Genomic DNA, 54,722 nt, shown 5'->3' with positions numbered 1-54,722 from the left:
GCTATGGTTTGATGAATGAGTATCCGGCCCAGCGTTTTTTGCGCGATTCGTACTTCCCCATGATTGGCGGCGGCACCGGAGACATCATGCGGCTCATCGTTTCAAGACAGCTGGGCTTTTAGGCCCCAAGTTTAAAAAGCTGCAAGATAAGCAGCGCATCTATTAAAACAGCAGTAAACCCTTTAACGACTTATATAAACTGCAGGAGACATGCAATGAAAAAGACTTTTATCGCGTTCGCATTGGCCGCTATGGTGCCCGCATCGGCAGTCATGGCCAACGAAATCACCGTGGGCCTTATTGTGGGTGAAACCGGCCCGGGCGCCTCGCTGGGTATTCCGTACAAAAGCACGTTCAATATGGTTCCCGACACCTTGGGTGGCCTGAAAGCCCGCTACATCATGCTCGACGACGCCACCGACACCACGCTGGCCACCAAGCAAGCGCGCAAACTCATTCAAGAAGACAAGGTCGACCTGATTTTCGGTTCGGGCAACGTGCCCACGGCTGTTGCGGTATCCGAGGTCACCAACGAAGCCAAAGTGCCTCAAATTGCTTTAACGCCCACACCGCTCAAGCCCGACACCAGCCCCTGGACGTTCTCCATCCCGCAGCCCATGAACATCATGTCGGTGCCCGTGGTGCGCCACATGCAGGCCAACGGCGTTAAAAAAGTCGGTTTCATCGGCTTTACCGACTCGTGGGGCGATTTGGTCATTAACGGATTCAAGAACGTGCCGGGCAACGACATCGAAATCGTTGCTGAAGAACGCTACGTTCGTAACGACACCAGCGTCGCTGGTCAAATTTTGAAGATTCTTGCCGCCAAGCCCGATGCCGTGCTTATTGGCGGTTCGGGTACGCCAGCTGCGTTGCCCCATACCGCCCTGCGCGAGCGCGGCTATAAGGGCCCTATTTATCACAACCCAGCGGTCATCAATAAAGACTTCCTGCGTGTGGGTGGCAAAGCCGTCGAGGGTGGCTATGCCACTACCGGTCCGGTCATCATCGCCGAGCAGCTCGACGACAGCAACCCAATTAAAAAGGTTGCGCTCGATTTCCGTCAGCGCTATGAAGACAAATACGGCAAGGGCAGCGTTAGTGCGTTTGCGGCCTATTCGTGGGATGCCTACCTGATCGGCGATCAAGCCGTTCGCGAAGCGGCCAAAAAAGCCAAGCCAGGTACACAAGAGTTCCGTGCCGCAATCCGCGATGCACTTGAATCTGGCAACGAGGTGGTCGGCGTTCATGGTATTTACAAAATGACGCCTAAAGACCACACCGGTGTCGACGAGCGTGCAGCCGCGCTGGTGCAGGTAAATAACGGTGGCTGGAAACTGATCAACATCAAGTAAACAGTGGGGCGCGCCGCCGCACTTTTGGGTGCGGTGCGCAACATCACCGCTTTATGTCATTAAAAAAGCCCAAGATCCGGTATTTCCGTCTCTTGGGCTTTTTTGTGTTGTGGCTGGGTTGGTTGTAAAGCGCTGCTTACCCGCGCGCCAGGCTAAACCTCTATAGTACGTAGCGCGCCAGGTCTTCTTTACTGGCGGCTTCTTGCAGTTTTTCGTTCACGAAGGCGGCGTCTATGGTTACCGTCTTCCCGCTGTTGGCGGGCGCCTCGAACGACAGGTCTTCCAGCAGCTTTTCCATGACGGTGTACAGCCGGCGCGCACCAATGTTTTCAGTGCGTTCGTTTACATCAAACGCCAGCTCGGCCAGCCGTTGTACGCCTTCGTCGGTAAACTCAAGGGCAACTTCTTCAGTGGCCAGCAGTGCGGTGTACTGTTTGGTCAGCGACGCGTCGGTATCGCACAGAATTCGCACAAAGTCTTGTGCGGTTAGCGAGTCAAGCTCAACCCGGATGGGAAAACGGCCTTGCAGTTCGGGGATGAGGTCGGACGGACGCGACAGGTGGAACGCCCCGGATGCAATGAACAGAATGTGGTCGGTACGCACAACCCCGTACTTGGTGTTAACCGATGTCCCCTCGACCAGGGGCAGCAGGTCGCGCTGGACGCCCTGACGCGATACGTCGCCCGCCGATTGCTCTTGCCGCGTTGTGATCTTGTCGATTTCATCCAGAAAGACGATGCCGTTCTGTTCGGCATTGGTTACCGCCGTGGCACGCAGCTCTTCTTCGTTGATGCGCTTGGCGGCCTCTTCTTCGGTAATCAGCTTGAAGGCCTCTTTTACGGCCATTTTGCGCGTTTTCTTTTTCTCGCGGCCCAGGCCGGCAAACATGCCTTTCAGCTGCTCGGTCATTTCTTCCATACCGGGCGGTGCCATGATTTCCATTTGGGGCATGGCTTGCTGCACTTCAATTTCAATTTCCAGATCGTCGATCTGGCCTTCGCGCAGCCGCTTGCGAAAGGTTTGCCGCGCCGAGTTTTCTTCGCGAACCGGTTCGCCTTGCGCATTGCGCGGCGGCGAAATCAGTACATCAAGAATGCGGTCTTCGGCGGCGTCTTCGGCCTGTGTGCGTACCCGACGCATTTCCTGTTCGCGGGTCTGTTTGATCGAGACTTCGATCAAGTCGCGAATAATGGTGTCAACGTCACGGCCGACATAACCCACCTCTGTGAATTTGGTGGCCTCGACCTTGATGAAGGGCGCATTGGCTAGTTTGGCCAGGCGGCGGGCAATTTCGGTTTTGCCAACGCCGGTAGGCCCGATCATCAAAATGTTCTTAGGGACGATTTCGGTGCGCAAGGGCTGAGGCACTTGCTGGCGTCGCCAGCGGTTGCGCAGCGCAACGGCGACGGATCTTTTGGCCTTGTTCTGGCCAACAATGTGTTTGTCGAGCTCAGAGACGATTTCGCCGGGGGTCATGTTGAGGGCGGACATAATGTTTCTCTTAAAGCGTCTCGATGACGTGGTTCTGGTTTGTGTAAATACACAAATCGCCCGCGATCTCGAGTGATTTCTTGACGATGTCTGCAGGGGGCAGATCGGTATTTTTAAGCAGGGCCAGTGCGGCAGATTGCGCATAAGCACCGCCCGAACCGATGGCGGCCAGGCCGTGTTCGGGTTCGAGCACGTCGCCATTGCCGCTTAAGACCAAAGAATGATCTGCATCGGCCACAATTAACATGGCCTCGAGGCGACGCAATACCCGGTCGGTGCGCCAGTCGCGGGTGAGTTCGACGGCAGCGCGCATCAGGTTACCTTGGTGCTTTTCAAGTTTGCCCTCGAAGCGCTCTTGCAGCGTGAAAGCATCGGCGGTGGCGCCCGCAAAGCCTGCCAGTACGCGGTCGTGATACAGACGCCTGATTTTGCGCGCCGTGCCCTTGAAAACGATGTTGCCCAGGGTAACCTGGCCGTCGCCGCCAATAGCAACCTGGTTGCCTCGACGAACGCAAATAATGGTTGTAGCGTGAAATTGTTCCATGGATTTTCCCCTTGATTTGATTAAGTGGGGGCGGGGGGCCAGAGTTCAAGCCGTTGCAGGTTACGAGGCGTTTCTGTGTTGGCCTGTTCCCCGACGCGCTACCGCGGCTGCTCTGGCAGGCAAAAAAAAGCCATCGCGTCTGCGATGGCTGATGATGCGAAAGCGCGTTGGCCCGGCCCTTACGTTGCTTGCGCGAGGCGTAAAAGCAGGGCGGCCTGCGCAGAGCAGAGGTCAGTCGCCGTAGAGCTTCTGGCGCATTTCCCGACGTTCTTGGGCTTCGAGCGACAGCGTAGCGGTGGGGCGGGCCAGCAGGCGGGGGATACCAATGGGCTCGCCGGTTTCTTCGCACCAACCGTAGGTACCGCTCTCGATCAGGGTCAGCGATTGCTGAACCTTCTTGAGCAGCTTGCGTTCGCGATCGCGCGTGCGCAGTTCGAGTGCGTGCTCTTCTTCGATGGTGGCGCGGTCGGCAGGGTCGGGCACAAACTGCGTTTCACGCAGATGCTCGGTGGTGATGTCGGCGTTGGTAAGAATTTCTTGCTCGAGCTGCTTTAGCCGGTGCTTGAAGAAGGCCAGTTGAGCCTCGTTCATGTAGTCAGACTCGGGCATGGCCAAGAGCTCTTTTTCGGTGAGCAACTTGGTTTGAGCTTCTTCTTTGGTGGTGGCTGACTTCGTGGCCATGGTGTACCCCTAAAAATGAAACGTCGAAACTGACGGTCAGGCAAGACAGTTATCGAGGCCCTGACGGAAGATGTCCTCAGGGAGCTTGCGCCCGATGAATACCATTTTGGTATTGGGCTTTTCGTTGGCGAGCCAGGCTTTGCCAGGTTCGGCACCCATCATCATGTGCACGCCCTGGAACAGCATGCGGCGATTGATGCCTTTAATAAACAGAATGCCTTTGTAACGCAGAAGGTCGGGCCCGTAGACCTGCACAATACCGCCCAGAAATTCTTCCAGGCGTTCGGGGTCGAAGGCTTTATTCGAGCGATAGACGAAGGCGCCGATGTCGTCGTTGTGATGCGCGTGATGGTGGCCATGACCATGACCGTGGCCATGATCGTGGTCGTGATGGCAGTGTTCGTCGCATGCGTGGTCGTGACCATGGTCGTGATCGTGTGCTGCGTCGGGATGCTCGGCGGCAAGAAAGTCGGGGTCGATATCCAGAATGGTGTTCAGGTTGAACCCGCTGATATCGAGGACTTCGCGGATGTCGGCTTCGCCGAAGTGCACGGGCTTGATGGGCGCGCGTGGGTTGATGCGGACAATGCGCGCGCGCAGCGTCTGGTATTCGTCTTCGGTGACCAGGTCTTTTTTCGAGACCAGGATGCGGTCCGCGAACCCGACCTGTTTTTGCGCTTCTTCTTGCTGGTCGAGCGTTTCCATGCCGTGCTTGGCGTCAACAACCGTAATAACGGCGTCAAGACGGTAGTAGTCGGCAATGTCGTCGTCCATGAAGAACGTTTGGCACACGGGGCCGGGGTTGGCCATGCCGGTGGTTTCGAGCACGATGCGGTCAAACTTGATGTCGCCGGCTTCGCGCTTGGTGCGCAGTTCGTTCAGGGTGCGTTGCAGGTCGCCGCGTACGGTGCAGCAAACGCAGCCATTGCTGAGCTCGATGATTTGTTCGTCGCTTTCCTGGACCAGCAGCTCGTTATCGATGCTTTCGGGCCCGAATTCGTTTTCGATGACGGCAATGCGCTGACCGTGGTTTTCGGACAGCACGCGCTTGAGCAAAGTGGTTTTGCCGGCACCCAGAAACCCGGTAAGAATGGTGACAGGCACCATTTTGTCGATTTTTACTGCGGTATTCATTTGTAAAGCTCACAAGTCGCGGCCTGAATATTGCAAAGCGCTTGCGAAGCGACTACGACTTTATTCTGTACCGCGCGGAAAAATAATCAACGTGCGATTACATCACAGCACGAGCGGAAGAGCAAACTTTTGTGTTAGTCGTTGTATTTAAAAGAAAAAACGGGGCTTCGGGTAACTACTGATGGGCGTGTTTGTGGGCCGCTTTTTCGGCGGACGGGTGCGCATGCGTTTTTTGGTGGCACGGGTTGCACAGGGCCCTTAACTCAGTTTCGTGGTGGTCGAGTACGAACCCCGCGCCGGCTACTTTTTTGGCCAGCTGGCGGTGCAGTACCGGGTCGCTGAATTCGGCGACGGCGCCGCATTCGGTGCAAATGACCAGAATGTCGTGCGGGTCGCCGGCAGCGTCCATGCACGCAGCCCAGGCGTTAACGGCATCAAGCCGGTGGATCAGGCCTTCGGCAATAAGGAAATCGAGGGCGCGGTAAACCGTGGGGGGGGCTGCGCCGGGTTGTACTTCGCGAATTTCTTCAAGCAGCTCGTAAGCCTTTACGCTGCGCTGGCGGCGTAACAGAATTTCGAGCACTTTGCGACGAATGGGCGTCAGGCGCCTTCCCCGCTGGTTGCACAGGGTTTCGGCGGTGTCGAGTTGCGCCGCGATTTGTGCGGCAGGTGTGGTGGCTTTGCGTGGCATAGTATGGGTTGGCCGCGGTATGTTATAACATAACCCTTCTGGCCAAGTGGTTCTTCCTGTCTCTTATTATGTCTGTTTTCTCGCGCGCTGTGCGCAAACAAGGCGCTTATCGCGGCTCGGCAATTTTGTTGTCGGGTCTCGACCGCCTGTGGCGCGTTGCCCTGGTTGTGCTTGCGCTGTGGGCACTGACCGGTTGGGCCATGCAGTGGTGGTAGGGTCGTGACCTCCCCCGTTATTGAACTGGACCACGTTTCGCTGGGTTGGCGAGACCGTATTGCTGTGCGCGATGTCACGGGCACCTTCGAGCGAGGATCATTGACGGCGCTGGTGGGCCCGAACGGGGCCGGTAAATCCACCCTGGTGAAGGGCCTTATGGGGGTATTAAGCCCGGTGCGCGGTACGATCCGGCTGGCCGCCAATGTTGACGGCAAGGTGGCCTGCTTGCCGCAAGTGGGCGATCTCGACAAGACGTTTCCCATCACCGTTTACGACCTGGTCGCCATGGGCGCATGGCGCAGGGTGGGGTGGTGGCGCCGTGTATCGACGGCCGAGCACGACCGCGTTCAACACGCCCTCGAAACCGTGGGCCTGGCCGATTTTGGTCGTCGCATTATCGGGACGCTGTCTGGCGGGCAGTTGCAGCGGGCGCTGTTTGCCCGGCTGATGCTGCACGACGCCCAGGTGCTGATTCTCGACGAGCCGTTTGCCGCCGTCGATACCCACACGACCGAAGACCTGCTGGCGCTGCTGCACCAATGGAACACCGAGGGGCGTACGGTAATTGCCGTATTGCACGATCTCGATATGGTGCGATCATTGTTCCCGAAGGCGTTGTTGCTGGCCGGGCAAGTGGTGGGTTGGGGCGACACAAATCAAGTGCTCACGCCCGAGAACCTGCATTTTGCGCGCCATTTGTGTGCGGGAGACTACCTGTGAACGGCGTGTTCGAGGTGTTGGTCTCGCCCTTTATCGAGTTTGCCTTCATGCGAAGGGCGCTGGCGGGCTCGTTTTCGCTGGCGTTTGCCGCTGGCCCGTTAGGTGTGTTTCTTATTTTGCGACGTGTCAGTCTCATGGCCGACGCGATGGCGCACGCGATTCTGCCCGGTGTGGCGGTAGGCTTCATGGTTGCGGGCCTGTCATTGTGGGCCATGGCATTGGGGGGCGTGGTGACCGGCCTGTTGGTGGCGGGGTTGGCCGGATTGGTGTCCCGGTTAACGCCCCAGCGCGAAGATGCCAGTTTTGCTGCCTTTCATCTGGTGTCGCTGGGCCTTGGGGTGTTGCTGGTCTCGTTACGGGGCTCGAACATGGACTTGATCCATGTCTTGTTTGGTAGCGTGCTTGGGCTGGATGACAATGCCTTGCTCCTGGTTACCGTAACGGCCAGTGTCACGCTGATCGTGCTGGCCCTGATCTTTCGGGCGTTGGTTGCCGAATGCCTGGATCCCGGGTTTTTGCGTGCTGAGCGTGGCCATGGTTCGATCAGTTATCTGGTGTTTTTGTTTTTGCTTGTGCTGACGCTGGTGTCGGGGTTTCAGGTGTTGGGCACGCTCATGGTGGTGGGCATCATGATGCTGCCGGCAGCTGCAGCCCGCTTCTGGGTCAGGTCGGTTGGCGCGCAAATGATTTTTTCCGGGTGCGTGGGGGCGGCATCCGCGTATGTGGGTTTGCTGGTTTCGTACTACGTCAATGTGCCCGCATCTGCGGCCATTATTCTTTCGGCGGGCTTGTTTTACTTTGTCTCGCTGTGCGCCGGGCCGCAAGGTGGGTTGTTGCAGGCTGCCCGCCAGGCACGGGCGCGTCGTCGGCATATGGCGTCAATTCCCAATTAGGTTAAGTGAAGAGGGTGGTTATGTTTTTAAACGCTGGTGGGGTGCCCGGACAAGCCGGGTTTGCACGTTTACGACGGCTTTGCGCGGTAGGCCTGGGCTTACTGGCTGCGGCGTTGGCAGCCCCGTTGTCGGCGACTGCCGAACCCTTGAAGGTCGTTGCCAGCTTCTCCATCCTGGGTGACATGGTTAAGGTGATCGGTGGCGAAAACGTTCAGGTCACGACCCTGATCGGCCCCAATGCCGACGCGCATTCGCATGAGCCATCGGCATCCGACAGTCGCGTGCTGGCCGAGGCCAATGTTGTGGTGATGAACGGTCTGGGGTTCGAGGCCTGGATGCCCCGGCTCTTGCGTGCGTCCGGGTTCAACGGGCATGAAATTGTGGCCTCGACCGGCGTCACCCCGCGTCAACTGGACCACGACCACGACCATGGGCATTCGCACGGGCACGACGACAAGGCCGACGGCGCAGCGTCCGTCGATCCACATGCCTGGCAAGACCTCCAGAACGGCGTAAAGTACGCTCGCAATATCGCCAACGGCCTGTCGCGGGTCGATCCGGTTAATCGGGCGGGTTATCAGGCTCGCGCCGATATTTATGTGACCGAAATGGAAAAGCTCCATAACGAAATCCGGCAGTCGCTGGCGGCCATACCCGTAGAGCGGCGCAAGGTCGTTACGCCGCACGACGCCTTCGGCTACTTCGGGCAGGCATATGACATTACTTTTGTTTCCGTTGCCGGTCTGGCATCGGACGCTGAACCTTCCGCGCGCGACATTGCACGTTTGATTCGCGAAATCAAGAAAACCAAAAGTGCGGCACTGTTTACCGAAAAAGCGCTGTCGTCGCGGGTGATCAACCAGATTGCGCGCGAAACAGGGGCCAAAGTGGGTGGAACGCTTTACGCAGATACCCTAGACGTAACTGATCGCCCCGCCGGAACGTATCTGGGAATGTTCAAGTGGAACGCGGGTCAGTTGATTTTTTCGCTGAAGCCGTAACCTCGGCTGCCGACGTACCGCTTGTGTTGTTGTGCCGGCGGCTTGCCCGCGGGTGTGCCTGGTCGTAAACCTTGGCTAAATGCTGAAAATCCAGACGCGTATAAATTTGCGTCGTGGCAATATTGGCATGACCCAGCAGCTCTTGCACGGCGCGCAAATCTTGCGCCGATTGCAACAAATGGCTGGCAAAGCTGTGTCTTAAGCTGTGCGGGTGCACATTAACGGGCAACCCCGCCAGCTGGGCCAGCTTGTTCAGCTGAAGCTGTACCACACGCCCTGAAATTCTTTTTCCGCGCTCGCCCAAAAACAATGCCGCCCGATCACCAGGGGTCAGGCCGGTTTGGGGCTTGAGCATGTCTGCACGCAAGGCCAGCCAGCGTTCAAGGGCGGCAATGGCTTGCCGGCCCAAGGGCGCGTGCCGCGTTTTGCCGCCTTTCCCGGTTACCACGACCTCGGCGTCGGCAAGCTGCAGCCAGCTGCCCGACGTGTACTGCGTTGTGTGCACATAGTGCGTGTCCAGGCTGGTCAGTTCTGACAGCCGTAAGCCGGCCGAATACAGCACTTCAAACATGGCCTGATCGCGGCACTCGATGGGTGTGTGGGGCGCCGGCAGGTTGGGCCTGTCGAGCAATACTTGTGTTTGCTCGACAGAAAGCGCTTTGGGCAGTGACCTGGGGATTTTTGGTGCGCGGATGTCGGTGGCCGGGTTGTGGGCCAGGCCGATTTGCGGTGCCCACCATTGGTAGAACCCTCGCCAGGCCGCCAGGGCCCGGGCCAGGCTGCGGGGCTTGTGACCCTCGCTGTGCAAACGGGCAACCGCTTGCCGCAGTTGCCCGTTTGAAAGCTGGTTTAAGGGCGTGTCGGGATAAAGGTTTTGCAGCAGAAAGAGGTCTTGCCGGTAACCGCTGATGGTGTGCGCCGAGTAACGCCGTTCAGACGCCAGGTACTGCAGCCAGCGGTTAACCGGTTCGGCCGTGCTCATCAGTGCGGGTCAAGCAGGCGGGTCAGTGCCGAGGCTGACAGCTCACCAATAATTTCCAGGAAGGCCGTTCCCATGTCGGGTTCGAAACGATCGGCTTCGGCGGACCCGATCACCAGCAACCCCAGCAGTTTGCCCGATGCGGGGTCGCGCAATGGGACGACCGCCATCGATTGTGCATTGTCGCCCAGCCAGGCCGACACCGCATGGCCTTCGGTTGGCCCGCAGTAAGGGTTGGGAAGTGCCTGCGCCCACTGCCGGATGTCGTCTGATACGTCTTGCGTGAAGCGCTCAGGCACCTTGGTGCCGCCCTCCCAGAGTCGCAGGGTGGTGTCAGGCAGTTCGAACAAGCTGGCCAGGCTGTCAATGATGTGTGCCGGTATTTTCTCGGCATCGGGTTCGGCCAGCATGCGGGCGCACCAGGCCGTCAGGGTGCGACTGATTTTTTCATTCCCTGATGCGTTATTGATCAGCCCGGACAGTTTCCATTCGAGGTCTTTGGCTTTGGCGCGAAGCGTAAGAATCTGGCGCTCGCCCAGCGAGATGGCACGGGTTTCGTGAGGGTGGGGTACCCGCAGGTCGGCGAAAACGTCTGCATGCTCATGAAAAAAGCCGGGGTTCTCGCGCAGAAACAGGGCGACCTCGTCGGCGCTCAGGTGGGTTGTCGTCATGGCGTGGCAGCATCCTTTTGTAAATAATTTTGCGTAAGCTTATCAATGTCGATCTGGCCGGTAAACACAGTGGTGGCGGGGCCCGTCATTTGCAGGCTGTCGCCGTCCCAGGCAATGGTTAGCAGCCCGCCCCGGGTGTGTACAGCCACGGGGCTGTCGAGCAGCCCGCGACGAATGCCGGCAACCGCGGCGGCGCAGGCGCCTGTGCCGCAGGCCAGTGTTTCGCCGGCCCCGCGCTCATAGACGCGAAGCTTGATGGTGTGACGGTCGACGACTTGCATGAACCCGGCATTGATGCGTTGGGTGAACCGTGGATGCGATTCGATGATGGGGCCCACCGTGGCGACTGGCGCGGTATCGACATTGTCGACCACCTGAACCGCATGCGGGTTGGAAATGGCGACCAGTGAAATATCGACGCTGTCGCCATCGGGCAGGGGCAGTGTCCATAGCGTGTCGTGATGCAGCGGGGCATTGACCAGCCCGCGCGTCATGAAGTGGACATCAGCAGGCTGAAAGCGGGTTTGCCCCATATCGACAGTCACTTCCCCGGTTTCAGATTCATTCAGGGTAATGAGCCCGGTGCATATTTCTGCGCGCAACGGGTTTCGGCGCGACAGTCCTTGCTCGTGGACAAAGCGCACAAAGCAGCGGGCGCCATTGCCGCAGTGCTCGACTTCACTGCCGTCTGCATTAAAGACCCGGTATCTGAAATCGGCCTCGGGGTGGCTTGGGTTTTCGACCAGCAACAACTGGTCTGCGCCCACGCCAAAGTGGCGGTCGGCCAGGGCGCGAGCGCGCTCTGGGGTCATTTCGATAGGTTGTCGGACGCCGTCAAGAACGACAAAGTCGTTGCCGGCGCCATGCATTTTGGTGAAATTCCAGATCATGACAAATACGCCTAATAGGGTTTGGGTTCGCCGGGCGGGCGTGTTTTAAAACGGCGGTGAACCCAATAATACTGGGCCGGATCTTTGCGAATCCAGCCCTCGAGCAAGGCATTGATACGTGCCGTGTCGGCTTCGGGGCCGTCGTTGCCGGGGAAGTCAGGGATGGGCGGCATCAGCTCGACATGGTAGATGCCGGTGTGCTCGTCAAGACGGCTGACGATAGGCAGCACCTTCGCGTTCCAGGAGCGTGCGATTTGAGCCGTACTGAGCAGCGTGGCCGCCTGCAACCCAAAAAAAGGTACAAATGCGGCCCCTTCAATACCAAAATCCATGTCGGGCAGGTAATACACGGGGATGCCTTTGCGTAACAGGCGGATCAGCCCGCGCACACCGTCGTGCCGGCTGATCAGAAATGATTCGTTAAAGCGCGACCGGCCTTCGCGCATCAGATCGTCGATGTCGGCGTCGCTGGATGGCGTATAAAACGTTGCCGTTTGGGGCGAGTCCATGGTGACACGGGTGCCTGCAGCATCAAGGCCGACAAAGTGCGGGGCCAGAATAATGACTTTCTCGCCGGCCTTGACGTGTTGCTCAAGGTGTTCGTAGCCTGACAGCTGGACGGTTTGACGTACGCGATCGGGGCTGCCAAACCAGATCAGGCCCCGGTCGATGATGGACAGGGCCAGCAAACGGAAATGCCGCTGCAAAACGGTTTCGCGTTCGGTGTCAGTCCATTCGGGAAAGCACAGGCGCAAATTAGTGCGCACAATGTGGGCGCGCGACTTCATAAGCCTAGGCGCAAGCCAGCCCAGCACGCGCGCCCAGCGCAGGCGCGTTGCCGTTGGGCATCGCCCAAAATAGGTGAACAGGGCACGCAGCGCGCGCGCTTTATTGATTTTCATAGGCTACAGGTGAGCTAAAGCCCGGTTTCAGGTGGCGGCGGGGCGCCTTCAGGGACCTTATACCGCTTGTAGCTCCAGAGGTATTGCGTCGGAAATTTACGGATGAGGGTTTCCATGGCCGCATTGATCAACCGTGCCTGGCCTGCAGCATCGGTGGGTAAGGGCTCGGGCAGGCGGCTGTAGTGCAGGCGCCAGCCTTTGCCTTTGGGGAGACGTTCGCCTGCCATCAAGATAACGGCAACGCCGGTTTGCGCGGCCAGTTTTCCCGCCAGCGTCATGGTGTATGCCGGCCGACCAAAAAACGGGGCCCATACGCCATCGCCTTGGGTCGGGACCTGGTCGGGCAGCATGCCCACCGCCTCGCCGCGCTTGAGCGCCCGGACGAATTCGCGTACGCCTTGCATGTTGGCAGGTACGGCTTTGACGCCCGACGTGTTGCGGGCGGCATCCATGACCGGCGCCAGCACGGGTTTGCGTGGCGGCCTGAACATGACGGTAATGGGCCCATGCTGGGTAAGGTAGCGGGCGGTGATCTCGAAGCAGCCCAGATGAGGCGTGAGATAAAGAATCCCGCGCCCCTCGGCAAGGGCCGCTTTAACCACCTCATCTTCGTCGGTCACGACTTTTGACAGGCACTCGGTGTTACGCAGCCATACCTTGGGCAGCTCCATGATCATAGCGCCGGCTTGCGCTGCCGCAGCCCGGGCAAAGGCCGGGCTGTTGTAGCCCGCCTGGCGGGCATTGGCCTGCAGGCGGTCGCGATATTTGCCCGGCAGGGCATACACCAGGCGCCCCGCAACCCGACCGATAGCGTGCAACACAGGTAGCGGAACCGAGGCCAGCAAACGTAACAGGAAAAGCAGCATGAGTGGTAAGTGGCGGCAGTCTCAGACCGGCAAATGAAACAAAAGACTATTTTCGCTTAAAATGAAAAGTATCGCTGAGTTAACCGACAACTTGCGGGGCGATACCAAGGCGGCGGCGCAAGCTTTTGCCCTGAAAAATAATCCGCTAAAGCGTCGCGCCCTGATCGCAGCTTCACAGCCTGGCATCCGAGGTGCAACGCAACCCGTTCAACCTCTGTGCCGCCAAACGGCCAACCTAGAAGGATGTCCACTGTGTCAAGCAACGATTACCTCTTTACCTCAGAATCCGTTTCCGAAGGCCACCCCGACAAGGTCGCCGACCAAATCTCCGACGCGATTCTCGACGCCATTTTCGAACAAGACCCTTACGCCCGTGTTGCCGCAGAAACCCTGTGCAATACCGGCCTGGTCGTACTGGCCGGCGAAATCACCACAACCGCCAACGTCGACTACATCCAGGTCGCGCGCGACACCATCAAACGCATCGGCTACGACAACACCGACTACGGTATTGACTACAAAGGTTGTGCGGTATTGGTCGCCTACGACAAACAGTCGCCCGATATTGCCCAAGGTGTAGACCGCAACCCCGAGGCCAATATGGACCAGGGCGCCGGTGACCAGGGCCTGATGTTTGGCTACGCGTGCGACGAAACCCCCGACCTGATGCCTGCACCTATCTGGTACGCGCACCGTCTGGTGCAACGCCAAAGCGAATTGCGCAAAGACGGCCGTTTGCCCTGGTTGCGCCCCGACGCCAAGTCGCAAGTCACCTTCCGCTACGTTAACGGCAAGCCTGTCGAGGTCGACACCGTCGTACTGTCCACCCAGCACCACCCTGAAATCTCCCAGGCCGATATTCGCGAAGCCGTCATCGAGCAGATCATCAAGCCTTGCTTCCCCGACGGTCTGTTAACTGACAAAACCCGGTTCATGATCAACCCCACCGGTATTTTCGTCATCGGCGGACCGCAGGGCGATTGCGGCCTGACCGGTCGCAAAATTATCGTCGATACCTATGGTGGCGCTTGCCCCCACGGTGGCGGCGCGTTCTCGGGTAAAGACCCCTCAAAGGTCGACCGCTCGGCTGCTTATGCTGCGCGTTATGTGGCCAAAAACATTGTTGCAGCGGGTCTGGCGCGTCAGTGCCAGGTACAAATCAGCTACGCCATCGGCGTGGCCGAGCCCATCAACATTACGGTCAACACCAACGGTACCGGTGTTGTCGGCGACGACAAAATCGCTCTGTTGGTCCGTGAACACTTCGACCTGCGCCCGCGCGGCATCATCAACATGCTGAACCTGTTGCGCCCTATCTATGGCAAGACAGCAGCTTATGGTCACTTTGGCCGTGCCGAGCCCGAGTTCACCTGGGAAGCCACAGACAAGGCCGATTTGCTTAGAAAGGGCCTGTAATGTCCTCGTCCAGCCGCGACCACGACGACAATCACAGCTTGTCTCCTACCGACTCGCCGTGTGTCGCCGTATGCTCTACCTTGTACGACGACATTTGTCGCGGCTGCGGACGAACAGCCATGGAAGTGGCCAACTGGGTTTTTTTGTCTGAAGACGAGAAGCGCGTCGTCTGGGCGCGCATCAAAAGCCAGGGTTATCCGCGCCGTCAGGGCTAGATAACGCTGGCAATTACGCTACAATGACACCACCCTGAGGGGCGCTGCGACGGGATACTCCCCGCTAGGCTCAGGGTCGTTTCTTTTGTTCAACGGCGCTCATCATCACCTGCTGGCCGGGTGGGGTGGGCAAAATCGTTGCTCCGCACCGGTCTCGGCAGGTTTAAGGAATTTTTCCATGAACACTGTTGCTGACACCAATTTCAAAGATTACATCGTTGCCGATATCGGGCTGGCCGGCTGGGGTCGTCGTGAACTCGCCATTGCCGAAACCGAAATGCCCGGCTTGATGGCCACGCGCGAAGAATACGCTGCCGCGCAACCGCTTAAAGGCGCCCGTATCGCTGGCAGCCTGCACATGACCATCCAAACTGGTGTGCTTATCGAAACCCTGGTCGCCTTGGGTGCCGAAGTGCGCTGGGCATCGTGCAATATTTTCTCTACGCAAGACCACGCCGCCGCAGCCATTGCCGCTGCAGGCATTCCTGTCTTCGCCGTCAAGGGCGAAACCCTCGAAGAATACTGGCAGTACACCCACAAGCTGTTCGAGTGGCCCAATGGCCAGCAAGCCAACATGATTCTCGACGATGGTGGTGACGCCACGCTCATGCTGCATTTGGGTACCAAGGCCGAAAAAGATATTTCCGTTCTGGCTAACCCCGGCAGTGAAGAAGAGCGTGTGCTGTTTGCTGCCATCAAGGCGCGTCTGGCTACTGACCCCACCTGGTATTCCGTGCGTCTGGCGCAAATCAAAGGGGTTACCGAAGAAACCACGACGGGCGTGAACCGCTTGTATCAAATGGCCAAAAAAGGCGAACTGGCGTTCCCTGCCATCAACGTCAATGATTCGGTGACCAAGTCCAAGTTCGACAACCTTTATGGTTGCCGCGAATCGCTGGTCGACGGCATCAAGCGCGCGACCGACGTCATGGTCGCCGGCAAAATCGCTGTTGTCGTGGGCTTTGGCGACGTCGGCAAGGGCTGCGCTCAGGCGCTGGCCGCGCTGCGTGCCCAGGTTTGGGTTACCGAAATCGACCCTATCTGCGCCTTGCAGGCCTCGATGGAAGGCTACAAAGTGGTCACCATGGAAGAAGCTGCCGACAAGGCTGACATTTTCGTGACGGCTACCGGTAACTACCACGTCATTACGCGCGCCCACATGGAACGCATGAAAGACCAGGCTATTGTTTGCAATATCGGTCACTTCGACAACGAGATCGACGTCGCAGCCATCGAAGACCTTGAGTGGGAAGAAATCAAGCCTCAGGTCGATCACGTCATTTTCCCCGACGGCAAACGCATTATTCTGCTGGCGCAGGGCCGTCTGGTAAACCTGGGTTGTGCGACAGGTCATCCGTCGTTCGTAATGTCGGCTTCGTTCACCAACCAAACCATTGCTCAAATCGAGCTATTCACCCGTGGCGATGCCTACAAAAACGGCGAAGTTTACGTCTTGCCCAAGCACCTCGACGAGAAAGTTGCTCGCCTGCACCTTAAAAAGCTGGGTGTAAACCTCACGACATTGTCCGAGCATCAAGCCGCGTACATTAACGTGTCGGTCGACGGCCCTTATAAGCCCGATCACTACCGCTATTAAACCTTGAACTTCAACGGAGGCTGACCATGGAAATTTTGCTGATATGGATTCTCAACGCAGTCGCACTGCTGGTCGTGGCGTATGTTCTGCCTGGTATCACGGTGGCATCGTTTGGATCGGCCCTTGTGGCCGCGCTGGTTCTGGGCTTGCTCAATACCCTGGTCAAGCCTCTGTTGGTTCTGCTGACGCTGCCCATCACTATCGTGACCCTGGGGCTGTTTTTGCTGGTACTTAATGCGCTGGTGTTCTGGTTTGCCGGCTCCATTCTCAAAGGCTTTCAGGTCAATGGCTTTTGGTGGGCCTTGTTGGGTGCATTTGTATACAGCATTGTCTCGGGGCTCTTGTCCAGGTTGATTTCACAATGAATGCTTCCAAGGCGCTAAGCCTAGAGTTCTTTCCTCCGCGCGATGCCGCTGCTCAAGAAAAGCTGTCTGTGGCGGCGCGCAGGTTGTCGGCGTTAAACCCGGCGTATGTCAGCGTAACGTTTGGTGCGGGCGGTTCAACGCGCGAAGGCACTGCCGAGGCCGTTCGCCTGATGCAGGGATTGGGGTTCGATACCGCACCGCATTTGTCGTGTGTGGGCTCAACCCGAAGTGTACTGGCCGATATTCTTGATGCCTACCGCAACACTGGAGTACGGCGTGTGGTTGCCTTGCGTGGCGACCCACCTTCGGGCATGGGCATCGATAGCGGCGATTTGCATTATGCCGTCGACCTCGTCCGTTTTATTCGCGAGTACTCTGGCGACTGGTTCCATATCGAGGTAGCGGCTTATCCCGAAGTGCATCCGCAGGCCAAAAGTGCGCAGTCCGACCTTGATCATTTTGTCAGCAAGGTTAATGCGGGTGCCAATGCAGCCATTACGCAGTACTTCTTTAATGCCGACGCTTATTTCGACTTTGTCGATAGGGCGCAGGCCAAAGGGGTTAATGTTCCTATTGTGCCGGGCATCATGCCCATCACCAATCAGGTTCAGTTGTTGCGGTTCTCCGATATGTGCGGGGCCGAGGTTCCGCGCTGGATCCGCCAACGCCTGGCCGACTACCAGGGTGACCTGGCCTCGATCAAGGCCTTCGGTAAAGATGTCATTACGCACATGTGCCAACGTTTGCTCGACGGCGGTGTGCCAGGCCTGCACTTTTACACATTAAATACGGCAGAAGCCACACTGGCCATTGCACATGACCTGAAGCTAGGCTGATGCGTCTTTGGCGGCATGGTTGTCAGCATGCTTAACGCCGGTACGGTTGTACCGGCGTTTTTTATTAGACGGTTTTTATTATTCGGGCAGTTTCAGCGCCCAGCCTTTGTCCGTCAAAATGCCGTCCAGCCGGTAGTCGTGAGGATGAGACTCGTAGACAACATCGCCCATGCGGTCGATATCGCCGCAAGCCCAAGCAATGCCTAGTGCCACAAAAGCATGGCCCTGTGCTTTCAGGTTGGTCAGGGTGCGGTCGTAGTAGCCTTTACCGTAGCCTACCCGGTCGCCCTTGCGGGTAAAGCCCAATGTAGGCACCAAAATGACGTCGGGCGCCGGCGCCTGTTCGCCCGCGGGTTCGGCAATGCCAAATGCGCCAGGCTTCATGTCGGTATCCGGTGTCCATAACCGAAACGTCAGCGGTTGTTCGGGGCCGGTTACGACGGGTAACGATACCGTGATGTCTTCTTCTTCAACCCACTGGTATAACAATGGCGTCAGGTCGGGCTCTTGAGCAATAGGCCAAAATGCAGCAATATTTTTAGGTGCGGGCTTGCCTGCCTTTTTTAGTGCGTCGCGCGTGGTGGCCAGCCAGGTAAACAGGCGTCCGCGCATCAGTAACGCACCGCGTCGCGCCTCGTTCGGGTCCTGCGCTAAACGTAACGCTTTCAGGCGGTCTCGCAGGGCCGGCGTCTTATTCTCTATACTGTTGCTCATGGCGGTTACTTCGTAAGGTTGTTCAAGATGGTGTTCAAGCAGTCCCAACGGTATCAGAAATTGTTTCGTCGTGCCGGTGTTGCCCTTGGCGGGCTGATAGCCGTTGCAAGCGTGACGTCTTTCCCGGCACAAGCCCAGTCTTCCGCGCCAGTCGAAGTCATTCGCATCACCGCGCAAACCGACGCCCCGCTGCAAGCGGTCATCGATGCGCGCGACGCCATGCAAAGCAAGCAATGGGGGCGCCTCGAGGCCCTGGCGCCGGTGGCAAGCCAAGACCCCTTGCTGGGGTCTTATGCCGAATACTGGTTGTTGCGCCGGCAATTGCAAGATCCAACATCGCCCGTGCCCACCGAGCGTCTTGAGCGCTTCATGGCCACCAATAAAGATGCTTATCTGGCCGATCGTATTCGGGCTGATTGGGTCGTCGCTGCAACGCGCACCGGAGACTATCGCCAGGCCCTGGCACTGGGCCCGGTGGTCGCCAGCAGTACGCTGGTCGATTGCGCAGTATTGCTGTCCCGCCATATGTCCGGTCAGCCGGTTAACGCCCAGGTGGCTGTCGATACCTTCCGACCGGTCAGTACATGCTGGATGATGCTCGATCAGCTTGTCGACAGCAACGTCGTTATCTGGAAGCACTTGCAGCCCATGCTGCGCGATACGCTCGAAACCAACAAAACGGGCGATGCGCAACGGCTGGCTGCACTGATGTTCAATGCGGTGCAAATGAAGTCGTATGCCGCGCTCATGAAAAACCCCAAGCAGTGGCTGTCAACGCAGTCAGCGCCGCGCACGCGCGAAGATTTCGAGCTGGTTACGTTGGCCTTGTCTCGCCTGGCCCGTGGCGATCGCGATGCCGAAACGGCGTATGTCCAGCAGCGTTGGGCCAACGTTATTTCAAAGGCCGACCTGCAATGGGTGTGGGGGCAATTTGGGTTGGTGTCGGCGCTTAATGTCGAGCCCGAAGCCGTCAATTGGTACCGCCAGTCGGGCAATATTCCTAAAAGCGATTACAACCATGCCTGGGAGGTGCGTTCCGAGCTTCGGCAGGTACCTGTCGACTGGAAGCAGGTAGGCAACGCTATTCGCAAAATGACGGCGCGCCAGCAGGCCGAGCCGGTATGGGTGTATTGGTATGCCCGTTCGTTGGCGGCTGTAGGAAATGAGCAGGCAGCAACCAAGTTATATCAGTCCATCCTGGGCGACTACGGGTTTTATGGGCAGTTGGCCCACGAAGAGCTCGGCATGCCTATTGCCATGCCGCCCAAGCCGGCCCCGGTAACCCCCGACGAGTTCGCTCAGGCACAGGCAAACCCCGGGCTGCAGCGAGCCATCAAGCTTTTCGATCTGGGGTGGCGGGCCGAGGCTGTGCCCGAATGGAACTTCACCCTTCGCGGCATGACTGACCGTCAGTTGCTGGCGGCAGCCGAATTGGCGCGCGAAGAGCAAATTTTTGACCGGGTCGTCAATACGTCGCTGCAAACCACCGAAGTAGCCGACTTTTCGCAACGCTTTGTCGCGCCATTCGAGGGGCGCGTCAGTCAGAAAGCCCGCGAAATCAACCTCGATCCGGCCTGGGTTTATGGCCTTATCCGTCAAGAGTCGCGGTTTATTACCGATGCCCGGTCTCGGGTGGGGGCGTCCGGCCTGATGCAACTGATGCCGGCGACGGCGCGCTGGGTGGCCAAGAAAATCGGCATGACCGATTTCAAACCATCGTCGGTCAACGATTTCGAAGTCAATACGGTGTTGGGTACACAGTATTTGCGCATGGTGCTCGAAGACCTGGGCGGTTCGCAAGTACTTGCAACGGCGGGCTACAACGCGGGTCCTGGGCGTTCCATTCAGTGGCGCGCCAAGTTGCGTGGGCCGGTCGAAGGGGCGATATTTGCCGAGACTATCCCGTTCACCGAGACGCGGCTCTATGTCAAGCATGTGCTATCCAATGCGGTGTATTACGACATGCTTTTCAGCGGTAAGCCGCAATCGCTCAAGGCGCGCCTGGGTGTCATCAGCCCTCAGCCGCGCCGGGGTACAGGCCTGCCTTAATGACCGGGCTTTTACCGTTGCCGGTCGCCGAGCCCGATCCGGTTACCGACGGGTTGCAGGTGTACATTGTTGGGGGTGCGGTACGTGACGCCTTGCTGGGGTTGCCGGCCGGAGACCGCGACTGGGTAGTCGTGGGTGCAACCCCCGAAGCCATGTCGGCACGAGGGTTTGTGCCCGTCGGTGGCGATTTTCCTGTCTTTCTGCATCCGGTCACCAAAGAAGAGTACGCGCTTGCACGCACTGAAAGAAAGTCGGGGCGGGGTTATCAGGGGTTTACGTTTTATACCGGGGCCGATGTCTCGCTGGCCGACGATCTGCGTCGGCGCGACCTCACCGTTAATGCCATTGCGCAAACGCCCCAAGGCCAACTGGTCGATCCGCTCAACGGCCTGGCCGACATCCAGGCCCGTGTGCTGCGCCATGTCGGTGATGCCTTTGTCGAAGACCCCGTCCGCCTGTTGCGGTTGGCGCGTTTTGCAGCGCGTTTTACCGACTTTTCAATAGCCTCCGAAACCCAGGTCCTGGCGCAGCGTCTGGTGGCCGACGGAGAGGTCGACGCCCTGGTTCCCGAGCGGGTATGGCGCGAGGTGACCAAGGGGCTGATGAGCGCGCACCCTGCGCGTATGTTCGAAGTCTTGCGTGATACCGGCGCCTTGCCGCGCGTTATGCCGGGTTTTGTCTTTGACGGCAATCTGGCGGGCAGGCTGGTGTGCGCGGCGTCAAATGGGTTGCCTTTACCGGCCCGGTTTGCGCTGGCCGTGCTGCAAAGTCCTTCGCCTGAGTCATTGGCCAGGCATATGCGTGCACCTGTCGAGGTGGCTGATTTTTGCCGCTTGTTGCCATGCGTCGTTGCGTGGCAGTGTGGTACTGGCCAGAATGACGCTGGCTTGCCGTCAAGGGCTGACAGGGCGTCGCCAGAAAGTGTGTTGACCCTGATCGAGCAGGCCGATGGTTTGCGCAAACCCGATCGTTTCCAAGCGTTGTTGCAGGCAGCGGCCTGTACTTGTCAAGAAGCGCAGTCTGCGATGTCAATAACGCAGTGGCAGGCGTGTCTGGCCAAGGTGCACGACGTTGACGCCGGTGCGGTCGCGCGGTCTTGTGCCGGCCGGCCTGCAGAAATCAAAACGGCGGTGCGGGCGGCGCGTTTGGCGGCCCTTGAAGCGTTGCTGGTTTAGCCACAGAGGCCGATGTCAAGGCGATGCGGTATTCTCGGCCGGCAAGTCAGAGCCGGTCGCGACGGTCGCCTTGCATAAAGCCAAGCAGGGGGCCGTCGATGTCTTTACCAATCGCCAGCACCTTGAACAGTTCGCCCATCTCGGCTTCCGACAGCAACTTTTGTACAGGCCCCATTTGGCGTGCGTGCGCCACCGGGTCGGCCGGGTCGATGTCGGCAATTAGCGCGGGCAACCCGGCATTGATCAGGAAGCGGGCCTGCGAGGTATAACCCAGGACGTCAAGCCCGCCTTCCAGCGCTGCGTCGGCCATGGCGGTAAAGTCGACGTGGGCGGTGATGTCTTGCAGGCCCGGGTATAAAAACGGGTTGGCATGTGCCTGATGCCGGTAATGGCACATCAGCGTGCCCTCCGCCCGTTGCGGGTGGTAGTACTCGTGCCGAGGGAAACCGTAGTCAATGAGCAGCGCGGCCCCTTTATGCAGCCAGTCGCCCATCCCGGCTACCCAAGCCTCTGCCTGCACGTTGACTTCAGAGCGGTAACCCGGCAACGCCGGCATGCGGCTGCCTACCAGCTTCTGCAAGCGGGGTGATGCCGCCCGCGAGGCCCAGCAGAAGCCGTTGGTATACGTGACGCCCATTTCCTGCAGCTTCCCGTCATCGTCCCACTGAAACAGGGTGACCGGCATGGCGTCCATGACTTCGTTGGCAATAACGCAACCCTCGAACGCCTCGGGGAGCTGGCTTAGCCAGACTACGTTGGCGCCCGTGTTGGCAAGGCGAGCTTGCTGTCGCGCTTTCAGGTCGGCCGAGACCTCGATGATGGTGTAGGTGGGCTGTATGCCCAACTGTTGCAATGCGGGGATGATCGATGCCGCCAGCGCACCTGACCCAGCGCCGAATTCAAGCACATGCGTTGTGTTTGTTTGCTGCAATACCTGGGCGACTTGTCGCGCCAGCGTCTGGCCGAATAACGGCGTAAGCTCGGGCGCAGTGGTGAAGTCGCCTACCGGTTGGCTGCTGCCAAATTTTTCAGCGCCTGCAGCGTAATAGCCCAGCCCGGGGGCATAGAGCGCCAACTGCATCCATTGGTCAAAAGGTAAAAATGCGTTAGACGCCGACTTGATTTGCGCTTCGAGGTGCCGGTGCAGGGCCGCGCTGTGCTCTGCGGCAATGGGGTCTGGTTCGGGAAGCGCTGACGACATCGAGGATTGGGGCGTTGGTGTTTGTGCTTTTGATTGTGTTGGCACGGGAGGTAAGGGCGCGGGGGTTGTGTTGTTGGGTACGGCAGCGCCCGTGGGCGGCCCTTGCCGCTTTAACACGTGCAACGAGTACAGCATAGAGACCAGAAAACCCGCGAGCAAGCCGATGGCCGCTGCGACAACGAAGTTGTCGAGAATGAACCAAAGAATGATTGCCAGCAGCAGCGACAGGAAAACGGGTTTGGTGGCCAGTTGCTTCATAGGGCCCGATTTTACGCGTAAACCGTACGCGTAAAATCGGCAGGTCGATCAGGCCGATTCGGCGGCACTTTGCATCGCTTCACGACCCAGCTTTTGCGCCAGAGCCATTTCGGCCACGTGGCGGCCCTGGAAGCGGGCGCCGTCAAGCTCAACCGTGCTGGGCTGGCGGCTGCCGTCGCCGTTGGCAATTGTAGACGCCCCATAGGGTGTGCCGCCATTGACCTGGTCATTGAGGGTTTGGCCTTGGAATGAGTAGGGCAGGCCAACTACTGCCATGCCGTGATGCAAAAGCACGGTATGGAAGGATAGCAGTGTGGCCTCTTGGCCGCCATGTTGAGTGGCGGTCGATGTGAACACGCTGCCAACTTTTCCGATCAGCTTGCCTTGTGCCCACAGGCCGCCGGTCTGATCCAGGAAGTTTTTCATCTGCGAGGACATCATGCCGAAACGGGTCGGCGTGCCGAAAATAATGGCGTCATAGTCCGCCAGTTCGGCCGGCGAGGCGACGGGCGCGACCTGGTCCACCTTAAAGTGGTTGTTGCGTGCTACGTCTTCGGGCACCAGCTCGGGTACGCGTTTGACGTCGACCTGAGTGCCGGCAACCGTCCGAGCGCCTTCGGCGACGGCGTTTGCCAGGGTTTCAATATGGCCATAGGCCGAGTAGTACAGCACCAATACTTTAGACATGTGAAATTTCCTTATAAAGAAACTGGGGTTGATGTTGTTGCGGTAGCAAGGTCAGGCCATGCGGTTTGGTGTTCAAGGAAGGTCAAAGACCAGGACTTCGGCATCGTCCCCGTTAGCCAGAGTTAGCGTCGATTCGCCCAAAATCCGGGCGCCGTCGCCAGCTTTCAAGGCATGGCCGTTTAGCGTGACCTTACCTTTGGCGACATGCACGTAACCGTGCCGCGCAGGGTCGATAGGCTTCGTTATGGCGTCGTTGTCGTCAAGCAAGGCCGCATAAATGCGTGCGTCCTGACGTATTTTCAAAGCGTCGTCTTCACCCGCTGGCGAGACCAACAAGCGAAGCTGCCCACGCTTTTCATCTTCTGTAAAAAAGCGTTCCTGGTAGCCTGGCGCAGTTTCTGTTTCATTTGGCGTGATCCAGATTTGCAGAAAATGAGTGGGCGCCTCTTGCGAGCCATTGAATTCGCTATGCCGAATACCCGTGCCAGCGCTCATCAGTTGAACGTCGCCAGGACGTAAAACCGAACCCGATCCCAAAGAGTCTTTGTGAGCCAAAGCGCCTTCAAGCACGTACGAAAAAATTTCCATGTTGCGATGGCCGTGCGCGCCAAAGCCCTGAGCAGGCGCGACGGTGTCGTCGTTGATGACACGCAGTGCGCTCCAGCCCATTTGATCGGGGTCGTAGTAGTTGGCGAACGAGAATGTGTGGTGGCTGTTGAGCCAGCCGTGGTTGGCGTGGCCGCGGTCTTCAGCTTTGCGAATTTCGATCATTTCGGCCTCCGGGCTTGTGTCGTTGAGTGACGTTATGGCCATTTTATGGTCAAATGAGTAGATAAAAAATCGCTAAATTACGATAAAAATAATCGAATTTTTAGATATAAAGGCGGGTGGATGAAAACAACGCTAGAGCAATGGCGGGCCTTTCAGGCGGTGGTCGAATATGGCGGCTATGCGCAGGCGGCCGAACGGCTTCATCGCAGTCAGTCATCGGTCAGTTATCTGGTGGGGAAGCTGCAAGAACAGCTGGGTGTTGTGCTGCTTGAAGTTCAGGGGCGTAAGGCCGAACTCACCGAGGCAGGCAGGGTATTGCTCGAATACGCGCAAAGCTTGCTGTCAGAAGCCAACGGCATCGAAACTCTTGCGCAGCGCATCGGTGAAGGGTGGGAGACCACGCTCAAGCTGGTGGTGGATGCGGCATTTCCCACGCAAGCATTGGTCGAAACCATGCACCAGTTCAATGGCCGTGCGCCGGCAACCCGCGTTCAGCTCACCGAAGTCGTTTTGTCGGGTGCCGAAGACGCCGTAATGGAACAACAGGCCGATATTGCGATTTCGGCGCATGTGCCTGTCGGTCGGCTGGGACAGAAGCTATGCGACATCGAGTTTGTAGCGGTGGCCCGCTTTGACCACCCCTTGCATCAGTTGGGGCGGATGCTGACCGAGCACGACCTGAAAAGTCATTTGCATGTGGTGGTGCGCGATTCGGGCATGAAGCAGCCGCGAAACGAAGGCTGGCTGGGGTCTTCGCATCGGTGGACAGTAAGCGGCTTTCCGGCGTCGCGGGCCATGGTAGTGGGTGGCCTGGCCTTTGCCTGGTTGCCCACCCACATTGTGCAGCCCGATATCGACGCCGGGGTGCTGGTGCCGTTGGCTCTGGGGCCCTACCAGCGCCGCTTTGGGGCCTTGTTTCTTATCTACGGGCACCCCGATCGTATCGGCCCCGCCACTGCCTTGCTGGCGCAGCTTTTGCAAGAAACCGTCACGGCACGCTGTCCGGTGCTGCAATAACAAGACGCCCTGCAATTCTGGCTAAAACCAGGGTTGCAGGGCGTCTTGTTGCAGACGGCGCGGGGGTGTTCCCCGCACTATTCTGTTTTATGCAAAGCGCGAAGGACGGCTGGTTGCGCCTGTCTTGGCACCCGCAGGCTTTTTGAAGCTGGGGCGGGGGCGGGCAGGGCGATCAGTTGCTGCGGCTGGGCCGTCGTGGCGCTTCGAGCCGCCAAAGTGGCCACGGTGCGCGCCGGCATCCTGGTCGCGATACGCCGGGGCGCGGCCTTCAAAAGCCGGCTTGTCGCCAAAGCGGCCTTCGGGTTTGCTGTACGCAGCACGACCTTCGGGCTTGCCGAACGAAGGCTTGTCGCCGAAACGGCCTTCGGGTTTGCCATACGACGGCTTGTCGCCGTAGCGCCCTTCGGGTTTACCGAAAGCAGGCTTGTCGCCAAAACGACCTTCAGGCTTGCCGAACGAAGGTTTGTCGGAGAATCGGCCTTCTGGCTTGCCAAACGAGGGCTTGTCGCCAAAGCGGCCTTCTGAACGTTCGTAGGCAGGTTTGTCACCGAAACGGCCTTCGGGCTTGCCATACGAAGGCTTGTCGCCGTAGCGGCCCTCGGGTTTACCGTAGCCGGGCTTGCCGCCGCCAAAACCGCCGCGTGCGCCGTAAGGCTTTTTGCCGCCGGGCTTGCGATCGGTGTAGGTGGGGCGCACAGTCTTCTTGGGTTCCAGACCTTCAATGACATCTGAAGGGATAGGCTGACCAATGAAGTGCTCGATACGACGGATTTTGTGACGTTCGGCATGGGTAGCCAGCGTAAAAGCCAAACCATTGTTGCCGGCACGGCCCGTACGACCAATACGGTGCGTGTAATCTTCGGGCTGCATGGGCAAGTCGTAGTTGATGGCGTGGCTGATGCCCTGAACGTCGATACCACGGGCAGCGACGTCGGTGGCGACCAGAATACGCAGTTTGCGTTTTTGCAGCAGGCCCAGCGTGCGTGTGCGCTGGCGCTGGTTCATGTCGCCATGCAAGGCGCCGGCCTGGAAGCCCTGATCAGACAGACGGATGGCCAGGTCATCGGCGCCGCGTTTGGTTGCCGTAAATACAATGGCTTGGTCAAGGTTGGCGTCGCGCAGCAGGTGGTCGAGCAAACGCAGTTTGTGGTTGTTGTCGTCTGCATAAAGCAGGCTTTGCGTAATGTTGCTGTGCTTTTCTTTGTGGCCCGACACTTCGATACGAAGCGGCTCGCGCATCATTTTGCCGGCCAGGCGGGCAATTGAGCCGTCCAGCGTCGCCGAGAACAACAACGTCTGGCGATCGGCTGGTGTGCTGGCCACAATGGTTTCAATGTCTTCAATAAAGCCCATGTCCAGCATGCGGTCGGCTTCGTCGAGCACCAATGTGTGTACGGTCGACAAATTGACGCGGCGTGCCTGAAGGTGATCGATCAGGCGACCCGGCGTGGCAACCAGGACATCGACGCGACGCGACAAGGCTTTAAGCTGGGCGCCGTAAGGCATGCCGCCCACAACGACAGCTGTGCGCAGATCTTTAATGTGGGCGCCGTAAATTTTGGTGGCGTCGGCCACTTGCATGGCCAGTTCGCGGGTAGGGGTCAAGACCAGTACCTGAACGCCTGTGCCGGCGTTGGCGGGCATTTGCGCAATGCGGTTCAGGGCGGGCAGCATGAACGCGGCGGTTTTACCGCTACCGGTTTGTGCCGACACCATCAGGTCGTGGCCTTCGAGGGCTTTGGGCACAGCGGCGGCTTGCACCGACGTAGGGGTGGTAAAACCGGCTTTGCTGACGGCAGACAATAGGGTAGGGACGAGACCCAGGTTCTCAAAAGACATGCGTATTCCTTTGCCGTTGTTTACGGCATACACTGGCCTGGGTTCAAAATGACCCATTGGCCGGTTGATTGAAAGCATCGTGCCGACCAATCAACCTGGAGTGCAGCGGGTTTGCAAGGCAAACCGCAACGGGAAAGGCTTGGGGGTCAGGGAGCGATGGCGTCCGACATGGGTGCTGACGAATCAGTCAACTGCTGGCACACAACCCGTGGGTTGTATAAAAATGTCGACGCGTTTTAATGCAGTGCCCGGAGTATAGACCGCTGAGCAACATTAGGGAAAGTACTAATTTGTAACGCAATCGTCATGTTGTGCAACGACACACGGGTTTGTCATGGCATTAAACGGTGCATCAGGTAGGCCGTTGGTTACCAGTTAATGGGCGTTTGGCCGTGTTCGGCCAGCCATGCGTTGGTCGTGGCGAAATGCCCACACCCTATAAACGGTACGGGTGGGCGGCGCGCCGACAGCGGCGACGGGTGGTTGGCGCAAAGCACCAGGTTGTGTGGGTTATCGGGGATCAGGCTGCGTTTTTGCTGGGCATGGTTGCCCCACAACATAAACACTTTGGGTTGCGTGCCCTGCGCTACGCGGCTGATCAGCGCATCGGTAACGGTTTCCCACCCTCGTCGGGCATGCGATGCCGGCTTGCCCGACGCTACCGTCAAGACAGTGTTCAGTAACAGCACACCTTGTTGCGCCCATCGGCTCAGGTCGTGCGACTGAAGTGTCAGGCGGTCGGGAAACTCAAGCTGCAGTTCGGTAAAAATATTACGTAAGCTGGGTGGGCAGGGGCATTGCTCGGGCACACTGAAGGCCAGGCCATGCGCCTGCCCGGGGCCGTGGTAAGGGTCTTGCCCCAAAATAACCACCTGCACATCGTCCGGAGTAAGCCCTTGCAATGCCCTGAACGGCTGCGCAGGAAATATCGCTGTGTTGGCCGCCAGGCGTTCGTTTAAATAGGTGTCCAGGCCCGCCAATGCAGCGGCAACGTCGGCTTGCGCCAACACGCTGCGCCAGGCCGCCGGCAGCCCGGCAATGTGCGGCGATAGCGGGCCCGTGTACCGGTTGTCGAGGTAGGGGGCCGACATTACGTTGATGCAGGGCGATACGCGGGCAATTGTGCCAGTGCGTTGCGCAAGGCGTGATGGTAGTCGGCCATCAGGTTCAGTTGTTGTTCCTGAAACACGTCCCAGGCCAGGTTTTGTTCAGGGGTGCGTTCGCGGGCTGGGGCCCAGATGGCGTCAGGAAACCGGCTGTCGAGCCGCCAGCGCGGGATGATGTGCCAGTGCAGGTGGGGCACCTGGTTACCCAGCTGTGCCACGTTCACCTTCACCGGGCTGAGCTCGTTGCGCAGCACACTTTCAACCACCCACACCACCGACATTAAATGTTCGCGCTCGTCGTGGGTCAGGTCTGTCATTTCGGTGACATGGGCATGCCAGACCACGCGTGTAAAGCCCGGAAAGTCGGGCTCTTGTGCATCAATCACCCGCAGTCGGTCGTCGCTCCATATTTCTACCAGCGGGTTGCGGGTACACAGGGCGCATTGTTGACTGGCGCTCATCAGAAAAACAGCGCTTTCAAAGCCAGGCCGGGGTCTTCGGCGCGCATGAAGCGTTCGCCGACGAGAAACGCGTTGACGTGATGCGAGCGCATGAGGTCGACATCTTCTCGCGACAAAATGGCGCTTTCGGTCACCACGAGTTTTTCTGCAGGGATCAGGGGCAGCATGTCGATGGTGTTTTGCAATGACACCTCGAAGGTACGCAGGTTGCGGTTGTTGATGCCCAGCAGGCGTGTCTTCATCTGCAGGGCCACCTCAAGTTCGTCGCGGTCGTGCACTTCGACCAGGACGTCCATACCCAGTGACATCGCCAGCGCTTCCATTTCGTTAAGTTGCGACGGGCTTAGCGCTGCAACAATCAGCAAAATGCAATCGGCCCCGATCGCGCGAGCATGGGCGACCTGATAGGGGTCGATCATGAAGTCTTTGCGCAGCACCGGCAACGAGCACGCAGCCCGGGCTTGGCGCAGATAATCGTAAGACCCCTGAAAGAACTGCACATCGGTCAGCACCGACAAACAGGCTGCGCCATGTGCTGCGTACGAGGCTGCGATTTCGGCAGGGTTGAAGTTTTCGCGGATCACGCCTTTAGAGGGTGATGCCTTCTTGATTTCTGCAATTACCGCGGGTTTGCCTTGCTGGATTTTGCTTTCCATAGCACTTAAAAAGCCGCGCACATCCTTGCGACTTTCGGCTTCGCGCAGCACGTCAGCTTCGCTGCGCATTTGGCGGGCGGTAGCGACTTCAGTTTTTTTGGTATCAATTATTTTTTGAAGGATGTCACTCATGACTGGAATTTCCGTGTAAATGCGCTGAATTGATTCAGTTTGTCGAGGGCGGCACCGCTGGCAATGAGTTCGAAAGACAGTTTTACAGCGTCTTTGATGGTGGCGGCACCGTTGCCGGCATAAATCGCCAGCCCAGCATTGAAACCGACGATATCACGCGCGGCGCCTTCTACGTTGCCCAGCGCTTCTTTAATCATTGCCGCAGACTCGTCCCGGCTATTAACTTTGATCGAGCGATTCGACGTCATGGTAATGCCAAAGTCTTCGGGGTGAATCTCGTATTCGTTGATTTCGCCGTCTTTAAGCTCGCCGATAAGGGTGGGGGCGCCTAAAGAGGCCTCGTCCATGCCGTCTTTGCCATGGATAACCAGAACATGTTTTGACCCAAGGCGTTCAAGGACGCGGACCTGGATACCGACCAGGTCTTGGTGGAATACGCCCATGAGCTGATTGCCGGCGCCGGCCGGGTTCGTGAGCGGCCCCAGAATATTGAAAATGGTTTTGACGCCCAGCTCTTTACGAATGGGCGCGACATTTTTCATGGCGCCATGGTGGGCGGGAGCAAACATAAAGCCAATACCGGTCTCGGCAATACATTCTGAAATTTGCTCGGGGTTCAGGGCGATATTGACACCCAGGGCTTCGACAACGTCGGCACTGCCTGACGACGAAGAGGCGCTTCGGCCCCCGTGCTTGGCAATTTTGACCCCGGCTGCAGCGGCAACAAACATTGCGGCGGTAGAAATATTGAAGGTGTTGCTGCCGTCACCGCCTGTCCCTGCCATGTCGAGCAGGTCGTCGGGGTCGGGCGTTTCTACTTTAAGTGCAAACTCGCGCATGACTTGTGCCGCTGCGGTAATCTCGCCAATAGTTTCTTTTTTGACGCGCAACCCCATGATGAGGGCCGCGGCAATTTGCGGCGACATCTCGCCGCGCATCAGCATGCGCATCAGGTGCAGCATTTCGTCGTGGAAAATTTCGCGGTGCTCAATGCAGCGGGTCAGCGCTTCCTGGATAGAAATATTTTTCATTTTTGGTGGTCCTGTTTTTTTACATTGTAAGAAATCGGCGAAGCAGGTCGTGACCGTACTCGCTCAAAATAGATTCGGGATGAAACTGTACGCCCTCGATAGGCAAGGTTTTATGACGAACGCCCATAATCTCGCCGTCTTCGGTTTCGGCTGTTATGACCAGGGTGTCGGGCAAGCTGCTGCGCTCAATGGCTAAAGAGTGATACCGCGTGACGGTAAAAGGCGAGGGCAAGCCGGCAAAAACGCCCGCGTCGTCGTGCGTAATGGCCGAGGTTTTGCCGTGCATAAGTGTTTTGGCGCGCACGATGTTTCCGCCAAAAGCTGCGCCAATCGCCTGGTGTCCCAGGCAGACGCCCAGAATGGGCTTGCGGCCGGCAAAGTGCTGTATTAAAGGCACTGAAATGCCGGCTTCTGCGGGCGAGCACGGCCCGGGTGAAATGCAGATCCGGTCTGGGTTGAGGGCGTCAATGTCGTCCAGGGTGGCTTGGTCGTTACGCAGCACCACCACGTCTTCGCCCAACTCGCCAAAATAATGTACCAGGTTGTAGGTAAACGAATCGTAGTTATCAAGCATCAGCAACATGGTTGTCTCCGGTTGCATTTAAACGGGTTCGTCCAGACCAAACTGGACTTTTTCGGCGGCGCGAATGACGGCACGCGCCTTGGCTTCCGTTTCTTGCCATTCTTTTTCCGGGTCGGAGTCGGCCACAATGCCGGCGGCGGCCTGAACATAAAGCATGCCGTCCTTGATGACGCCGGTACGAATTGCAATGGCGACATCCATTTCGCCGCTGTAGCTCAGGTAGCCGGCGGCGCCGCCGTATACGCCGCGGCGCACGGGCTCAAGTTCGTCGATGATTTCCATGGCCCGTACCTTGGGCGCGCCCGTCAGGGTGCCGGCCGGGAATGTCGCGCGCAAGACATCCATATTGCTTTGCCCGGGCTTCAGCGTGCCGCTGACGTTCGACACCAGATGTTGAACATGCGAGTAGCGTTCAATCGTCATGGTTTCGGTCACTTTGACACTGCCCGTTTCTGCGATACGACCAACGTCGTTGCGGGCCAGATCAATCAGCATCATGTGTTCGGCCCGCTCTTTCGGGTCGGCTTGCAGCTCTTCGGCCAGTTGTTGGTCTTCTTGCGGGGTTGCGCCGCGACGGCGCGTGCCCGCCAGCGGGCGAATGGTGACGACCGAGCGCGTTTTATGGTCTTCGGTCACGCTTTCCTGTCGCACCAGAATTTCCGGCGACGAACCCACCACATGGAAACTGTCGAAATCCCAGTAGTACATGTAGGGCGACGGGTTGAGTGAACGCAGGGCGCGGTAGAGCGACAGCGGTGAGTCGCGGAAGGGCTTGGTGATGACCTGGCCAATTTGCACTTGCATGACGTCGCCGGCAGCAATGTATTCTTTGGCGCGCAGTACCGCCTGCAAGTAGTCTTCTTTGGCAAAGCTGCGGTGGCAGTCGGTTTGCAGGCTGGCGTAGGCATACGGGATCGTGACAGGCGTGCGCAGCTTCTCGCGCAATGTTTTCAGGCGGCGTTTGGCTTGCACGTAGCTTTCGGGCTGGCTGGTGTCTGCATATACCAGCAGGTAGGTCTTGCCCGCCAGGTTGTCAACAATGACCAGTTCGTCAATGTGCAGCAGCATCAGGTCGGGCGTCCCCTTGCCTTGGCCGGCCGGGAAAGGTTTGACCGCTGGCCCAAGCTTGGCCTCGATGTTGCGAACGGTGTCGTAGCCAAAGTAGCCGGCCAGCCCGCCTGCAAAACGCGGCATGCCTGGGCGCAAAGCGACTTTGAATCGCGCCTGATATTGCTCGATGAACGTCAGCGGGTCGCCCTCGTGGGTTTCTACCACCTTGCCCTGGTGCAGCACTTCGGTGGTGTTTCCGCTGGCGCGGATGACGGTTTTTGCCGGCAGGCCAATGAAAGAGTAGCGTCCAAAGCGTTCCCCGCCCACGACCGACTCAAGCAGGCAGCTGTTACGCCCGCCATCAGGCGAGTTGTAGGCCAGCTTCAGGTAAATGCTTAACGGGGTGTCCAGATCGGCGTAGGTTTCCGCAATCAGCGGAATACGATTAAAGCCTTGGGCGGCCAGTGCATTGAATTCTATTTCGGTCATAAAAGGTCTCGGTGGTTAGGTTTGCACGCGCCGGGACCCTTAACGAAAAAGCCCGGCTACGCAGAGCGTTCCGGGCTGGATTCAGTTGGCTGGTGGTACAAAAACAGCAGGTTTTTGTACCAGGAGACGATTGACCGTTACCCGGAACACGAACGCCACCAGCGCCAATAGGCGCCGGGTGTTGTGATGCGGATAGCGGTAAAGGTCATGAAATTTAGCTGAAATTATTCGGTAAAGACGTTTGCCGCGCTGCCGGTAATGCGGGCCGCCGCGACGTCAATCGAGGCAACTATACCATCGACTTTCAGGTTTTGCACGTCTTGCCCTTCGTTGTAACCGTAGGGGACGGCAAATACCGACATGCCGGCCGCTTGTGCGGCCAGCGCGTCGTTGGCCGAGTCGCCGATTAAAATGGCCTGCCCGGGGTCGACGTCCAGCAGTTTGCAGGCGTGTAATAGCGGCATGGGGTGCGGCTTTTTTTCGGTGCAGGTGTCGCCGCACACAACGTGCTCAAAAAAGCCGCTTAACCCGCAGGCCTGCAAAAGCGGGTGGGTGAATTCGGCCGGTTTGTTTGTCACTACCGCCATGGCAACGCCGGCGTCGCGCAACTGCGTCAAACCGTCGACCACACCTTCGTAAACCGCCGACTTGGTGCCGTTGACGACGTGATAATGCTGTTTGAACAAAGCCAGGCCCTGCGCGACGGTCTCTTCTGTCAGGGGGGCTTCGAAGCCTGATGACAGCGCGCGCCTGACCAGGTTTTCGGCGCCTTTGCCGACATAGGTGGCAATAACGTCGAGCGGCAGGGGCGGTAAACCCATTTCGGTACGCATGGCGTTGGTGGCGTCGGCCAGGTCAGGTATGGAGTTGACGAGGGTGCCGTCAAGGTCAAGAAGTACAGCTGTGTATGTCATGATGCTTGCTGCTCGCCCCGTGCGATTTCGCGCCGCATGTCGTCAATAACCTTCCGGTAGTCGGGCTGACCAAAAATGGCCGAGCCGGCAACAAATGTATCGGCGCCGGCAGCACGGATCTCGGCGATATTGTTGACTTTCACGCCGCCGTCGACTTCCAGCAAAATGGCCTGGCCGCCGTCGCGCTGCCAGTCATCGATTTTCTCGCGGGCCTGTTTAAGCTTGAGCAGTGTGTTCGGGATAAAGCTTTGCCCGCCAAAACCGGGGTTGACCGACATCAGCAGCACAATATCCAGCTTGTCCATGACGTAATCCATCCATTGCAGCGGGGTGGCCGGGTTGAAGACCAGGCCGGCCTTGCAACCATGGTCGCGGATCAGCGACAAGGTGCGGTCGGGGTGCCGTGAGGCTTCGGGGTGAAACGTAATAACGTCGGCGCCTGCTTTTGCAAATTGCGGGATAATGTCGTCCACCGGTTCAACCATCAGGTGTACGTCGATGAGGGCCTTGGTGTGCGGGCGTATCGCTTCGCAAACCATCGGCCCGATGGTCAGGTTGGGAACATAATGGTTGTCCATGACGTCAAAATGAATCCAGTCGGCGCCGGCGTCGATAACATTGCGCACTTCTTCGCCCAGGCGGGCAAAGTCAGCCGACAACAGGCTGGGTGCAATTCGGGTGTTAGATGTAGACATAATCAGTGAACCTGTGGGTGGGCCGGACATCTTCCGGTTTATACATGACATTATTGCAGGTGAGTGCCATTGGAATCTTTATGAAGCCTTACGACCTGAGCATTACCGTAACTCCGCAGTACCTTCCCGAACAGTCTGACCCGGACAAACAGCACTTTGTGTTTGCCTACACCGTGCGCATCACCAATAATGGCGAACATGCCGCACAGGTTATCAGCCGCCATTGGGTAATTACCGATGGCCGGCAAAACGTGCAAGAGGTCAGAGGCCTGGGCGTTGTGGGCCAGCAGCCGCTGCTGGCGCCGGGCGAAACCTTCGAATACACCAGCGGGTGCCCCTTGCCAACGCCGTTCGGCACCATGAAAGGCGCCTATCATTGTGTCGGCGATAATGGGATTCCCTTCGAGGCTGAAATCCCCGAATTTGTGCTGGCGATGCCGCGCACCTTGCATTGAAATTGTACCGGGCTTGTGTCTTTGCTTTCTGCCGACTCATGAAAAAACGTCTTCTTCCCTTGCTGCTGGTTCTGCTGGCGGCCTGTACCAGTGTCCCGCCCGAAGCGCCTGTTTCAGCGCCAGGCGCCGAGCCTGCCCCCGATATCGCCGAGCGCCCGCTGCGGGTGCCTGACTTATCCGTTCTGCGCGAAACCGCCGTTCGGCCGCTGTCCGGCAAGTTTCAGGCCGTGGGGTGGGGGGCCTTGCCTGGCTGGAGCGAGGATGATCTTGCCGCGGTCTGGAAGGGGCTGGTCAACAACTGTAAAGGCCTGATGCGGCCGGTCTCTGGTTCGCTGGCTTTGCCGGCGCGCGCCGCACCCCGTGCCTGGCAGCCAGTGTGCTTGCAGGTCGAGCGTGCCGGTGTGCCCGAAAACAGCCAGCCAGGCGCACAATGGGTGCGCGAATTTTTGCAAACCTATTTACAGCCCTGGCGTCTGCTTGATGGTGACGGGAAGCTGGCGCGCAATACCGTGACGGGTTACTACGAGCCTTTGATCAGGGCGTCGCGCACGCGGGGTGGCGATTATCAATGGCCGCTGTATGCCGCACCCGACGACCTGCTTACCATTGACCTGGGCTCGGTTTACCCCGAACTGGCCGGCAAACGGGTGCGCGGCAAACTCGAGGGCAAGCGGGTGGTGCCCTACGATACCCGCGCCCAGATAGCCAGCGCCGAAAAGCAGCCGCCTGTCATCGTATGGGCCAATGACCCGGTCGAAGCGTTTTTCCTGCAAATCCAGGGCTCGGGCCGTGCCCTGCTGCCCAATGGTGAAACCATTCGTTTAGCCTATGCCGACCATAACGGCCGCCCCTATGCCTCTATTGGCAGGTGGCTGGCCGATCAGGGCGAAATGCCGCTGGCGCAAACGTCTATGCAAAACATAAAAGCTTGGGCAAAGCGCAACCCGGGCCGCATTCAAGAAATGCTCAACGCCAATACCGCTATGGTGTTCTTTCGTGAAGAGCGCATCTCCGACGCCGAGCTTGGGCCCAAGGGGGCTTACGGTATCCCGCTTATTGGCGAACGCGCAGTTGCCATTGACCCGACCTTCGTTCCGCTGGGCAGCCTTGTTTATCTGGCAACAACATACCCGGCTTCGCAACAGCCGTTACGTCGTCTGGTGTTTGCACAAGATACTGGCGCGGCTATCAAGGGCGCAGCCCGAACGGATTTTTATTGGGGCTTTGGTGACGAGGCTGGCGCGCGCGCGGGTCGTATGAAGCAATCCGGCGAAATGTGGGTGCTGTGGCCCAAGCAGGCCGGCGCGCCTTCAGCACGATGAGCGACCCGGTTGTTGTCTGCGGTGCCGGAATCGTCGGCCTGTCTGCGGCGTTGGGCTTGTCCCGGGCTGGCATCGATACGGTGCTTGTCGCGCCGAAGCAGCCCTTGCCATCCAAGGCGCCCGGGGTGTATTGCCCGCGCGTGTATGCCTTGTCTCCGGCTAGTCAGCGGTTTTTGGCCGAGCAGGGGGTCTGGGACATGCTCGACCAGCAGCGGATTACCCCGGTGGAGTCCATGCAAATTTATGGCGATGCCAGTGGCCAGGTAAGCTTGAACGCTTGGCAGGCTGCGCATCACGAACTGGCCTGGATTATCGAATCTGATGAGCTCGAACGTGTGTTGCGCCAGGCAGTTCAGCTTTTCCGCGTGAATTGGCTCGATGATCGCTTTCAGGGCTTTGATCAAGGCGGTGTGTCGCTGGCTTCGGGCAAGTCCCTGCCTGCGGCGCTTGTCATCGGCGCCGAGGGGGCGCAGTCTGTTGTCCGCAGTGCTGCGGGCATTGCCCACCATTCCAAACCCTATGGGTATGCCGGCGTAGTCACGCATTTGCATACCCAAAGGCCCCATCAGGGCACGGCATTTCAGTGGTTTACCGCCGACGGCATCATTGCCTTTTTGCCCATGCCCGATACGGCCGACGGGCATCAGGTGTCTTTGGTGTGGTCTATGCCTCAAGACCAGGCCGACGTCCTGATGGCGCTCGACGCCCCGGCCAGGGCCGAGTGGCTTGCGTCGCGTCTCACGGGGTTGGCCGGGGACTGTTTCGGGGCGGTTTCCGTCCGCAGCCCTGTTCATGCGTTTCCGCTGTTTTGCGAGCATAGCGATATGGTGGCTCCTGGCGTTGCGCTTGTGGGCGACGCAGCACATCGCGTTCATCCGCTGGCCGGTCAGGGGCTAAACCTGGGGTTGGGCGATGTGCAGGAACTCTTGCGCGTGCTTGTGTCTAAAGAGTCGTACCGTTCGCCAGGCGATTTGCGCGTGTTGTCGCGTTACCGGCGGTCGCGGGCCGAACCTGTTCTGGCCATGCGCGCCGTCACCGACGGCCTGCACCGCCTGTTTGCGGTCCAGGCGCCGCCTGTTGTCATGGCACGTAACCTGGGCATGCAACTGGTCGATCGCTTGCCCTGGGTCAAGCGGCGGCTTATCCAAGGGGCATCGCGCTAGCTCGCGGTTACGTCCCGGTTCAATTTCTGGAGCTCATATGTTGTCTGTTGTTCGGCGTTACCTGGCGCCTGTATGTTTTGTTTTGTCGGGCGTTCTGTCTTTTGGCGCGCATGCGCAGTCTGTGCCTGGCGCCGGGGTAGCCGATGTTAAAGGCCGGTTCGAAACCCGTTTCCCCGGGATCGAAATCACCGCAGTACGAGAAACTCCTTTCCCTGGTCTTTTCGAAGTCCAGGTGGGCATGGATTTGCTGTACAGCGATGCCGATGTGTCATACGTAATGCAGGGTTCGCTCATCGATGCCGTATCGCGGGTTGATCTGACGTCGAAACGGCTGGCCGATTTAAGTCAGGTGCCTTTTGACGAGCTACCGTTTCATCTGGCGATCAAGCAGGTCAAAGGCAATGGCGAGCGCGTGCTTGTCGCCTTCGAGGACCCCAATTGTGGCTATTGCAAGCGTTTGCATCAAACCCTGGCCGAGGTCGACAACATCACGGTGTACACGTTGCTATACCCCATTTTGTCGCCTGACTCGCACGACAAGTCGCGCAATATCTGGTGTGCCCCCGACCGCGTTGCAGCCTGGCGCGACTGGATGCTTGAAGGCGTTGTTCCGCCCGACGCCCAGTGCGAAACCCCTGTGCAAGATATTTTGGCGCTTGGGCGACAAATGACGATTCGCGGTACCCCCGCCCTGTTCTTTGCCGACGGGTCGCGGGTCAACGGTGCAATGCCGCTCGAAGCGCTGGTCGAGAAGCTCGACAGCGTTACCGAAGCCCTGGCGCGTCGTTAGGGCGTCTCCGGCGCCACCCGCCCTTCGGGGGCGCCTTGAACGGCTTCCGAGAACAAATTGAAGATGATTTTGCGCATCCACTGATTGCCTGGCTCTTTATGGAACTTGGCATGCCAGAACAGGTTGATACCGATTCTGGGCAAAGGGATGGGGTGGTCGACGTAGGTCAGATTGAAGGGTTTGGCGTAGTGCAGGGCGTAAAGCTCGGGTACGGTGGCGATAAGGTTGGTGTTGCTAAGGATATGGCCCACGGCGACAAAGTGCGGCACCAGCAGTTTGACAGTACGTTTGCTCTCCGAGCTATCGATGATTTCATCCAGCTTGGCGTGACCGGTGCCGGCCGAAACCACTTGCACATGCTCACTGTCGAAATATTGTTTGCTGCTTACTGCCGTGCCTGCGTAAGGGTGTTCGGCCCGCATCAGGCATACGTAGCGTTGCATGAACAGACGTTGCTGGAAAAAGCCGGTTTTTAGCTGCGGCAACAGCCCAATCGCCAGGTCGACATGCCCGGCTTCCATTTCGGTGCTCAGGCTGTCATGCGTATTGCGTACTGTGCTAATCGTTACGCCCGGTGCTGTGTGGCTTAGCAAATCCATCAAGCGCGGCAACAGCGTAATTTCGCCCAGGTCGGTCATTGCAATGACAAACTTTCGACGGCTGGCCAGGGGGTCAAACGAGGCGCGTTGGTTCAGGGTGTCGTGCAGCGTGCTAAGCGCATAAGTAATGGGCTCGGCTAATTGCGCCGCATAGGGGGTGGGTTCCATGCCCTTCGAGGTTCGTATGAACAGTTCGTCACCGGTCAGGCTGCGAAGGCGTCGAAGCGCGTTGCTGACGGCGGGTTGGCTAAGGCTCATTTTCTCGGCGGCAGCCGATACGCTGCCTTCAGTCAGCAGGTAGTTAAAAACGACCAGCAGGTTTAGATCTATGTCTTTCAAGTCCATTATTCATATCACTTATAGCCCTTATTCATCACATTCTATAGGTTAATGAGGCCTCCTTCTATATACTCGATCCCCTGTGCAAACCTATAAAAACTATCAGACGAATCATGAAGTTACATATCCAGCCGCTGGGGCAGACGTTATCGGTCGATTCAGGGGCTAACCTTCTGGAAGCCTTGCGCGCCGCCGAGGTCCCTATTTCATACAGTTGTATGGCGGGTCGTTGTGGCACATGCCGTTGTAAAGTAATTAAGGGTCAGGTCCTCGAGTCGGGCCGCGAGGCAACGCTCACCAATCCACACGCCGACGACTATGTCCTGGCCTGTATGAGTGCAATTACCGAGTCTTGCACCATCGAAATCCCCGAGCCCGATGAGGTGGTCAACCACCCGGCTCGCATCATCAAGGCAACGGTCGTTGCCATCGAACAGGCCACCCACGACATCCGACGTATCGTGTTAAAGCCGGCCAAGCCGTTGGCATATTCGCCGGGCCAGTACGTCTCAATTCAATTTACGCCAGACCATATCCGCCCTTATTCGATGGCTGGTCTGCATACCGATGATCTCCTCGAGTTTCACGTCCGCGTTGTACCCGATGGGCGGGTCAGCGGCTATGTCGATCAAGCCTTGAAACCAGGCGATGCCGTCCGCGTTACAGGGCCATTGGGCACCGCCTATTTGCGTCGCAAGCACGAGGGCCCTATGTTGTGCATTGCGGGTGGTACGGGATTGGCGCCTGTGTTGTCCATCGTGCGTGGCGCCCTCGAAAGCGGTATGACCAATCCCATCCACGTCTATTTCGGGGTTCGCTCGCAAACAGATACGTACTGCACCGATGTGCTGGCCCAGTTGCAGGCGCGGTATTCAAACCTGAAAGTCAGTGTGGTGGTCGCCGTAGGGGCTGCCGCACAAGGTCAACGTACTGGGTTGGTGACTGACGTGGTCGACGCCGATTGGTCGTCACTCGAAGGGTTTCGGGTTTATTTATGCGGTTCGCCACCCATGGTGAATGCCGCAACATTATTGGTGACGCGAAAAGGGGTAGCCCCTGAGCATGTTTATGCCGACGCGTTTTACGCCAGCGCCAGCTAACTGGCGCCGATTAGCAAGGAGAGGATGATGAGTACTATTCCAGAGGTATTTCCTCGTGACCCCAAGTGGGAAGGTGAAGGCAGTAGCCGTATCCCGTTTTGGGCCTACACCGACAAAGACATCTATAAACAAGAGCTTGAGCGCTTGTTTTATAACAATCACTGGTGTTATGTAGGCCTTGAAGCCGAAGTTCCCAACCCGGGCGACTTCAAGCGTACGCTTATTGGCGAACGTTCCGTCATCATGACGCGTGACGCCGAGGGCGGTATTAACGTGATCGAAAACGTCTGTGCGCACCGGGGCATGCAGTTTTGCCGCAAGCGTAACGGCAATGCCAAAGAACTGGTTTGCCCTTATCACCAATGGAACTACAGCCTGAAAGGCGACCTGCAGGGCGTACCCTTTTTGCGCGGTGTAAAAAAAGACGGTCAAGTCCAGGGCGGTATGCCGAAAGACTTCAAGACCAAAGACCACAATTTGAACAAGTTGAAGGTGGCTACCCGCGGTGGTGTGGTCTTTGCCTCTTTTGATCACGACGTCGAGTCCTTCGAGGACTACCTGGGCCCAGAGATCCTGAAGTATTTCGACCGCCTGTTCAATGGTCGCAAGCTGCACATCCTGGGCTACAACCGTCAGCGTATTCCGGGTAACTGGAAGCTGATGCAAGAGAACATCAAAGACCCTTATCACCCGGGGTTGTTGCATACCTGGTTCGTTACATACGGCTTGTGGCGTGCCGACAATAAGTCGGCGTTGCGCATGGACGATCGTCACCGTCACGCTGCCATGATTTCCACACGCGGTAATGCCGGTGCAAAAAACGAGGTCACGCAAGGTGTTACTTCGTTTAAAGAAAGCATGCAGGTGCAAGACAAACGTTTGCTCGACATCGTGCACGAAGACTGGTGGGGCGAGCCTACTGCCGTCATGATGACGATTTTCCCCAGCGTGATCTTCCAGCAGCAGGTCAACAGTGTTTCAACGCGTCATATTCAACCTAACGACGAGGGTTCGTTTGATTTTGTCTGGACGCACTTTGGTTTTGAAGACGATACGCCCGAAATGACACAGCGTCGCCTGGTGCAGGCCAACTTGTTCGGCCCCGCGGGTTTCGTATCGGCCGACGACGGCGAGGTCATTGAGTTCTCGCAAATGGGCTTCGAGCAAAAGCCCTACCACCGCGCGGTGGCCGAGTTGGGTGGCTACGACGTTGAAAACACCGAGCACATGGTGACCGAAACTTTGATCCGCGGCATGTACGAGTACTGGCGCAAACAGATGGAGATTTGAGCATGATTGACGTTCAAACCTATATGGACCTGAACAAGTTGTACGCGGATTACGCCTCGGTGATCGATGCCGAGAAGTGGGACGAGTGGGCTGAGTTCTTTGAAGAGGATTGTGAATATAAAGTGCAGCCGCGCGAAAACCACGAGCGTGGCTACCCGTTGGCCACGATGTGGTTCATCAGTAAAAACATGCTTAAAGACCGTGCTTATGGCATTGTCGAAACCCTGTTTCACGACCCCTACTACCAGCGCCACGTTGTGGGCGCGCCTCGTATTCTCAGCTTCGAAAACGGCGTAATCGAATCCGAAGCCAACTATGCGGTGTTCCGCACCAAGCTCGATGGCGAGTCCACAGTGTTTAACGTGGGTCGCTACCTGGATCGTATTGTTGTCACAGACAAGGGGCTAAAGTTCAAGTCGCGCGCTTGTATCTACGACTCCGAAATGATCCCCAACTCAATTATTTATCCCATTTGAGGTTCTTATGACGCAATGGATTGATGTACTGGCGGCCGATGCCGTCCCGGAAGATGATGTGGTCGGTGTCGATGCCGGCGGCCGTGAAATCGCCATTTATGGTGTCGAGGGTGCCGTTTACGCGACTGACAATATCTGTAGTCATGGCCATGCGCGCTTGTGCGATGGCTTTCTGGAAGACTTCGAAATCGAATGCCCTTTGCATCAGGGGCGTTTCGATGTGCGTAATGGCAAAGCCATGTGCGAGCCTCTTACCGAAGATATCCGTTCATATCCGGTCAAAATCGAAAACGGCCGTGTGTGGGTTGAGCTTGCCGACTAAATAAACAGAAACGACATGGCGGTCACCATAAAAAATCATGACCGACCAGGGGGAGACATATGACAACACTGGTATTTTCCCAGCTGTTGAATGGGCTGCAATACGGCGTCCTGCTGTTTTTGCTGGCCGCCGGGCTGACGCTGGTGTTCGGCATCATGAGCTTCGTGAACCTTGCTCACGGGTCGCTCTATATGCTGGGCGCCTACTTTGCGGCACTCACATTCAAAAATACCGACTCCCTGACGCTGGCTTTTTTTGCGGCCATTTTCGGCAGCATTGCCGTAGGCGTTATTCTTGAGCGCCTGGCTGTATCAAGGCTTTACTCGCGAGACCACCTCGACCATGTGCTGGTGACTTTCGGCATGGTGCTCTTCTTCAACGAGATGGTGCAAATTCTCTGGGGCACACAACCGTATTTCTTGCCTGTCCCTGCGTGGCTCGATAGTACGGTCAGTATTTTCGGCATAAATTACCCCGCTTATCGCTTTGCCATTATCGTGGTTGGGCTTTTGGTGGCGGTAGGCGCTCACGCGGTTATTAACAAAACTCGTCTGGGTATGCTGATACGAGCCGGTTCTGTTAACCCCAAAATGGTTGGCGCTCTTGGCGTCAACATTAAGTTTCTGAACGCCTTGTTGTTTGGTTTGGGGGCGGCATTGGCGGGGCTGGCTGGCGTAATGGCCAGTCCAATCCTGTCGATTCAGTCCGGCATGGGCGATCCGGTACTTATCACGACGCTTGTCGTCATCGTTATTGGGGGTATTGGTTCGGTTAGCGGTGCTTTTTACGCCGCATTAATCGTCGGTGTTGTCGACACGCTCGGCCGTGCATTCTTACCCATGATTTTGCGCGAATTCATGGCGCGAGACATTGCCAATGCTGCAGGGCCCGCAATCGCCTCAATGCTTATTTATGTCCTGATGGCGGTTGTGCTTGCGCTTCGCCCACAAGGACTGTTCGGCGCCCGGAGATAACGATGACGCAAACAACACCATTCAAGTTAAGTACGCTGGTTCCCGTCGCAATTATTCTTTTGTTGGCGCTGGTGCCTTTTTGGGGTTATTTCACCGACAGCACTTTTTACGTCGCGTTCTATGCGCGTGTGCTTATTTACGCCATCGCAGTGGTTGCGCTAAACATCGCCTTAGGGTTTGGCGGGTTGGTCAGCCTTGGTCACGCGTTGTTTATGGGTATCGGTGCATACAGCGTCGCCATACCGTCGTTCTACGGCATTGACAGTGGCTGGGTGCATCTGTTCATTTGCCTTCTGGTCAGCGGTCTGTTGGGTTACATCACCGGCGCGATCAGTCTGCGCACTACAGGCATCGGGTTCATCATGATCACGCTGGCGTTTGCTCAGATGGGGTACTTCCTGTTTGTCAGTCTTAAGCAGTACGGGGGCGACGACGGCACAAGCATTGCCAATACCAGCAAAATGCTTGGGCTCGATTTTGGCGGTGTCTATACCGTTTACGGTGTGGCGTTTGTGCTGCTGGTGCTGTCAACCTGGTGGACGGCAAAGCTGCGTGTCTCGCCTTTTGGCATGGTCTTGCGTGGCGCACGCCAAAACATCCGTCGTGTTAACGCTATCGGTTTCCAGGCGCAGCAATATTTGTTGGTGTCTTACGTGCTGTCGGCAATGCTGTGCTCGGTGGCGGGGTTCTTGCTGGCCAATCTCAATGCCTTCGCGTCACCCACCACCTTATCCTGGATTATTTCAGGCGATCTGGTGGTTATGCTGGTACTGGGCGGCATTGGTACCGTATTTGGCCCGTTGTTAGGGGCACTTGCGTTCTTGGGTCTCGAAGAAGTGCTGAAAATGTTTACAACGCATTGGTTGGCCGTGTTTGGTCTGGCCATTGTTGTGATTGGCCTGGTGGGTAAGGCCGGTATCGTCGGTTTTCTCGACGCCATGGCGCTGCGTATCGGCAACCAGGGCAAGCGTGGTCCGCAGCCTGAAGGAGAGCGGGTATGAGCAAGCCGGCATTGCAAACGCAGGCGCTTATTAAGCGTTATGGTGGGCTTTTGGTCACCGACTCGGTGTCCATCGATGTCCGTGAAGGCGAGCTGCACGCCATTATTGGCCCGAACGGCGCAGGCAAAACAACACTAATCAACCAGCTGTCCGGAGAACTTTGGTCGGATGCGGGCGATGTTGTGTATGCGGGTCAGAAAATCACTGCATTACCTATTTACGATCGGGCTCGCCGAGGGGTGTTGCGTTCGTATCAGATCACCTCCATTTTCGAAGAGTTCACAGTGCTCGAGAACACGGTGCTCGCTGCCATGGGCGCTAAGTCCCACGCGTACTACTTTTGGCGTCCTATGTTGGGCCGGGCAGATCTCGTCAAAGCTGCCCGTCATGCGCTCGAGATCACCCGGCTGTCGCATCGGACCGATGTATTGGCAGCCGAGCTGGCTTATGGCGAACGTCGTCAATTGGAGCTAGCCATGGCTTTGGCGGCTAAGCCGCGGGTGTTGCTGCTTGACGAGCCGATGGCCGGTATGAGCCCGCAAGAGTCGACAAGTGTTATTGAGTTACTTAAGTCACTGAAGGGCTCGCATTCCATTTTGCTAATCGAGCATGACATGGAAGCCGTCTTTGCCTTGGCAGATCGGATTACGGTGTTAGTGTATGGCAAGGTGCTGTGCACCGGCACGCCCGACGAGATTCGTAACAATCCGGAAGTCAAAACGGTCTATTTGGGCGACGAGCACATCGGCTAGGAGAAAATATGTCTGCATTACTGCAAGTTAACGACATCCACGCCGCTTATGGCCGTGCCCAAGCGCTATTCGGGGTGTCTTTTGAAGTGCGCCAGGGCGAGGTTGTCACGCTGTTGGGGCGAAATGGCATGGGCCGCTCTACGGCCATCAAGTGTATTTTTGGGCTATTGCCTGTTAGTAAAGGGCAAATACAGTTTGTCGGGCAAGCAACCCACGCACTGCCGTCATACAGCATTGCCCGTCTAGGGTTGGGGCTTGTCCCTGAAGGTCGTCAGGTGTTCCCCAATTTAACGGTCGAGGAAAACCTTGTCGCCACCGCACGTCCGCCGGTTAGCGGTGGGCAAGGGGTCGCGCCCTGGACGCTTGATCGCGTTTATCAGTTCTTTCCCCGTCTGAAAGAGCGGCGCACGAACTTCGGTGGTCAGTTATCGGGTGGCGAGCAGCAAATGCTGGCCATTGGTCGTGCGCTGATGACAAACCCGCGTTTGCTGGTGCTTGACGAAGCCACCGAGGGCCTGGCGCCCCTGATTCGCGCTGAAATCTGGGCCGCATTAACGGCCCTTAAGGCCGAGGGCATGTCGCAAATTGTGGTCGACAAGAACGTCGGGGCATTGCTTGGGTTTGCTGATCGCCATTATGTGCTTGAAAAGGGGCAAGTTGTGTGGTCGGGCACTTCAGGCGATTTAAGAAATGATCCGAAGGTAGTCAGCCAGTACTTGGGAGTTTGAGTGATGTAAGTTGTTGAGCTAAAAGGGTACAGCGTGTGATGAAAGACTTGAACTTACTATACGTCTTTGAGGCGATGTGGAGGGATCGCTCGGTTACTCTTGCCGCCGAAAGCCTGGGCTTGACTCAAGCGGCAGTTAGCAGTGCATTGAAGCGATTGCGTAATGAGCATGGGGATAAGTTGTTTACACAGGTAGGGCGACGCATGGAGCCTACGCCTTATGCGGTAAACGCAGCTCAGCCATTATTGACAGCGCTTGCAATGATACGTACCACTGCTAATGCGCATGTGCCCTTTTGTCCAGAGACTGCTCGTCGGCAGTTCACAATTAGAACGCGTGATATTGGCGAAGTAGTCTACTTTCCGAGAATTCTGCAGAAAATCGCTCTCCTTGCGCCAGGTGTTCGACTAAGGACAACGTTTTTACCGATAGATGAAACCGTCACTGGCCTTGCTAGTGGTCGCATAGATTTGGCGCTCGGTTTTTTGCCTTCGCTGGAAACCGCTATTCATCGTCGGGTGCTTTTTGAGCAACACTACGTTTGCGTGATGAGTGCCTGCCATCCTTTAGCAAACGAAGAGTTAACCTACGACTTGTTTCGTGCTCAAAACCATTTATTGGTTGAATACTCTGGCAGTGGGCATTTGGTGATTGAGCGTGCGTTGGTTGAGGCCGGGGCCCGCAATAACATTAAGCTTCGATTGCCCCAGTATTTGTCTGCGCCGCACTTTATAGTTTCGTCCGACCTGGTATGGTGCGCGCCTGCGGTACTGGCGGAGACATTATCAAATCATTACGATTTGGTCATCAAGCCAGTCCCGCTATCGTTGCCGCCATTCGAAATCGCGCTTTATTGGCATGATCGTTTCCATCGAGACCCTGCTAATCAGTGGCTGAGGGAATTAATAGCGAGTACTTATGGCGCTAGCCTTGTTGTGGACGGCTAGTCTACATAAAAGCTGTTAGTTGTTCGAGACGCCGTATTTTTCGTTGGCTTCGAATGTGGGAACTTGGGTCATAACAGTGTGCTTACGCGGATATTGAATGTTTGCGGACCTAAAAATAGGGGAAATCGCACCTTGTGATTCGCTCTTACCTCTGTGCGGACATAGAATTTCATTCTGGTAACGTATAAATCGCCTTTATAAGAAACTATTAGCTTAGGCGTCTTTGTTCGTACTCTGCGGCTGGTCATACTATTTGCGCGATTAGTCAAAATCGCATGACTTAGATCAAAACGCAAATTAAGGAGACAACAAATGCGCAGCTTCGCTCGGATGTTGGCAGGTCTTATTTTAAGCGGGGGAGTGCTCTCTTGCGGGGTTGCCTCAGCAGAAAAAGCACTCGAGGTTATTGTCTTTCCCGGAGGCTTCAATTGGCCCATCTGGGTGGCTCAAAACAAGGGATACTTCCAACAGCAAGGCGTTTCAGTCAACGTTACGCCAACGCCCAGTTCCTCGTACCAGCTCAGTAACTTAATTGACGGGAAATATGATATCGCCATGACTGCCATCGATAACTTGATAGCTTATCGAGAGGGGCAAGGTGAAGTCGACAAAGTAGGGACAGATCTTGTGGCCGTCATGGGTGCTGACCGCGGTTTTCTTAAGCTTGTTACGGTGCCTGAGGTCAAAACAGTCTCAGACTTGAAGGGGAGAACGTTATCCGTTGACGCTCGCAATACAGGGTATGCGCTTGTACTCTTTGAGCTGCTGGATCGGGCAGGGCTGAGAGAGCCCGATTTTCAAGTGGAGAGAGCTGGCGGTGTAATGCAGCGTTTCAAAGACTTAATGGATAAGAAGCATGCGGGCACTATGCTGATATCCCCTTTTGAGGTCCAGCCACTTGCTAATGGCTATAACGTTTTGGCGACAGCCTCTCAAGCTCTTGGAAGTTATCAAGGCTTAGTTGCGGGTACTCGGTTAAGTTGGGCTGAGGATAATCGCGAGAAATTGGTGGGTTACATTCGAGCTTATATAAATGGCGTAGAGTGGCTATACGACCCTGCCAACAAAGAAGAGGCAATCACGATTTATCAGTCCAACATGCGTAACGCTGACAAGCAGTCGGCTGAAACCGCCTATCGGATATTGCTGGACCCTGAGACAGGTATGCAGCGCAAGGCTCAGATTGAGATGGACGGCGTTGCTCAGGTATTGAGTTTACGTAGCAAGTGGGGCCGACCTCAAAAGACGCTAACTGATCCCAGCAAGTACTACGACAATCGTTTTTATCAATTGGCGACTCAGTAGCTAGATTTTGCAGGTTCGCATTATTTAAGCTACCTATTGTTACGTATCTTTATTGAGATGGCCCAGCGTATCGGCGATTAACGCTGGGTCATTGTCGAACTTATAAGCATTTGACGCCCTCTTGTTACTCTAAAGCATAAGTCCTGTTAATACTTAACAATCAACGTCTGCGTATGGCTTGATGCGTTAAGACTGCATAAAATGAAAAAATAAGACTATTAAAGTAGGTCGGAGACATGGCACAAGAAATATCCGGGGTAGTGGGCATCATTGGCATCGGACAATTGGGCTCAGCAATTGCAAGCAATTTACTCGATATGGGCTATCGAGTCGTTGGGTATAGGAGAAATCGCAACGAAGCGCAGGCTTTTGTGGATGCCGGCGGCGAGCTGGTCGACACCCCGTCTCTGGTGGTACAGCAGGCAGACTTCATTTTTCTGTGTCTTCCGAATGAGTCCGCTTCAAATGCTGTCCTAGAGGGCGTCGGCGGCATTTTGCCCCTTTTGAAAGATGGGAAAACGGTAGTGGAAGTTGGAACCTATCGTAAGAGCTTCAAATTGATGCAGGCTGAAAAAATTCAAGCAACGGGGGCTAATATTCTTGAGGCGGAGCTGAGCGGTTCACCATCGTTGGTTTTAGCACGCAAAGCGTGCTTTTATGTCGGCGGTACCGATTCGGTTTATGAAAAGTGTGAGCCCTTGCTGCAAGCCATCACTGATAACCGTTTCTTTTTGGGCGCCTTCGGAACCGCGGTCTCTATGAAGTTGATTGCGAATTATTTAGTTACTGTGAATACGTTGGCTGCGGCCGAGGCAATGAACTTAGGTACTCGCGCAGGGTTTTCGCCAGACCTGCTGGCGCGGGTTTTGTCGGTAGGGGCAGGTGCATCCGCAATGATGAGCGTGCGTGCGCCAATTATGGCTAGCCGCAAGTTCGAGCCGGCCCCAGGTTCGTTTATCACCCTTGAAAAATATCTCGATCTTGGGCAAGAGCTCGTGTCAGAGCTGGGTTGTTCTGCGCCTTTATATGCTGCTGCGGTTCCGTATTTCAGGCGTGCTATTGAACAAGGTTTACAAAACGAGGATATCGCTGCAGTAATTAAGTTGCTCGAGGCCGAGTCTCAAGGCGACAAAATTTAGGAACGGAGGGATTCATGCTTGTTGAACAACGTACATATTGGTTGAAGCCAGGGTCAGTTTCGACATTTCTGAGTTTATATGAAGCAGAGGGCCTTGCTATCCAGGCAGGGGCGCTTGGAAGGCTGTTGGGTTATTACTTTTCCGAGACCGGCGATTTGAACCGTGTGATTCAGTTGTGGGGTTTTGATTCGTTTGAGGATCGTACGCGTCGTAAGGCGATACTTTCTGGCAATCCGCAATGGAAGAGTTTTGTCGGCAGAGCGGGCTCAATGATAGAGCGCCAATCGACAGAGCTATTAACTCCCGCACCATTTTCACCCGTCAGCTAAAGGTAGTCTTTTATGATTCGTTCACTTTTGCATGTTGGTATTCTCGTCCCCGACTTAGAGGTTGGGAGGGCGTTCTATGAATTGTTTGGCTTGGAAGCGCGGGCGGTGGGTAACGATTTGGTGTTTCGTTGCCCAGGGCGAGACCAAGACCAAATTCGATTAATTCAAGGCGCTAAAAAAAGGTTGGCCTATGTTTCTTTGGGCACGAACGGTCCAGGTATGGCGACATTAATGTCTCGCCTTAATGCGGCAGGAGTCGCGTTAAGTAGTAACCCACCGTTTGATGTTGGATTAGACGGAGTTTGGTTTCAAGACCCGCACGGGGACTGGCTTAATGTTCGGGTTGCCGAGCCGGCACCTTGCGTTAGTCCGCTGCCCCCTGAAATTAATGCGCATGGGCGCTATCGTCGCATTGGTGAGCGTGCTTGCGACGTCTCTACCCGAAGTAAAAAGGCAGTGCCTTTACGGTTAGGCCATCTAATTAAGTTCAGTCCCGACGTTGACAGGTCAGTTGACTTCTACACCCAGCTATTGGGAATGAAGGTGTCTGATCGGGCGTTCGACATTTTGGCGTTTTTGCGCGGGGCGGCTGGCGGAGATCATCACATGATTGCATTCGCAAAAAGCTCGCATACCGGCTTGCATCATATGAGTTTCGAAGTCTCGGATCTTGATCAGATAGAAATAGGCGCGCAGACGTTGTTACGCGCTGGATACAAAGACGGTTTTGGCCTTGGGCGTCACATAGGTGGGTCGAACTACTTCCATTACATTCGAGATCCTTGGGGAAGTTTGGTTGAGTACTTTTGGGATATTGACGTGATTCCCGAAGATGACAGCGGTTGGGTTCCTTTGAACGTGGGACCTGAGGAAATCACTGCGGTATGGGCTGCTATGCCCCCGCCTGATGATTTCGTACTTAACTTCGAGGAGCCTGATTGATATGGAAGTCTCCGAGGGCGCTCAAAGACTGTTGGCCCAGATGCTGAATAAGTCGTTTTATGTGGTTATTCGTACTCCGGCCGATTTGTCAAAATTTCAAGGGCTTCTAGAGGCTCATCTGCAGTGGGCAATTAGCGCTGAGAAACGCGGAGAGCTATTCGCGTCAGGGCCTTTTGTTTCCGAGCAGGCCGGTGTGCCGGGGGCTGCGGGAGGGATGTCAATTATCAGGGCCTCGACCCTGGAGGCTGCTCATCAAATTTTGTCCGAGGACCCTTTCATTAAAAATGGGGTTTACATACCCGAGATCAAGAAGTGGCTACTAATGGAGGGCGGGATGACCGTGACCATGCGCTTCTCTGACCAAGCACACATCCTACGATAAGGCGGTACTCAAATGAAATATCAGGTGTTCACTTACTGTGGACCCGGGGGCTTGTTGCGCCCAGGAATCAGGGTTCTCGATACGCATTACGACCTTCAAGGGCTGGTTTTGCATGGCAATGCAAGTTGGTCGATGGTAGACGACTTATTGTTAGACTGGGGCTCGGCCCATGAGCGCCTGAGTGCATTAGCCGAGGCAATCGCCTGTGATGCAGATATGTTTTCCGATCATGTTTTGGATGGCGCAGTGCGGTTTTCGGCACCTTTGACTCGTTGTGGTGTTATTTATGCCGCTGGCGCAAATTATCGCGACCATGTCGAGGCAATGGCCCAGGCTATGGGTATGACGCTTGTTCTTGACCCTAAAAAAGAGGGGGTTCCTCCTTGGCATTTTATTAAATCAGGCCAATCTGTGTTGTCGGCGCATCAAGAAGGGGTTGAGTTTCCTGCCCATTCCAAAATGTTGGATTGGGAGGCCGAGTTGGCCGTGGTAATTGGTCGTCGGGCGTCCCGCGTCTCAGTGTCTGAGGCGCTGAGTTACGTCGCCGGATACACATGTGCCAATGATCTGTCTGCTCGGGACAATCTAAAGCGTGAAGGGGTAGATGTTAGCTCCCCTTTTCGTTTTGATTGGATTGGCCATAAGTGTTTTCGCGGCGCTTGCCCTCTGGGGCCATACCTTACTCCAGCTGAATTCGTTACCTCGCCTGAGGACTTGAGTATCAAACTATGGCTGAACGGTGAGCTGAAACAAAACTCTAGCACGTCGAATCATCTCTATTCCGTTGCTGATCAGATTAGCTATTTAAGTCAACGGCTGGATTTGTTGCCTGGCGATGTCATTCTGACGGGGACCCCTGCCGGAGTGGGTATGGAGAAAGGCGTATTTCTCAAGCCTGGGGATGTAATGCGAGTTCAGATCGAGGGCTTGGGTGAACTCGAAACTACGTTGGTTTAGACAGACAATAAAGGAGACAGTAATGAAGGCAATGTTCAAAAAGGCAGTATTGTGCACGGCTATATTGGGGGCAGGGCTTGGGGTCGCCCACGCTGAGGTCAAGGTGGGCTTTCTGGGCACGTTATCGGGCCCTTCAGCTGCAAATGGACGAGATCAGTTGGATGGCTTTCGTTTGGCATTAGAGCAACTTGGGGGCAAGTTGGGCGGCGTGGACGCACAACTGGTCGTTGAAGACGATCAGATGAAACCCGACGCTGCCTTGACGGGTGCGACTAGATTGCTTGAGCGCGAAAAAGTCGATGTTGTCGTGGGCTTGACGTTTACGCATGTGCTGATGGCATTGCAGGCAAAAATTGCGGCGACAGACGTGCCGTTTATCGGTACGATTTCAGGACCTTCACCGACGGCCGGAGCGCAATGCAAACCTAATCTTTTCATTATGTCTTGGCAAAGCGATGCACCTGCACAAGCAATGGGCAGGTACATGCAAGACAAAGGTGTTAAAACGGTAACAACTTTAACTCCTAATTTTGTGGGCGGAAAGGATAAGGTCAGTGGGCTCAAGAGTACTTACAAGGGGGAAATCCTGGATGAAATCTATACCCCTCTTACACAGTTAGATTTTTCAGCTGAGTTGACTCAAATCTCTTTAAATAAGCCTGATGGGATTTTCGTTTTTTATCCGGGCGGACTTGGTGTGACTTTCATACGCCAGTACAAACAAGCAGGCCTCACGGGCAGTTTGCCGCTTTACACGTCAAATACGATCGAGGGCGAGGACGCCGACGTAATGGGCGACGCAGTGATTGGTGCCGTGTTGGCAGACACTTGGACGCCTGGGATGCCGAATGAGGTTTCGAAGAATTTCGTGAAGGCCTATCGGGAAAAATACAATAGGACGCCATCCGGCTACGCCGCATTCAGTTATGACGCAATGATGAAACTGAATGCGGCTGTTTCCCAGCTCAAGGGGGACGTGTCGGATAAAAAGGCATTGTCAGCAGCCATCAAGACGGCAGACTTCACCTCAGTCCGAGGGAACTTTGGCTTCGCGAACAATAACTATCCAGTTCAGGACTATCACGTATTCGAAATGGTTAAGGGAAGTGACGGTAGGCCCGATTGGAAGCTGATTAAAGAGAAAGTATTAGAGCAGCATGTTGACTCTTATGCCGCGCAATGCCCGATGAGTTGATCGCTCAAAGATTGGTGGGCGTTTTAGCATGACGCAGATGTGATTGTCGGGCATGGGTTATTCATAATTTGGGTAGCCGTCATGTCCGATTTTTCGTTGACTGGATTTTCGTCATCTTTACCATGGGAGCATGGGCCGAAGCATTTACGTATCGCAGTGCCCTATGAAATAAGGCGTATGGCATAAGGTTTTGTCTTGTGCTGAACTGACAGCCCTGGTGTCTATCGGGGCTTGTCATGCTTTCAAGACGTGCGGTGTTGTTGTCGGGTGCGCTGCTAACTTTATGGCCGGGTTGGCCCCCTGTGCTGCGGGCCCGGCAGGCTTGCGATTGCAAACGCGTCGTACACATCGATCTAGACTACCTATACGACAGCGATGCATCTCAGGTTGGGCGTAACCTCGAGGTCCTGGTCGCTCGGGTGGCGTCCATAGGGGCTAATACTGTCTTCTTGCAGGCGTTTGCGGACCCATTAGGCGATGGGCTGATCCGTCAGCTGTACTTCCCTAATCGTCACTTGCCGATTCGGGCCGATCTCTTCGGTAGCGTGGCCACACGGTTGCGTAATCAGTTGGGCGTGGCGGTATATGCCTGGATGCCGGTCCTGGGATATGCGCTCGACGCGACTTTCGAGCGCGTGGTGCGTGTCGACGCTAAGTCGCTGACTCATCCGCCCATGACCGATCCGAATCAGTATTTACGGTTATCGCCGTTTAGCAAACGTGTGCGCGAGACTGTTAGTGAAATCTACGAAGACCTTGCCAGGTCGTCTGACTTTGACGGCGTTCTGTTTCACGACGACGCGCTATTAAGTGACTATGAAGACGTGAGTGAGTCGGCATTGGCTGCTTATGCGCAGGCTGGCTTGCCCTCAACTGTTCAGGAACTACGCTCCGATCTCGCTATGTTGCAGCGTTGGACGCGCTACAAGAGCAAAGCCATAAATGATTTCACGCTCCAGTTGTCAGGCTGCGTACAAACGGTAAAAGGTCGCCCCATCAAGACGGCGCGCAATATATATGCGCTACCCGTGCTTTCGCCCGAAAGCGAAACGTGGTTTGCGCAAAACCTTGATGCCTTCCTGGTTATTTATGATTGGACGGCAGTGATGGCCATGCCCTTAATGGAAGGTGTTCGCCCGGAGGCCTCCGAGGCGTGGCTGGAACGGCTGGTTGATAAAGTAGCCGAAAAACAAAATGGCCTTGCGCGCACTATCTTCGAGTTGCAGGCACGCGATTGGTCTTTGCCTGGGCAGCCCCATATAGAAGAGCAAATGCTCGCGTCCTGGATAACAACGCTTTATAAGCGGGGGGCGCGTCATTTCGGCTATTACCCCGACGATTTTATTCGTGGCCGCCCCAATGTGCAGGTTATCGCGCCGTTGATGCGCCACGAATAAAACTAATTATTTCGCCTTCGACTTGCACACATTAAAATAACCGTGCTATAGTTCGCCTCCTTTGCAGCACAGCCGGTTCGGGTTTACCCGAATAGGTGGTGAGGCAAAGGGCGAGGCAAGAACTTTTTTTAGCCGCGCAGTTGGGGCCCAGGTTTAGGGTTTTGGCTGTGGGGGTTGGCCTGAATAAGGCAGGTTGTTCAAGTCGTGGTGGTAGTTTTAAGAAGTGGTTTAAAAACTTTTTAAAATAAACTGCAAAACGATTTGACAGCGATAAAAAAAGGGTTCATAATCTCGTTTCTTCGCTGATCGAACGGATCAACGAGGCGCAGCAAGACGAAGCGCTTGCGGGGCGGTAGGGTTTAAATTCTAACGCGCCGATGTGGCAAACGTGTTGCAGCAAACACCGCTCTTTAACAATTAAACAACCGATAAGTGTGGGCACTTTGAAGGTAGCCGCTTTGGCCAACACCCTTCTCACGAAGGGGCTAAAGTAATACTACATAAGTGCTTACACAGAAATAAGTCA

The 54,722-nt window shown here is 56.5% G+C and carries 59 protein-coding genes and 1 riboswitch (1 of these 60 running past the window's edge); of the genes, 35 read left to right on the top strand and 24 right to left on the bottom strand.

The window, feature by feature from the left end; all coding sequences use genetic code 11:
• Both GTU67_RS02995 and GTU67_RS02990 read left to right on the top strand, forming a co-directional pair.
• Positions 1-122: the 3' portion of an acyl-CoA dehydrogenase family protein gene (locus GTU67_RS02995; RefSeq protein ID WP_185778695.1), read on the top strand. 1,057 nt of this gene lie to the left of the window's left edge; only the last 122 of its 1,179 coding nucleotides appear in the window; its start codon lies beyond the left edge, outside the window; its stop codon occupies positions 120-122.
• A 93-nt stretch (positions 123-215) separates the two neighbouring features.
• Positions 216-1,355, top strand: coding sequence for an ABC transporter substrate-binding protein (locus GTU67_RS02990; protein ID WP_185778694.1), 1,140 nt, complete (start codon positions 216-218; stop codon positions 1,353-1,355).
• 160 nt (positions 1,356-1,515) lie between these two features.
• On the opposite strand, the gene hslU is transcribed toward GTU67_RS02990, so the two are convergent.
• The 5 genes from hslU to GTU67_RS02965 form a co-directional block, all read right to left on the bottom strand.
• Positions 1,516-2,847 carry an ATP-dependent protease ATPase subunit HslU gene (hslU, locus tag GTU67_RS02985; protein ID WP_185778693.1) on the bottom strand — a complete coding sequence of 444 codons (1,332 nt, stop codon included), beginning with the start codon at positions 2,845-2,847 and terminating at the stop codon, positions 1,516-1,518.
• Between the two features lie 10 nt (positions 2,848-2,857).
• Complete coding sequence (gene hslV / locus GTU67_RS02980; protein ID WP_185778692.1) at positions 2,858-3,391, bottom strand: ATP-dependent protease subunit HslV; 534 nt, start codon at positions 3,389-3,391, stop codon at positions 2,858-2,860.
• Positions 3,392-3,622: 231 nt separating this feature from the next.
• Positions 3,623-4,072 (bottom strand): RNA polymerase-binding protein DksA, encoded by a 450-nt coding sequence (dksA, locus tag GTU67_RS02975; RefSeq protein WP_185778691.1) that lies wholly within the window; start codon positions 4,070-4,072, stop codon positions 3,623-3,625.
• A 36-nt stretch (positions 4,073-4,108) separates the two neighbouring features.
• Positions 4,109-5,206, bottom strand: coding sequence for a CobW family GTP-binding protein (locus GTU67_RS02970; protein WP_185778690.1), 1,098 nt, complete (start codon positions 5,204-5,206; stop codon positions 4,109-4,111).
• Positions 5,207-5,381: 175 nt separating this feature from the next.
• Entirely contained in the window at positions 5,382-5,897 is a 516-nt protein-coding gene (locus tag GTU67_RS02965) for a Fur family transcriptional regulator (RefSeq protein ID WP_185778689.1), read from the bottom strand.
• Positions 5,898-5,965: 68 nt separating this feature from the next.
• On the opposite strand from GTU67_RS02965, the gene GTU67_RS02960 reads away from it, so the two are divergent.
• Genes GTU67_RS02960 through GTU67_RS02945 form a run of 4 tightly spaced genes read left to right on the top strand, consistent with a single transcriptional unit; the run spans position 5,966 to position 8,727 of the window.
• The gene (locus tag GTU67_RS02960) at positions 5,966-6,112 is read left to right on the top strand and encodes a hypothetical protein (RefSeq protein ID WP_185778688.1); all 147 of its coding nucleotides are present in this window, start codon (positions 5,966-5,968) and stop codon (positions 6,110-6,112) included.
• Positions 6,113-6,116: 4 nt separating this feature from the next.
• Entirely contained in the window at positions 6,117-6,833 is a 717-nt protein-coding gene (locus GTU67_RS02955) for an ATP-binding cassette domain-containing protein (protein ID WP_185778687.1), read from the top strand.
• 47 nt (positions 6,834-6,880) lie between these two features.
• The gene (locus GTU67_RS02950; protein ID WP_185779018.1) at positions 6,881-7,726 is read left to right on the top strand and encodes a metal ABC transporter permease; all 846 of its coding nucleotides are present in this window, start codon (positions 6,881-6,883) and stop codon (positions 7,724-7,726) included.
• A gap of 20 nt (positions 7,727-7,746) precedes the next feature.
• Positions 7,747-8,727 carry a metal ABC transporter solute-binding protein, Zn/Mn family gene (locus GTU67_RS02945; protein WP_185778686.1) on the top strand — a complete coding sequence of 327 codons (981 nt, stop codon included), beginning with the start codon at positions 7,747-7,749 and terminating at the stop codon, positions 8,725-8,727.
• Here GTU67_RS02945 and xerC read toward each other — a convergent pair.
• From xerC to GTU67_RS02920, 5 genes are read right to left on the bottom strand one after another with little or no spacing between them, the layout of a single operon-like run.
• Entirely contained in the window at positions 8,684-9,709 is a 1,026-nt protein-coding gene (xerC, locus tag GTU67_RS02940) for a tyrosine recombinase XerC (protein WP_185778685.1), read from the bottom strand. The genes GTU67_RS02945 and xerC overlap by 44 nt on opposite strands.
• Positions 9,709-10,377, bottom strand: a complete 669-nt coding sequence (locus GTU67_RS02935) for a DUF484 family protein (protein ID WP_185778684.1) — start codon at positions 10,375-10,377, stop codon at positions 9,709-9,711. Before GTU67_RS02935 ends, xerC begins: the two co-directional genes overlap by 1 nt.
• Positions 10,374-11,267, bottom strand: a complete 894-nt coding sequence (dapF, locus tag GTU67_RS02930) for a diaminopimelate epimerase (protein ID WP_185778683.1) — start codon at positions 11,265-11,267, stop codon at positions 10,374-10,376. Before dapF ends, GTU67_RS02935 begins: the two co-directional genes overlap by 4 nt.
• An 11-nt stretch (positions 11,268-11,278) precedes the next feature.
• Positions 11,279-12,169, bottom strand: coding sequence for a lysophospholipid acyltransferase family protein (locus GTU67_RS02925; RefSeq protein WP_185778682.1), 891 nt, complete (start codon positions 12,167-12,169; stop codon positions 11,279-11,281).
• 14 nt (positions 12,170-12,183) lie between these two features.
• Positions 12,184-13,035 carry a lysophospholipid acyltransferase family protein gene (locus tag GTU67_RS02920; protein ID WP_185778681.1) on the bottom strand — a complete coding sequence of 284 codons (852 nt, stop codon included), beginning with the start codon at positions 13,033-13,035 and terminating at the stop codon, positions 12,184-12,186.
• A 252-nt stretch (positions 13,036-13,287) separates the two neighbouring features.
• Between GTU67_RS02920 and metK the strand changes: the two genes are divergently transcribed.
• From metK to metF, 5 genes are all read left to right on the top strand, one after another.
• On the top strand, positions 13,288-14,451 hold the full coding sequence (gene metK, locus GTU67_RS02915) for a methionine adenosyltransferase (RefSeq protein ID WP_185778680.1): 1,164 nt from the start codon (positions 13,288-13,290) through the stop codon (positions 14,449-14,451).
• On the top strand, positions 14,451-14,666 hold the full coding sequence (locus GTU67_RS02910) for a DUF1289 domain-containing protein (RefSeq protein ID WP_185778679.1): 216 nt from the start codon (positions 14,451-14,453) through the stop codon (positions 14,664-14,666). Before metK ends, GTU67_RS02910 begins: the two co-directional genes overlap by 1 nt.
• A gap of 30 nt (positions 14,667-14,696) precedes the next feature.
• A riboswitch (S-adenosyl-L-homocysteine riboswitch) is annotated at positions 14,697-14,774 on the top strand.
• Between the two features lie 70 nt (positions 14,775-14,844).
• On the top strand, positions 14,845-16,263 hold the full coding sequence (ahcY, locus tag GTU67_RS02905) for an adenosylhomocysteinase (protein ID WP_185778678.1): 1,419 nt from the start codon (positions 14,845-14,847) through the stop codon (positions 16,261-16,263).
• Between the two features lie 26 nt (positions 16,264-16,289).
• Positions 16,290-16,628 (top strand): phage holin family protein, encoded by a 339-nt coding sequence (locus GTU67_RS02900; protein WP_093970985.1) that lies wholly within the window; start codon positions 16,290-16,292, stop codon positions 16,626-16,628.
• Entirely contained in the window at positions 16,625-17,464 is an 840-nt protein-coding gene (metF, locus tag GTU67_RS02895; protein ID WP_185778677.1) for a methylenetetrahydrofolate reductase [NAD(P)H], read from the top strand. Before GTU67_RS02900 ends, metF begins: the two co-directional genes overlap by 4 nt.
• 78 nt (positions 17,465-17,542) lie before the next feature.
• Here the strand turns inward: metF and GTU67_RS02890 are convergent, their stop codons facing one another.
• Complete coding sequence (locus tag GTU67_RS02890; RefSeq protein WP_185778676.1) at positions 17,543-18,178, bottom strand: 5-formyltetrahydrofolate cyclo-ligase; 636 nt, start codon at positions 18,176-18,178, stop codon at positions 17,543-17,545.
• A gap of 27 nt (positions 18,179-18,205) precedes the next feature.
• Here GTU67_RS02890 and GTU67_RS02885 point away from each other — a divergent pair, with 27 nt between their 5' ends.
• Both GTU67_RS02885 and GTU67_RS02880 read left to right on the top strand, forming a co-directional pair.
• Positions 18,206-20,227, top strand: a complete 2,022-nt coding sequence (locus tag GTU67_RS02885) for a lytic transglycosylase domain-containing protein (protein ID WP_185778675.1) — start codon at positions 18,206-18,208, stop codon at positions 20,225-20,227.
• Positions 20,227-21,402 carry a tRNA nucleotidyltransferase/poly(A) polymerase-related protein gene (locus GTU67_RS02880; RefSeq protein WP_283245237.1) on the top strand — a complete coding sequence of 392 codons (1,176 nt, stop codon included), beginning with the start codon at positions 20,227-20,229 and terminating at the stop codon, positions 21,400-21,402. The genes GTU67_RS02885 and GTU67_RS02880 overlap by 1 nt, the downstream gene beginning before the upstream one ends.
• A gap of 46 nt (positions 21,403-21,448) precedes the next feature.
• Here GTU67_RS02880 and GTU67_RS02875 read toward each other — a convergent pair whose 3' ends face one another.
• The 3 genes from GTU67_RS02875 to GTU67_RS02865 all read right to left on the bottom strand — a co-directional run bounded on the left by GTU67_RS02875 (position 21,449) and on the right by GTU67_RS02865 (position 24,319).
• Positions 21,449-22,603, bottom strand: coding sequence for a class I SAM-dependent methyltransferase (locus tag GTU67_RS02875; protein ID WP_185779016.1), 1,155 nt, complete (start codon positions 22,601-22,603; stop codon positions 21,449-21,451).
• Positions 22,604-22,909: 306 nt separating this feature from the next.
• Complete coding sequence (gene wrbA, locus GTU67_RS02870; RefSeq protein ID WP_185778674.1) at positions 22,910-23,548, bottom strand: NAD(P)H:quinone oxidoreductase; 639 nt, start codon at positions 23,546-23,548, stop codon at positions 22,910-22,912.
• Between the two features lie 72 nt (positions 23,549-23,620).
• Complete coding sequence (locus tag GTU67_RS02865) at positions 23,621-24,319, bottom strand: pirin family protein (RefSeq protein ID WP_185778673.1); 699 nt, start codon at positions 24,317-24,319, stop codon at positions 23,621-23,623.
• Positions 24,320-24,439: 120 nt separating this feature from the next.
• Between GTU67_RS02865 and GTU67_RS02860 the strand changes: the two genes are divergently transcribed.
• Positions 24,440-25,336: a LysR family transcriptional regulator gene (locus GTU67_RS02860; RefSeq protein ID WP_185778672.1), complete on the top strand. Its 897-nt coding sequence runs from the start codon at positions 24,440-24,442 to the stop codon at positions 25,334-25,336.
• 87 nt (positions 25,337-25,423) lie between these two features.
• Here the strand turns inward: GTU67_RS02860 and GTU67_RS02855 are convergent, their stop codons facing one another.
• The 9 genes from GTU67_RS02855 to rpe form a co-directional block, all read right to left on the bottom strand.
• A complete protein-coding gene (locus tag GTU67_RS02855) occupies positions 25,424-27,175 on the bottom strand; it encodes a DEAD/DEAH box helicase (protein ID WP_185778671.1) in 1,752 nt (583 codons plus the stop codon).
• Positions 27,176-27,543: 368 nt separating this feature from the next.
• On the bottom strand, positions 27,544-28,266 hold the full coding sequence (locus GTU67_RS02850; RefSeq protein ID WP_185778670.1) for a uracil-DNA glycosylase: 723 nt from the start codon (positions 28,264-28,266) through the stop codon (positions 27,544-27,546).
• Complete coding sequence (locus GTU67_RS02845; protein WP_185778669.1) at positions 28,266-28,742, bottom strand: HIT family protein; 477 nt, start codon at positions 28,740-28,742, stop codon at positions 28,266-28,268. Before GTU67_RS02845 ends, GTU67_RS02850 begins: the two co-directional genes overlap by 1 nt.
• A complete protein-coding gene (gene trpC / locus GTU67_RS02840) occupies positions 28,742-29,530 on the bottom strand; it encodes an indole-3-glycerol phosphate synthase TrpC (protein ID WP_185778668.1) in 789 nt (262 codons plus the stop codon). Before trpC ends, GTU67_RS02845 begins: the two co-directional genes overlap by 1 nt.
• Positions 29,527-30,561: an anthranilate phosphoribosyltransferase gene (trpD, locus tag GTU67_RS02835; protein ID WP_185778667.1), complete on the bottom strand. Its 1,035-nt coding sequence runs from the start codon at positions 30,559-30,561 to the stop codon at positions 29,527-29,529. Before trpD ends, trpC begins: the two co-directional genes overlap by 4 nt.
• Before the next feature lie 19 nt (positions 30,562-30,580).
• Entirely contained in the window at positions 30,581-31,144 is a 564-nt protein-coding gene (locus GTU67_RS02830) for an anthranilate synthase component II (protein ID WP_185778666.1), read from the bottom strand.
• Between the two features lie 18 nt (positions 31,145-31,162).
• On the bottom strand, positions 31,163-32,683 hold the full coding sequence (gene trpE / locus GTU67_RS02825) for an anthranilate synthase component I (protein WP_185778665.1): 1,521 nt from the start codon (positions 32,681-32,683) through the stop codon (positions 31,163-31,165).
• 224 nt (positions 32,684-32,907) lie between these two features.
• Complete coding sequence (locus GTU67_RS02820) at positions 32,908-33,600, bottom strand: phosphoglycolate phosphatase (RefSeq protein WP_185779015.1); 693 nt, start codon at positions 33,598-33,600, stop codon at positions 32,908-32,910.
• Entirely contained in the window at positions 33,594-34,292 is a 699-nt protein-coding gene (gene rpe, locus GTU67_RS02815; RefSeq protein WP_185778664.1) for a ribulose-phosphate 3-epimerase, read from the bottom strand. The genes GTU67_RS02820 and rpe overlap by 7 nt, the downstream gene beginning before the upstream one ends.
• Before the next feature lie 80 nt (positions 34,293-34,372).
• Here rpe and apaG point away from each other — a divergent pair, with 80 nt between their 5' ends.
• From apaG to GTU67_RS02795, 4 genes are read left to right on the top strand one after another with little or no spacing between them, the layout of a single operon-like run.
• The gene (gene apaG / locus GTU67_RS02810; RefSeq protein ID WP_093971021.1) at positions 34,373-34,747 is read left to right on the top strand and encodes a Co2+/Mg2+ efflux protein ApaG; all 375 of its coding nucleotides are present in this window, start codon (positions 34,373-34,375) and stop codon (positions 34,745-34,747) included.
• 38 nt (positions 34,748-34,785) lie between these two features.
• A complete protein-coding gene (gene mltA, locus GTU67_RS02805) occupies positions 34,786-36,069 on the top strand; it encodes a murein transglycosylase A (RefSeq protein WP_185778663.1) in 1,284 nt (427 codons plus the stop codon).
• On the top strand, positions 36,066-37,232 hold the full coding sequence (locus GTU67_RS02800) for an FAD-dependent monooxygenase (RefSeq protein WP_185779014.1): 1,167 nt from the start codon (positions 36,066-36,068) through the stop codon (positions 37,230-37,232). Before mltA ends, GTU67_RS02800 begins: the two co-directional genes overlap by 4 nt.
• A 37-nt stretch (positions 37,233-37,269) precedes the next feature.
• The gene (locus tag GTU67_RS02795; RefSeq protein WP_185778662.1) at positions 37,270-38,022 is read left to right on the top strand and encodes a DsbC family protein; all 753 of its coding nucleotides are present in this window, start codon (positions 37,270-37,272) and stop codon (positions 38,020-38,022) included.
• Here GTU67_RS02795 and GTU67_RS02790 read toward each other — a convergent pair.
• The gene (locus tag GTU67_RS02790; protein ID WP_185778661.1) at positions 38,019-38,966 is read right to left on the bottom strand and encodes a LysR family transcriptional regulator; all 948 of its coding nucleotides are present in this window, start codon (positions 38,964-38,966) and stop codon (positions 38,019-38,021) included. The genes GTU67_RS02795 and GTU67_RS02790 overlap by 4 nt on opposite strands.
• Before the next feature lie 107 nt (positions 38,967-39,073).
• On the opposite strand from GTU67_RS02790, the gene GTU67_RS02785 reads away from it, so the two are divergent.
• The 17 genes from GTU67_RS02785 (at position 39,074) to pgaB (ending at position 54,196) form a co-directional block, all read left to right on the top strand.
• Positions 39,074-40,060 carry a 2Fe-2S iron-sulfur cluster-binding protein gene (locus tag GTU67_RS02785; RefSeq protein WP_185778660.1) on the top strand — a complete coding sequence of 329 codons (987 nt, stop codon included), beginning with the start codon at positions 39,074-39,076 and terminating at the stop codon, positions 40,058-40,060.
• A gap of 27 nt (positions 40,061-40,087) precedes the next feature.
• Complete coding sequence (locus GTU67_RS02780) at positions 40,088-41,350, top strand: Rieske 2Fe-2S domain-containing protein (RefSeq protein ID WP_013397091.1); 1,263 nt, start codon at positions 40,088-40,090, stop codon at positions 41,348-41,350.
• A 2-nt stretch (positions 41,351-41,352) separates the two neighbouring features.
• Complete coding sequence (locus tag GTU67_RS02775) at positions 41,353-41,826, top strand: aromatic-ring-hydroxylating dioxygenase subunit beta (RefSeq protein ID WP_108565252.1); 474 nt, start codon at positions 41,353-41,355, stop codon at positions 41,824-41,826.
• Between the two features lie 7 nt (positions 41,827-41,833).
• Positions 41,834-42,148, top strand: coding sequence for a non-heme iron oxygenase ferredoxin subunit (locus GTU67_RS02770; protein ID WP_011255166.1), 315 nt, complete (start codon positions 41,834-41,836; stop codon positions 42,146-42,148).
• A 59-nt stretch (positions 42,149-42,207) separates the two neighbouring features.
• Entirely contained in the window at positions 42,208-43,122 is a 915-nt protein-coding gene (locus tag GTU67_RS02765; RefSeq protein ID WP_013397089.1) for a branched-chain amino acid ABC transporter permease, read from the top strand.
• 2 nt (positions 43,123-43,124) lie between these two features.
• Positions 43,125-44,123, top strand: a complete 999-nt coding sequence (locus GTU67_RS02760; protein ID WP_011255164.1) for a branched-chain amino acid ABC transporter permease — start codon at positions 43,125-43,127, stop codon at positions 44,121-44,123.
• On the top strand, positions 44,120-44,875 hold the full coding sequence (locus GTU67_RS02755; protein WP_013397088.1) for an ABC transporter ATP-binding protein: 756 nt from the start codon (positions 44,120-44,122) through the stop codon (positions 44,873-44,875). Before GTU67_RS02760 ends, GTU67_RS02755 begins: the two co-directional genes overlap by 4 nt.
• A gap of 8 nt (positions 44,876-44,883) precedes the next feature.
• Entirely contained in the window at positions 44,884-45,603 is a 720-nt protein-coding gene (locus GTU67_RS02750; RefSeq protein WP_108565248.1) for an ABC transporter ATP-binding protein, read from the top strand.
• A gap of 38 nt (positions 45,604-45,641) precedes the next feature.
• Positions 45,642-46,550 carry a LysR family transcriptional regulator gene (locus GTU67_RS02745; RefSeq protein ID WP_011255160.1) on the top strand — a complete coding sequence of 303 codons (909 nt, stop codon included), beginning with the start codon at positions 45,642-45,644 and terminating at the stop codon, positions 46,548-46,550.
• Between the two features lie 312 nt (positions 46,551-46,862).
• The gene (locus GTU67_RS02740) at positions 46,863-47,855 is read left to right on the top strand and encodes an ABC transporter substrate-binding protein (protein WP_011489361.1); all 993 of its coding nucleotides are present in this window, start codon (positions 46,863-46,865) and stop codon (positions 47,853-47,855) included.
• Between the two features lie 236 nt (positions 47,856-48,091).
• Positions 48,092-48,994, top strand: a complete 903-nt coding sequence (locus tag GTU67_RS02735) for an NAD(P)-dependent oxidoreductase (RefSeq protein WP_011489362.1) — start codon at positions 48,092-48,094, stop codon at positions 48,992-48,994.
• A 14-nt stretch (positions 48,995-49,008) separates the two neighbouring features.
• Complete coding sequence (locus tag GTU67_RS02730) at positions 49,009-49,323, top strand: NIPSNAP family protein (protein WP_011489363.1); 315 nt, start codon at positions 49,009-49,011, stop codon at positions 49,321-49,323.
• A gap of 12 nt (positions 49,324-49,335) precedes the next feature.
• Entirely contained in the window at positions 49,336-50,265 is a 930-nt protein-coding gene (locus tag GTU67_RS02725) for a VOC family protein (RefSeq protein WP_011255156.1), read from the top strand.
• Position 50,266: 1 nt separating this feature from the next.
• Complete coding sequence (locus GTU67_RS02720; protein WP_011255155.1) at positions 50,267-50,647, top strand: YciI family protein; 381 nt, start codon at positions 50,267-50,269, stop codon at positions 50,645-50,647.
• A 12-nt stretch (positions 50,648-50,659) separates the two neighbouring features.
• Positions 50,660-51,604 (top strand): fumarylacetoacetate hydrolase family protein, encoded by a 945-nt coding sequence (locus GTU67_RS02715; protein ID WP_185778659.1) that lies wholly within the window; start codon positions 50,660-50,662, stop codon positions 51,602-51,604.
• Positions 51,605-51,626: 22 nt separating this feature from the next.
• A complete protein-coding gene (locus GTU67_RS02710) occupies positions 51,627-52,799 on the top strand; it encodes an ABC transporter substrate-binding protein (protein WP_185778658.1) in 1,173 nt (390 codons plus the stop codon).
• 236 nt (positions 52,800-53,035) lie between these two features.
• Complete coding sequence (gene pgaB, locus GTU67_RS02705) at positions 53,036-54,196, top strand: poly-beta-1,6-N-acetyl-D-glucosamine N-deacetylase PgaB (RefSeq protein ID WP_185778657.1); 1,161 nt, start codon at positions 53,036-53,038, stop codon at positions 54,194-54,196.
• The last annotated feature ends 526 nt before the right edge of the window (positions 54,197-54,722 follow it).

The organism is Pusillimonas minor (genome assembly GCF_014237865.1).
GTDB lineage: Bacteria > Pseudomonadota > Gammaproteobacteria > Burkholderiales > Burkholderiaceae_B > Neopusillimonas > Neopusillimonas minor.
This window is presented reverse-complemented; position numbering and strand designations above follow the sequence as displayed.

What these genes read in the sequence shown, in the direction of transcription:
- GTU67_RS02950 (WP_185779018.1), top strand. Translation starts at nt 6,881, where the DNA reads ATGCGAAGGGCGCTGGCGGGCTCGTTTTCGCTGGCGTTTGCCGCTGGC.
- metF (WP_185778677.1), top strand. Translation starts at nt 16,625, where the DNA reads ATGAATGCTTCCAAGGCGCTAAGCCTAGAGTTCTTTCCTCCGCGCGAT.
- GTU67_RS02850 (WP_185778670.1), bottom strand. Translation starts at nt 28,266, where the DNA reads ATGTCGGCCCCCTACCTCGACAACCGGTACACGGGCCCGCTATCGCCG.
- GTU67_RS02855 (WP_185778671.1), bottom strand. Translation starts at nt 27,175, where the DNA reads ATGTCTTTTGAGAACCTGGGTCTCGTCCCTACCCTATTGTCTGCCGTC.
- GTU67_RS02900 (WP_093970985.1), top strand. Translation starts at nt 16,290, where the DNA reads ATGGAAATTTTGCTGATATGGATTCTCAACGCAGTCGCACTGCTGGTC.
- GTU67_RS02970 (WP_185778690.1), bottom strand. Translation starts at nt 5,206, where the DNA reads ATGAATACCGCAGTAAAAATCGACAAAATGGTGCCTGTCACCATTCTT.
- GTU67_RS02710 (WP_185778658.1), top strand. Translation starts at nt 51,627, where the DNA reads ATGAAGGCAATGTTCAAAAAGGCAGTATTGTGCACGGCTATATTGGGG.
- GTU67_RS02740 (WP_011489361.1), top strand. Translation starts at nt 46,863, where the DNA reads ATGCGCAGCTTCGCTCGGATGTTGGCAGGTCTTATTTTAAGCGGGGGA.
- GTU67_RS02925 (WP_185778682.1), bottom strand. Translation starts at nt 12,169, where the DNA reads ATGAAAATCAATAAAGCGCGCGCGCTGCGTGCCCTGTTCACCTATTTT.
- dksA (WP_185778691.1), bottom strand. Translation starts at nt 4,072, where the DNA reads ATGGCCACGAAGTCAGCCACCACCAAAGAAGAAGCTCAAACCAAGTTG.
- GTU67_RS02760 (WP_011255164.1), top strand. Translation starts at nt 43,125, where the DNA reads ATGACGCAAACAACACCATTCAAGTTAAGTACGCTGGTTCCCGTCGCA.
- GTU67_RS02885 (WP_185778675.1), top strand. Translation starts at nt 18,206, where the DNA reads ATGGTGTTCAAGCAGTCCCAACGGTATCAGAAATTGTTTCGTCGTGCC.
- trpD (WP_185778667.1), bottom strand. Translation starts at nt 30,561, where the DNA reads ATGAAAAATATTTCTATCCAGGAAGCGCTGACCCGCTGCATTGAGCAC.
- GTU67_RS02875 (WP_185779016.1), bottom strand. Translation starts at nt 22,603, where the DNA reads ATGTCGTCAGCGCTTCCCGAACCAGACCCCATTGCCGCAGAGCACAGC.
- GTU67_RS02790 (WP_185778661.1), bottom strand. Translation starts at nt 38,966, where the DNA reads ATGGACTTGAAAGACATAGATCTAAACCTGCTGGTCGTTTTTAACTAC.
- GTU67_RS02725 (WP_011255156.1), top strand. Translation starts at nt 49,336, where the DNA reads ATGATTCGTTCACTTTTGCATGTTGGTATTCTCGTCCCCGACTTAGAG.
- wrbA (WP_185778674.1), bottom strand. Translation starts at nt 23,548, where the DNA reads ATGTCTAAAGTATTGGTGCTGTACTACTCGGCCTATGGCCATATTGAA.
- GTU67_RS02990 (WP_185778694.1), top strand. Translation starts at nt 216, where the DNA reads ATGAAAAAGACTTTTATCGCGTTCGCATTGGCCGCTATGGTGCCCGCA.
- GTU67_RS02785 (WP_185778660.1), top strand. Translation starts at nt 39,074, where the DNA reads ATGAAGTTACATATCCAGCCGCTGGGGCAGACGTTATCGGTCGATTCA.
- mltA (WP_185778663.1), top strand. Translation starts at nt 34,786, where the DNA reads ATGAAAAAACGTCTTCTTCCCTTGCTGCTGGTTCTGCTGGCGGCCTGT.
- GTU67_RS02745 (WP_011255160.1), top strand. Translation starts at nt 45,642, where the DNA reads ATGAAAGACTTGAACTTACTATACGTCTTTGAGGCGATGTGGAGGGAT.
- GTU67_RS02965 (WP_185778689.1), bottom strand. Translation starts at nt 5,897, where the DNA reads ATGCCACGCAAAGCCACCACACCTGCCGCACAAATCGCGGCGCAACTC.
- GTU67_RS02730 (WP_011489363.1), top strand. Translation starts at nt 49,009, where the DNA reads ATGCTTGTTGAACAACGTACATATTGGTTGAAGCCAGGGTCAGTTTCG.
- xerC (WP_185778685.1), bottom strand. Translation starts at nt 9,709, where the DNA reads ATGAGCACGGCCGAACCGGTTAACCGCTGGCTGCAGTACCTGGCGTCT.
- GTU67_RS02715 (WP_185778659.1), top strand. Translation starts at nt 50,660, where the DNA reads ATGAAATATCAGGTGTTCACTTACTGTGGACCCGGGGGCTTGTTGCGC.
- GTU67_RS02775 (WP_108565252.1), top strand. Translation starts at nt 41,353, where the DNA reads ATGATTGACGTTCAAACCTATATGGACCTGAACAAGTTGTACGCGGAT.
- GTU67_RS02935 (WP_185778684.1), bottom strand. Translation starts at nt 10,377, where the DNA reads ATGACGACAACCCACCTGAGCGCCGACGAGGTCGCCCTGTTTCTGCGC.
- GTU67_RS02735 (WP_011489362.1), top strand. Translation starts at nt 48,092, where the DNA reads ATGGCACAAGAAATATCCGGGGTAGTGGGCATCATTGGCATCGGACAA.
- ahcY (WP_185778678.1), top strand. Translation starts at nt 14,845, where the DNA reads ATGAACACTGTTGCTGACACCAATTTCAAAGATTACATCGTTGCCGAT.
- GTU67_RS02860 (WP_185778672.1), top strand. Translation starts at nt 24,440, where the DNA reads ATGAAAACAACGCTAGAGCAATGGCGGGCCTTTCAGGCGGTGGTCGAA.
- GTU67_RS02720 (WP_011255155.1), top strand. Translation starts at nt 50,267, where the DNA reads ATGGAAGTCTCCGAGGGCGCTCAAAGACTGTTGGCCCAGATGCTGAAT.
- GTU67_RS02865 (WP_185778673.1), bottom strand. Translation starts at nt 24,319, where the DNA reads ATGATCGAAATTCGCAAAGCTGAAGACCGCGGCCACGCCAACCACGGC.
- GTU67_RS02960 (WP_185778688.1), top strand. Translation starts at nt 5,966, where the DNA reads ATGTCTGTTTTCTCGCGCGCTGTGCGCAAACAAGGCGCTTATCGCGGC.
- pgaB (WP_185778657.1), top strand. Translation starts at nt 53,036, where the DNA reads ATGCTTTCAAGACGTGCGGTGTTGTTGTCGGGTGCGCTGCTAACTTTA.
- trpC (WP_185778668.1), bottom strand. Translation starts at nt 29,530, where the DNA reads ATGAGTGACATCCTTCAAAAAATAATTGATACCAAAAAAACTGAAGTC.
- hslU (WP_185778693.1), bottom strand. Translation starts at nt 2,847, where the DNA reads ATGTCCGCCCTCAACATGACCCCCGGCGAAATCGTCTCTGAGCTCGAC.
- dapF (WP_185778683.1), bottom strand. Translation starts at nt 11,267, where the DNA reads ATGATCTGGAATTTCACCAAAATGCATGGCGCCGGCAACGACTTTGTC.
- trpE (WP_185778665.1), bottom strand. Translation starts at nt 32,683, where the DNA reads ATGACCGAAATAGAATTCAATGCACTGGCCGCCCAAGGCTTTAATCGT.
- GTU67_RS02795 (WP_185778662.1), top strand. Translation starts at nt 37,270, where the DNA reads ATGTTGTCTGTTGTTCGGCGTTACCTGGCGCCTGTATGTTTTGTTTTG.
- GTU67_RS02780 (WP_013397091.1), top strand. Translation starts at nt 40,088, where the DNA reads ATGAGTACTATTCCAGAGGTATTTCCTCGTGACCCCAAGTGGGAAGGT.
- GTU67_RS02920 (WP_185778681.1), bottom strand. Translation starts at nt 13,035, where the DNA reads ATGCTGCTTTTCCTGTTACGTTTGCTGGCCTCGGTTCCGCTACCTGTG.
- GTU67_RS02770 (WP_011255166.1), top strand. Translation starts at nt 41,834, where the DNA reads ATGACGCAATGGATTGATGTACTGGCGGCCGATGCCGTCCCGGAAGAT.
- apaG (WP_093971021.1), top strand. Translation starts at nt 34,373, where the DNA reads ATGAAGCCTTACGACCTGAGCATTACCGTAACTCCGCAGTACCTTCCC.
- GTU67_RS02800 (WP_185779014.1), top strand. Translation starts at nt 36,066, where the DNA reads ATGAGCGACCCGGTTGTTGTCTGCGGTGCCGGAATCGTCGGCCTGTCT.
- GTU67_RS02890 (WP_185778676.1), bottom strand. Translation starts at nt 18,178, where the DNA reads ATGAGCAACAGTATAGAGAATAAGACGCCGGCCCTGCGAGACCGCCTG.
- hslV (WP_185778692.1), bottom strand. Translation starts at nt 3,391, where the DNA reads ATGGAACAATTTCACGCTACAACCATTATTTGCGTTCGTCGAGGCAAC.
- GTU67_RS02755 (WP_013397088.1), top strand. Translation starts at nt 44,120, where the DNA reads ATGAGCAAGCCGGCATTGCAAACGCAGGCGCTTATTAAGCGTTATGGT.
- rpe (WP_185778664.1), bottom strand. Translation starts at nt 34,292, where the DNA reads ATGTCTACATCTAACACCCGAATTGCACCCAGCCTGTTGTCGGCTGAC.
- GTU67_RS02945 (WP_185778686.1), top strand. Translation starts at nt 7,747, where the DNA reads ATGTTTTTAAACGCTGGTGGGGTGCCCGGACAAGCCGGGTTTGCACGT.
- GTU67_RS02845 (WP_185778669.1), bottom strand. Translation starts at nt 28,742, where the DNA reads ATGAGCGCCAGTCAACAATGCGCCCTGTGTACCCGCAACCCGCTGGTA.
- GTU67_RS02830 (WP_185778666.1), bottom strand. Translation starts at nt 31,144, where the DNA reads ATGTTGCTGATGCTTGATAACTACGATTCGTTTACCTACAACCTGGTA.
- GTU67_RS02910 (WP_185778679.1), top strand. Translation starts at nt 14,451, where the DNA reads ATGTCCTCGTCCAGCCGCGACCACGACGACAATCACAGCTTGTCTCCT.
- GTU67_RS02880 (WP_283245237.1), top strand. Translation starts at nt 20,227, where the DNA reads ATGACCGGGCTTTTACCGTTGCCGGTCGCCGAGCCCGATCCGGTTACC.
- GTU67_RS02765 (WP_013397089.1), top strand. Translation starts at nt 42,208, where the DNA reads ATGACAACACTGGTATTTTCCCAGCTGTTGAATGGGCTGCAATACGGC.
- GTU67_RS02750 (WP_108565248.1), top strand. Translation starts at nt 44,884, where the DNA reads ATGTCTGCATTACTGCAAGTTAACGACATCCACGCCGCTTATGGCCGT.